Here is a 56,387-nt window from a genome sequence, read left to right as displayed (position 1 = left end):
CGGCAGCCGGTCCGGGGGCAGCACCGAGGGCGACCACTCGGGCTGCTCGGGGCCCGCGGGGCGGAAGAAGTGCCGGTGGTAGTCGTGCAGCGAGCGGGGCGCCGGGCTGCGGTGCAGATGGGCGCCGTCCGGGTCGGCGCAGAGCAGGAAGTGCCAGGAGCGGGTGGCCCGCAGCGCCGGGTCGGCCAGGGTACGGCGGGCCAGTTCGAGCACGGTGGAACCGCCGGTGGGCTCGTTGGCGTGGGCGCCCGCGACGACCAGGACCGACTGCCGGGCCCGGCCTATCGACAGCAGGTGCATCGGGCGTCCGCCGCGGGAGGTGCCGATCTGCCGCAGGGTGCTCAGCGAGGGCCGCTGCGCCGTCAACTCCCGTGCCGAGGCGACCAGTTCCGTCACATTGGGATAGCGCTTTCCACTCAGGTGACTCACCCCCGTCTGCCGCCCGGACGCAGGCAGTACCCCACGCGGCCCGGCCACTGTCAAGGCGGCTGTCCGGGGTGTCGGGCACGCCCGCGGATCGGTACGGGTGCGGTCGTAGACGGCCTTCTCGCCAGGGGTGGTCCCCGCCGGCGGGAACCGGGGAGCAGAGGAGTGGAGCCCGGCCGCGGGGCGGGGTGCGGGCCGGGCTCCACGAGGGTGGCGGGTCTCAGTCGATGTGGTAGCTGTCGCCGTAGACCTGCCAGTCCAGGGGGGTGTTCAGCGCGAGGTTGCCCGCGTCGAGGAACCTGCGCTGGGCGGTGTCCACCCGGCTGGTGTCCGAGTGGGCCTCCTCCTGCTTCATCGCCCAGACGCGGGCGTCGAGGAAGGCGTGCAGCCAGGCGGACTCGTCGCCGCCCTCGGAGGGCGGTGCGGCCTGGTCGAGGGCGCGGGCGCGGATGCCGCCGAAGCTGGTGCCGCCCTCGCCGGGACCGTGCATGACGATCGCGTCGTAGTAGATGAACTGGCCGAGCGTACCGACCTGGTCGCTCTTGCCCTGCGCCACGGCCGGGTCGAAGTAGACGCGGTCGCGCTCGGCGTCCTGGGCGCGCTGGAAGGACTCCTCGCCCGCGGCCTTCGCCCAGTCGGCCTCGAAGGCGGGGCCGAGGCCCTCGTGGGAGTCGGTGCCGTTGACCGCGCGCAGGGCGGGCAGATAGGGCGCGAGGACGCTGTCCGGCTCCTCCTGGGCGTGCCGCTCGACCAGTTCGAGCATGTCGCCGGTGCCCGAGCAGAAGCCGATGATGCCCGCCGTGTAGCCGCGGCCGTCGCCGATGTCCTCGATGTACGGGTACTGGGCGCGCCAGTCGAGCGAGGAGTTCTCGGCGCTGGACACCAGCTGCATGGCGATGTCCTTCTTGGCCGGGTCGTCGAGCCCGTCCTCCGCCCTCGCCGCGGGGGCGGAGGCTCCGGCCGGGGCGGGTGCGGCCAGGGCCGACTGCGGCACCGCGAGCAGGGCGAGGCCGAGGAGGGCACCGGCGGCGGGGCGGCCGAGCCGCCGTCCGGGGAACCGTGTGCGGGAACGCTGCTTCATGAGGACCTCTGTTCCGTGAAGGAGTGGGGGGAAGCCCGGTGGGGCCTTTGACGGGAGGGTGCTCAGACGGCTTGCGTGGTGCGCGGAGGCCGGTGGGGTCCACGCCCGTCCAGGGGGAGGACGGGGCCGGACGGTGGGGGAGAGGGGGGAGTGCGGGGCGCGGCCCTGCCCGGCGTGGCATGAGATTACCGCCGTCCCGCCTTCCGTCAATGGACGCGGAAGTGCCTCTTTCGGGGGTGGTGAGTGCACTCCCTGAAGGCAGCGGCGAGCCGCTCGCGCCCCCGCGCCCCGGGACGATCCGGACCTCTCGACGGTCCCCGCAGGAAGACGCGCCGCCGCCACCGGAGCCGCATACCCCGGCGGTCTGTGCCACCGCCGGATCCTGAACTCGCGCTCCCCGCCGGGAACTCAATGAACGCAACGCGGAACCGGCCACTCCGTTCCGCTCGGTCCCGGCTCTGCTCAGTGGCGGCTCTGCTCAGTCCCGGCCCGGTTCCTCTCGGCCCGGTTCCTCTCGATCCGGCTCCTACAGACCTGGCTCCTCTCGACCCGGCTCCTCCTGTTCCAGGAGCGCGAAGGGCCGTTTCGCGAACAGCTCCGCCACCGGCAGCCGCCCCTCGTGGCGCACCTGCGGCGCGCAGACGTCCCGCCAGCGCCCCGGCGGCAGTTCGAGCACCGTCCCGCCCCAGCCGCCCGCCTCCGCGAGCCGCAACGGCAGCCGCGTCACCGCGCTCAGCACCGCCCCGCCCCGGGTGAACGCCAGGCAGTGCCCGGCCGCGGGCCCCCGCGCGGCCAGCGGCGCGTACGAGCCCCCGGCGCCGAAGACCTCCGGCCTCCGGCGGCGCAGTTGAAGCGCCGCCACGGTCAACTCCCGCTTCAGGGCGGGCAGTTCACCCGCCTCCTCGGCCACGGGCCCCTCCCCGAGCGGTGCCCGGTTGTCGGGGTCCACGAGGGCGCGGTACGGGTACTCGGTGCCCTGGTACAGGTCGGGCACCCCGGGCATGGTCAGCTGGAGCAGCGCCGCCGCGAGGATCTGCGCCTCCACGTACGGGCGCAGGCCCGCGCCGAACTCCGCCAGCGCCTTCCCGGCCGGGCCGCCGGGACCGGCCGCCACGAAGTCCGCGACCGCCGCCTCGTAGGCCGCGTCCGGCTCCGTCCACGTCGTGCGCAGCCCCGCCTCCCGCACATGCTTGAGCAGGGCCTCCCGCAGCCGGTCGACCTCCGGTACGCCGAGCCCGAGCGCGGTCTGCCACCCGGCCCAGGCGACCAGGTGGTCGGGGGCCGGTACGCCGGTGCGCGCCGTCAGGGCGGTCAGCTCGCCGAGGAGTTCCGCCCACCGGCCCGGGCACTGCGCGAGGACGGAGATCGCCGCGCGGACATCGGCGCTGCGCTTGGTGTCGTGGGTGGAGAGCACGGTCCCGGTCAGCGGCCAGTCCCGCTGGAGGCGGGCGCAGTAGGCGTGGAAGTCCTCGGGGCCGAGCGCGGGGGCGCCCGGTTCGCCGCCCACCTCGTCGGCGCTGAGCAGCGGCACGTACCGGTAGAAGGCCCGGTCCTCGACCGACTTGGCGCGCAGCGCGGAGGCGGTCTGCGCGAACCGCGCCGCGAAGGCGGCCACTTCGGCACGGCCGTCACCCACGCGGTCCGCACCCGCATCCCCTCCCGCGCCCTCTCCCGCCCGGCCGTCCCCCTCGCCCGCGCCCTCCGCGCCCCCGCCCGTACCACCACCCCCGCCGAACTCCCCCAGCAGCAGCCCGCGTACCGCCTCGACCGCGCCCGCCTCCTCCGCGACCTCGAAGGCGGCGGCGGCCTCCGCGGCGGCCTCGGCGGTCAGTACCGACGCCGGGTCGCCGCCCGTGTAGGGGCGGTAGACCGGCACGCGGACCAGGAGTTCGTGCAGGGCGGTGGCCAGGGCCCAGGGGGCGTGGTCGCGCAGCCGGGGGTCGCGGGCGCACAGGCGGACGCAGTCGCGGGTCAGCCGGGCGGTCTCGGCGGCCAGGTCGTGGCCGAGGACCTCGTGCGCGGCGCGGCGCGCGGTCGCCGCGAAGTCGCCGCCGAGGTCGGGCGCGGGCGCCGCGAACTCCCGGAAGCGGGCGGCGAGTTCCCGCGCACCGGCCGGGTCGGTGAGCACCCCGTCCAGGTGCCGCAGGGCGTCGTAGCCGGTGGTGCCCGCGACCCGCCAGTCCCCGGGCAGGCGCTCCCCGTCGGCGAGGATCTTCTCCACCACCGTCCAGCGCCCGCCGCTCGCCTCGTCGAGCCGGGCCAGATAGCCGGCCGGGTCGGCGAGCCCGTCCGGGTGGTCGATGCGCAGGCCGTCCGCGACGCCGTCCGCGAGGAGTTCGAGGACCTTGGCATGGGTGGCCGCGAAGACGCCGGGGTCCTCCACCCGGATCCCGATCAGCTCCGCGATGGTGAAGAAGCGGCGGTAGTTGAGCTCGGTCCTGGCCAGCCGCCACCAGCCGAGCCGGTACCACTGGGCGTCGAGCAGTTCGGGCAGCGGCAGCCCCGAGGTGCCGGGCCGCAGCGGGAAGCGGTGCTCGTGGTAGCGCAACTCCTCGCCCTCCACGTGCAGTTGGTCCAGCTCGCCGCCGAGCGGGCCGCCGAGTACGGGCAGCAGTACCCGGCCGCCTCCCGCCTCCCAGTCGATGTCGAACCAGTGCGCGTGCGCGGCGGCCGGTCCCTCGCGCAGCACGTCCCGCAGCTGCCGGTTGTGGCGCGGCGAGGCCGCCATGTGGTTGGGCACCAGGTCGAGGACCAGGCCCAGGCCGTGCTCCCGGGCCCGCGCGGAGAGCGCCCGCAGCCCCGCCTCGCCGCCGAGTTCCCCGCGCACCCGGGAGTGGTCCACCACGTCGTAGCCGTGCGTGGAGCCCGGCACCGCCTCCAGGACCGGTGACAGATGCAGATGGGAGACCCCGAGCGCGGCGAGCCGGGGCACGGCCGCCGCGGCCGCCGCGAAGGGGAAGCCGGGCTGGAGCTGGAGGCGGTAGGTGGCGGTGGGCACGGGCACCGGGGGCTTCGGGCGCAGGGAGGTCATGCACCGTTACGTACCCGCCCGGGCGCCCCCGCTGTCGCTCCCGCGCCAAAGGGCGCCCGACTGCACCCGCCCGCCCGTGCTCAGGCCGGGCGCTGGAGCACGGTCAGGCTGCGGTCGATCAGGGTGAGCCGCTCGCCCGCCGCCATCTCGGAGGCCGAGCCCGGCGGCACCGGGTCCCGGCGGGCGGTGTCCACCACGATCCGCCACTTCGGGCCGTGCAGCACCGGTACCTGGAACTCCAGCGGTTCGGGGGAGGCGTTGAAGAGGAGCAGGAAGGAGTCGTCGGTGATCCGCTCGCCGCGCGGGCCGGGCTCGGAGATGGCGTTGCCGTTGAGGAAGACCGTCAGCGCGCTCGCGGTCGCCTCGCTCCAGTCCCGCGGGGTCATCTCCTCGCCCTCGGGGGTGAACCAGACGATGTCCGACAGCTCGTCGTGGGTGCCCTCGACCGGCCTGCCGTGGAAGAAGCGCCGCCGCCGGAAGACCGGGTGGTCCCGGCGCAGCCACACCATGGCCCGCAGGAAGAGCAGGCGTTCGGCGGCGTCCTTCGGCCACTCCAGCCAGGACAGGGCGTTGTCCTGGCAGTAGGTGTTGTTGTTGCCCTGCTGGCTGCGGGCGAACTCGTCGCCGTGCGAGATCATCGGCACGCCCTGGGAGAGCATCAGGGTGGCGATGAAATTGCGCATCTGCCGCTCCCGCAGGCCGAGGATCTCCTTGTCCTCGGTCGGCCCCTCCGCCCCGCAGTTCCAGGACCGGTTGTGGCTCTCGCCGTCCCGGTTGTCCTCGCCGTTGGCCTCGTTGTGCTTCTCGTCGTAGGCGACCAGGTCGTGCAGGGTGAAGCCGTCGTGGCAGGTCACGAAGTTGATGGAGGCGAGCGGGCGCCGCCCGTCGTCCTGGTAGAGGTCGGAGGAGCCGGTCAGCCGGGAGGCGAACTCGGCCAGCGTGCGCGGCTCGCCCCGCCACAGGTCGCGCACCGTGTCCCGGTACTTGCCGTTCCACTCGGTCCACAGCGGCGGGAAGTTGCCGACCTGGTAGCCGCCCTCGCCGACGTCCCAGGGCTCGGCGATCAGCTTCACCTGGGAGACCACCGGGTCCTGCTGCACCAGGTCGAAGAACGAGGACAGCCGGTCCACCTCGTGGAACTGCCGGGCCAGCGTCGCCGCGAGGTCGAAGCGGAAGCCGTCCACATGCATCTCGGTGACCCAGTACCGCAGCGAGTCCATGATCAGCTGGAGTACGTGCGGGGAGCGCATCAGCAGCGAGTTGCCGGTGCCGGTGGTGTCCGTGTAGTACCGCGGATCCTCCGCCAGGCGGTAGTACGAGGAGTTGTCGAGGCCCTTGAAGGAGAGGGTGGGCCCGAGGTGGTTGCCCTCCGCGGTGTGGTTGTAGACCACGTCCAGGATGACCTCGATGCCCGCCTCGTGCAGGGCCCGTACCGCGGACTTGAACTCCAGCACCTGCTGGCCGCGGTCGCCCCAGGAGGCGTAGGCGTTGTGCGGGGCGAAGAAGCCGATGGTGTTGTAGCCCCAGTAGTTGTTGAGGCCCATGTCGACCAGGCGGTGGTCGTTGACGAACTGGTGCACCGGCATCAGCTCGATCGCGGTCACCCCCAGCTCGGTCAGGTGCTCCAGGATCGCCGGGTGGGCGAGGGCGGCGTAGGTGCCGCGCAGCTCCTCGGGGAGGGCGGGGTGACGCATCGTCAGGCCCTTGACGTGGGCCTCGTAGATGACGGTGCGGTGGTAGTCGGTGCGGGGCGCGCGGTCGTCGCCCCAGTCGAAGTACGGGTTGACCACCACCGAGGTCATGGTGTGCGGGGCGGAGTCCAGGTCGTTGCGCCGCTCGGGTGCCCGGAAGTGGTAGCCGTAGACCTCCTCGCCCCAGCTGACCGAGCCGCTGACCGCCTTCGCGTACGGGTCCAGGAGGAGCTTCGCGGAGTTGCAGCGCTGACCGCGCCCGGGTTCGTAGGGTCCGTGCACCCGGAAGCCGTACCGCTGCCCGGGCATGATCCCGGGCAGATAGGCGTGCCGTACGAAGGCGTCCGTCTCGCGCATCTCCACCGCGGTCTCCGAGCCGTCGTCGTGCACGAGGCACAGCTCGACGCGGTGGGCGGCCTCGGAGAAGAGGGCGAAGTTGGTGCCGGCGCCGTCGTACGTGGCACCGAGGGGATATGCCTGACCAGGCCATACCTGCATGGATGACGACTCTTCCGCTACCGGCCCCCGGCTGGGGACACCTGCTCCGAGTCTTCCCGAAAGGCGGCGGGCCACCTAGGACCTTCGCCGCGGGTACGGGGCGCGCGTTGCGGGGCACGGGGCTCGCGGCGGCGGGCGCCGGGTCGCTGACCAGCGCACCAGGCACCGCCGCGGACCTCGATTCGCGCAGAACTCCCGTGTGAGCAAGGATGGTTGGGAAATCCCCCGCGCATCCGGCTGCGTCGGCGCCTTCTTGCGGAGTACCCTCCTTGATCGTTGAACGGGGGAGTACGCGGGGGTGGGGAAGGCGGTAAGCACGTGAGCTCGGGAGGGCTGGAACTTCCGCCTGGCGAGAGCGGCCAGGAGGGAGGGACGGCAGAGGTCCCACCCGGAGCGGTGTCCTTGGCACGGCCCATGGAGATCGGCGCCGAGCTGGACTGGGGGTCCGAGGACTGGAGCGAGGTCCGCACCAGAGCCCAGCGCGCGGGGCGGGCCTACATCTGGCTGAACCTCGTCGAACAGCGGCTCCGGGCCGTGGTCGCCGCGGTGCTGCGGCCGGTCTACGAACCGGTGCACGGCGAGGACTGGGTGGTCGCCGCCGCGGGTCCGGCGGGCCAGGAGTGGGTGCAGCGCGCCGTCGCGGTGCGCGAGGTGTCCCGCCGCAAGGGCTATCTGCTCGACCCCGCGGACGACAACGTGGTGAGCTTTCTGACGCTGCCCCAGCTGCGGGAGCTGATGGTGCAGCACTGGCCCTGCTTCGAGCCGTACTTCGACGACCGGCGGACCGTGGAACTGGCCCTGGACGAGCTGGAGGTCACCCGCAATGTGGTCTCCCGCAACCGGGCGCTCTCCGTCACCGTGCTCGCCCAGGCCGAACGCGCCGCCTCCCGGCTCCTGGAGATACTCGGCACCGGCTCCGAGGTGCCCTCGGCCCGCCGCCTGCCGGTGGACGCCGTGGAGGAACTCGTCGGGGACCGCTACGGCGACGTCGTCGGGGTGCACGCGGACCGGGTGCGGCTGCTGCGCAACTTCCCGGCCGAGGACATCTTCGGCGGTGCCCGGCGGCTGGACGCCATCGGCATCGGCCTCAATCTGCTCAGCCAGAACTTCTCCGGGCGCCGCCTGGTGCGGCTCGCGGAGTCCGGCTGCCGGATCCGCCTGGTCTTCCTCAACCCGGCGAGCAGCGCGGTCAAGCGGCGCGAACGCGAACTGGGCATGAAACGCGGGGAGTTGAGCCGCGCGGTGGAGACCAACATCCTGCATATGCGCCGGGTCCGCTCGCGGCTGCGCGATCCGGGGGCCTTCGAGATACACGTCTTCGACGAGACCCCGCGCTTCACCGCCTACCTGGTCGACGGCGACGGCGCGGACGGCATCGCGGTGGTGCAGTCGTATCTGCGGCGCACCCGGGGCATGGAGGCGCCGGTGCTCGTCCTGCGCGGCGGCGGCCGGGTGGTGCGCCACCCGGAACCGGCGGAAGCGGGGGAGAGCGGCCTCTTCGACACCTACCGCGAGGAGTTCGAGCTGGCCTGGGGCGATTCGCGGCCGGTCTCCTGAACCGGCGGCGACCGGCACCCGGGCACGAGCGGCCCCTCACCGGGCGTACCGGAATGCCTCGATCCGCACTGTCAGTGGCACATGGGATCGTGAGGTCACTGGGGGAAACGCACCATCGAGAAGGGGGTCCCATGGCCTGGTTCCGCGAGCTCGTCCACGGCTTCGACCTGGAGACCACGGGCACCGATCCGCACCGCGCGCGCATCGTCACCGGCGCCGTCGTCGAGTTCCGTGCCGGTGAAGTCCTGGGCCGCCGCGAGTGGCTGGCCGATCCGGGGGTGCCGATACCGGCCGAGGCCGCCGCGGTGCACGGCATCACCGACGAGCAGGCGGCCCAGGGCGCCCCGCCGGACCAGGTGGCCGATGCGATCGCCGAGGTGCTCACCGCCTCCTGGCGCGCGGGCATCCCGGTCGTCGCGTACAACGCCGCCTTCGACCTCACCCTGCTCGCCGCCGAGCTGCGCCGCCACGGGCTGCCCTCGCTGCGCGAACGCCTCGGCGCGGAGCCGGCCCCGGTCCTCGACCCGTACACCATCGACCGGTACGTGGACCGCTACCGCCGCGGGAAACGCAAGCTGGAAGCGGTCTGCACCGAGTACGGCATACGGCTCGACGCCGCCCACGACGCCACCGCGGACGCCCTGGCCGCCGCCCGGCTGGCCTGCGCCGTCGCCGAACGCCACCCCAAGGTCGCCGAGCTCTCCGCCGCCGAGCTGCACCGCAGCCAGATCGGCTGGGCCGCCGAACTGGCCGCCGATTTCCAGCGGTTCCTGCGCCGCCAGGGCGACCCGGGCGCCGTGGTCGACGGGGTCTGGCCGCTGCGCGAACCGGCCGGGGAGTCCGAGCCGGTCTGACCGGGGAGTCCGGGCCGGTCCGAGGGGCGGGCGCGCAGGAGACCGTCAGGCGTCCCCGTCCCCGTCCCCGTCCAAGTCCAAGTCCAAGTCCAAGTCCTTGTCCTTGCCCTCGTCCTCATCCCCATCCCCGCGCGCCCGCACGGCGGAGAGGGCGATGCGGCGCCGGTCGAGGTCGACATCGAGGATCCGGACGCGAAGGGGGTCACCGACCCGGGGCACCTCACCGGGCCCGGCGAGGGCTTCCCCGGGCAACTCGGCGCGGGGTACGAGCCCTTGGAAGCCGTCCGGCCGGTCCTCGACGCGGACGAAGGCGCCGAGGGGCACCAGCTTGGTCACCACCCCGGTCACCACCTGGCCCACCCGTGCGCGGAGCCCCGGCAGAGGATCCGGCCGCAGCGCCCTCAGGGGCAGCGCCACGCGCTCCCGCACCGGATCGACATCGAGGACCTCGGCGGTGATCTCCTCCCCGGCGGCGACGGCCTCGGAGGGGTGGCCCAGGGGCCGCCAGGACAGCTCCGGGATGTTGATCATCGCGGTGAGGCCGCCGATGTCCACGAAGGTGACCCCGAAGCTCGCGATCCCGGTGACCGTGCCCCGGACGGTCTGCCCCTTCCGGAGGGTCCGCAGCAGCGCCCAGGTGCGGTCGCTCGGCGTCGGCTCGGTCCGCCACCGGGCCCGCAGCACACCGTCCCCGTCGGGCAGGACGGCGGTGAACAGCGGCCGCCGCGCGTCGACTTCGAGCGGCAGCACGGCGGCGGCCCGGGCCCTCGCCACCCGGGCGGCCAGCACCGGGTATCCGCTCGTGTCGGCCCGGTCGGCGAAGGCGCTGGTGAGCGAGGCCTCGCCGTCCTCCCAGACGAGTTCCACGGTGCCCTCGGCGGGGACCGCGGCGAGCACCGCGGCCACGTCCTCGGACAGCTTCGGCCAGAGCGTCAGTCTCGCCCGCGGGGTGAGCCCGGCGCGTACCCCGTCCAGGGTGGCGGCCGTGAGGCGGTACCAGCGCGAGACGTTCTCGACCGGGGACTCCTCCAGCAGGACCTCCTCCCGGCGGATCAGGCACCAGCGCACCCGGGCCCAGAACTCCTCGTCGGCGGGCCGCTGTTCACCCGGTTCCCCGTACTCCGCCGCATAGGGCGAGGCCGCGATCCGCTCCGGGAAGAGGCCCAGCTCCCGGGTGCGCGCGAGGGCGCTCTCGCAGGGCCCCTCGCTGGTCACATAGACGTACTGGTCCCAGCCCACATGCACCGCGAAGACGTCCGCCACCTCAAGGCGGCACCAGACGCCGTTGTCGCGCAGCATGGCCCGGACCAGCTCCAGGGCGGTGGCGAGGGAGACCTCCGCGCCGTCGTGGAATCCGCGGAGGTCGGGCGGGAAGAGCCCGGTGAGACCCTGGCCCTCGGTCACCGGCTCCAGACCGAAGTGGACGAGACCGGTGAGCCCCGGCTCGCGGAGGGCCAGCCGGTCGACACCGGTGGCCGCGGCGAAGGCGGCGAGGGCCTCCAAGTAGGCCGATTCCACCGGCCCGTGGTCACTGACCGGCTCCTCGGCACCGGTGTACGCGCCCCGCTCGTCGCGGTCGGCGGGGTCGTACTTGCTGATCCGGTGGACGAAGGACGGCACGGGTCTCCTGTGATCGGTGGGTGCTGCTCGCCGTGCGAAAAGGGGCGCGCGAAGAGGGGCGCGCGAAGAGGGGCGCGCGAAAAGGGGCGCCCGAAGAGGGGCACGCGCCCCGCCCGGAGGTGTCCGGGGCCTCAGAAGGGATACCACCGCACCGAGGTGTCCCCCTCGCGCAGCGAGTCCACCCGGCGGCGGAACTCGGCCAGCGCCCCGGGGTTGGCCGGGGCGTGCTGGGCCACCCAGGCGCAGCTCGCGGTCTCGCGGGCGCCGCGCAGGACCGCGCAGCCCTCCCACTCCCGTACGTCCCAGCCGTAGGCGCGGACAAAGGAGTCGTAGGCCTCGGCGGGCAGTCCGTACCGGTCGCGGCTGAGCGCGAGCACCACCAGATCGTGTTCGCGCAGGTCGCAGGAGAAGGTCTCCAGGTCGACCAGGACCGGCCCCTCGGGGCCGATGTGCACATTGCGCGGCAGCGCGTCCCCGTGGATCGGACCCGGGTCCAGCCGCGGGGTGAGCGCGCCCGCGGCGGCGGCGAACTCGTCCCGCCGGGCCCGCAGATAGGCCGCGTCCGCCGGGTCGACGGCGTCCCCGGCGAGCCTGAGCCAGCGCTCCACCCCGCCGAGGAGTTCGCGCCGCGGCAGGGCGAACTCCGGCGCCCCCAGGGCGTGCACCCGGCGCAGCAGCATCGCGAGGTCGGCGGGTTCGGCGGGCCGCACCGCCTCGCCGAGCCCGTGCCAGACGGTCACCGGGTGCCCCTTGACGAGCAGCGCCTCGGCGCGGGCGGCGCGGACCGCGGGCACCCCGCGCTCGGCCAGCCAGGCGGCGACCCGCAGTTCGCGCTCGGCCCGCCCCAGGAGTTCGGCGCTGCGGCCGACCTTCACCACCAGCGCGTCCGCGGCGAAGACCGCGTTCTCGCCGAGCGCCAGCAAGCGCGCCCGCCCCGCGTCCCCGGGCAGCACCCCGGCCGCCGCGAGGACTTCCCGCGCCCTCTTCTCGTCCATCCACCGGTCCCTTCACCGCACCCGCACCTCGTCCTCGGGCCAGTCTGGCATTCCCGCTGGTCGTCCCTCTCCGGGGTGAGCACGCGCGCTGCCTTGACGCCGGGGCGGCCCATCAGGACCATGACGTCGTGCCGTCGGGCGGATCCCCCGTCCGGGGCGGCCGATTTTCCCGAGCCGCCCCGAAGGAGCCGATTCCGTGACGCCGTCGACCGCGCCGCAGCGGTCCGCGAACAAGCCGCGCCCCGACCGGCGCGGGCCCGCCGACTTCGGCGCCTGGTTCCTGGTGCTCCCGGCCCTCATCCCGATCCTGGTGCTGAGCGTCGCCCCGCTCGCCTACGGGATCGGCCTCGCCTTCACCGACGCCCAGTCGGGCCGCACCAGCGCCACCCAGTGGATCGGGCTGCTCAACTTCCGGGATCTGGCCGAGGACAGCCTCTTCTGGGAGTCCTTCCGCATCGGGCTGGTCTGGGCCGTGGGCGTAACGGTTCCGCAGTTCCTGCTCGCCCTCGGTCTCGCCCTGCTGCTCAACCAGGACCTGCGGCTGCGCTGGCTGGCCCGGGCGCTCGCGATCATCCCCTGGGCCATGCCCGAGGTCGTCGTCGGCATCATGTGGCGGCTGATCTACCAGCCCGACGCGGGCATCCTCAACGAGACCCTGCGCGATCTGCACCTCGGCAGCGGCCACGACTGGCTGACCGGCCTCGGCACCGCCCTGCCCGCCGTCATCGTGGTCGGCGTCTGGGCGGGCATGCCGCAGACCACCGTGGCCCTGCTCGCCGGGCTCCAGAACACCCCGCGCGAACTGCACGAGGCGGCGGCCGTCGACGGGGCCGGCGCCTGGCGCCGCTTCCGCACCGTGACCTGGCCCGCGCTGCGCCCGGTCGCCCTCGCGATCACCGCGCTCAACTTCATCTGGAACTTCAACTCCTTCGCCCTGGTCTACGTCCTGACCAGCGGCGGACCCGGCGGACGGACCAGGCTGCCCATGCTCTTCGCCTACGAGGAGGCCTTCCGCTACGGCCAGTACGGCTACGCGGCCGCGATGGGCTGCGCCATGGTCGGCGTGATCGCCCTGGTGCTCGCGGTGCGGCTGGCCGGACGGCTGCGGGGAGGCGAGCAGCGATGAGCGGACTGCGGACCTCGGGGCCGGGGCGGGCGGCGCAGTACCTCGCCCTGCTCGGCTATCTGCTCTTCCTCGCGGTGCCCTTCCTCTGGCTGCTCTCCACGGCCTTCAAGCCGCCGCGGGAGCTGAGCAGCCTGCACCCCACCTGGATCCCGCACCACCCCACCCTGGACAACTTCCGGCAGGCCTTCGACGAGCAGCCGCTGGTGGACGCCGCCCTCAACTCCCTTGTGGCGGCGGTCTCCGCGGCCGTGCTCGCGGTGCTCCTCGCCACGCCGATGGCCTATGTGCTCGCCCGCCGCCCGGGGCTCTTCTCCCGCGCGGCGACCGGCTGGGTGATCGTCAGCCAGGCCTTCCCGTTCGTCCTGATCATCATCCCGCTCTTCCTGATCCTGAAGAACCTGCGGCTGATCGACTCCGTCCCCGGCCTGATCGTGGTCTACGTGGTCTGGGCGCTGCCCTTCGCGCTGTGGATGCTGATGGGCTACGTCCGCGCGGTCCCGGTCGAGCTGGAGGAGGCGGCGGCGATGGACGGCGCCGGGCGGCTGCGCACCCTCATCTCGGTGACGGTGCCGCTGCTCGCCCCCGGGATCGTGGCCACCGCGCTCTTCGCCTTCATCAGCGCCTGGAACGAGTTCTTCTTCGCCCTGGTCCTGCTCAAGTCCCCGGAGAAACAGACCCTGCCCGTGGTCCTCACCCACTTCCTGGGCGCCGAGGGCGTCGCCGACCTCGGCCCGCTGGCCGCCGCCGCGCTGCTCGCCACGCTGCCCTCCCTCCTCGTCTTCGCCCTGATCCAGCGCCGCCTCACCAGCGGCATGCTCACCGGGGCGGTGAAGAGCTGATGACCGAGCAGCCGATGACCGCCCGCCGCACCTCCCGCACCCGCCGCGTCCCGGTCCTCGCCCGGCTCGCCGCCGCGCTCCTGACCGTCCTCGCGCTGCTGCTCACCGGCTGCTCCTCGGACGGCGACGGCGGCGACGACGGGGTGGTCCGGCTCCGCTTCCAGTCGCTCGCCTGGCAGCAGGAGTCCGTGGAGATCAACAAGAAGCTGGTCGAGGAGTGGAACGCCCGCCACCCGAAGGTGCAGGTCGAGTACGTCCAGGGCAGCTGGGACACCATCCACGACCAGCTGCTCACCTCCTTCGAGGGCGGCGAGGCACCGGACATCGTCCACGACTCCTCCGACGACCTCGCCGACTTCGCCTACGGGGGCTACCTCGCCGACCTGAGCAAGCTGCTGCCCCGGCGGCTCAAGGAGGACATCCCCGCGCGCAGTTGGCGCACCGCCGAATTCCAGGACGGCGTCTACGGGGTGCCCTTCCTCCAGGAGCCGCGGGTGCTGCTCGCCAACTCCCGCTGGCTGCGCGAGTCCGGGGTGCGCATCCCGACGCCGGAGAAGCCCTGGAGCTGGCCGGAGTTCCGCCGGGTCACCGAGCGGCTCTCCGGCAAGGGCCGCTACGGGGTGGCCTGGCCGCTGAAGGAGCCGGTCTCGGCCACCCTCAACCTCGGGCTCTCCTCGGGCGGCCGGATGTTCCACCGCGACGCCGAGGGCAAGGCGGAGGTCCGCTTCGAGGCCGGGGACCAGGTCATGCCGCGTACCGTGCGGGCCCAGGTGAACAGCGACCGCAGCGCCAGTGGGAGCACCCTCGGCATGAGCGCCTCGGACACGCTGCCCGGTTTCTTCGGCGGCAGGTACGCCATGGTCCCGCTCGGCTTCTCCTTCCGGCAGCAGGTCGTCCAGCAGGCGCCGAAGGGCTTCGACTGGCAGGTGCTGCCCGCCCCGGCCGGCAGCGCGGGGCTCGCCCAGGGGGTCAGCCCGCAGACCCTCTCCATCGCCGAGGACAGCCCGCACAAGAAGGAGGCGATGGCCTTCATCGACTTCTTCCTGCGGCCCCCGAACATGGTCCGGCTCGCCCGCGGCGACTGGATGCTGCCGACCGGCACCGCGGCCCTCGCCGACCCCGCCCTGCACACCCGTAAGAACGACTGGTCCCTCGGCACCGCCCTGGCCCGGCAGTTGAGCCCCGCGCCCGCGCAGACCGTGCGCGGCTACCCGGAGTGGAAGGACAAGGTGGCGACCCCCGCCTTCCAGGAGTTCTTCAGCGGCGCCATCGGCCTCCGGGAACTCAAGGCCCGCCTGGAGGACGACGGGAATCTGGTGCTCGCGCGCTATCAGCGCTGAGGGGGCTGCGCCGGGTGCCGGTAGCCCGTAGTCGGCCGCGCCGCCCCGCGCCGGGCCGGGTGCTCCCCTCGTGCAGGCCCGGTCCCGTACCGCCGGTCAATCGAGTGGACGAGACGTTTCGTCTCGCCTTATGGTGGCCGCATGACTGCCCCAGGTATCAAGCCCGCCCATATCGCCATGTTCTCCATCGCCGCGCACGGGCATGTGAACCCGAGCCTGGAGGTGATCCGGGAGCTGGTCGCCCGCGGCCACCGCGTGACCTACGCGATCCCGCCCCAGTTCGCCGAGCTGGTGGCCGAGACCGGCGCCGAGCCCGTGCTGTGGAACTCCACCCTGCCGACCGACGAGGACCCCGACGCCTGGGGCACCGAGCTGATCGACAACATCGAGCCCTTCCTCACCGACGCCGTCCAGGCCCTGCCCCAGCTCATCGAGGCCTACGGCGAGGACCGCCCCGATCTGGTCCTCTACGACATCACCGCCTACCCGGCCCGGGTGCTCGCCCACCGCTGGTCGGTGCCGATCGTCCAGCTCTCGCCGAATCTGGTCGCCTGGGAGGGGTACGAGGAGGAGGTCGGCAGGCCCACCTTCGAACCGCTCAAGCAGACCGAGCGCGGCCGCGCCTTCTACGAGACCTTCGAGGGCTGGCTGCGGGAGAACGGCCTGGACATCGACGTCGAACGCTTCATGGGCCGCCCGGACCGCTGCCTCGCGCTCATCCCCAAGGCGCTCCAGCCCGAGGCGGACCGGGTGGACGAGAGCGTCTACACCTTCGTCGGCACCTGCGGCGGCCGCCGGGCGGAGACGGCCTGGCAGCGTCCGGCCGACGCGGAGAACGTCCTCCTCGTCTCGCTCGGTTCGAGCTTCACCAAGCAGCCGGACTTCTACCGCGACTGCGTCGAGGCCTTCGGTGCGCTGCCCGGCTGGCATGTGGTGCTCCAGATCGGGAAGTTCGTCAGGCCGCAGGAGCTCGGGGAGATCCCGGACAACATCGAGGTCCACTCCTGGGTGCCCCAGCTGTCCGTACTGGAACAGGCCGACGCCTTCCTCACCCACGCGGGCGCGGGGGGCAGCCAGGAGGGCATCGCCACCCGGACGCCGATGGTGGCCGTACCGCAGGCCGTCGACCAGTTCGGCAACGCCGACATCCTGCAAGGTCTCGGCGTGGCGCGTCATCTGCCGATGGAGGAGGTGACCCCGGAGGCGCTGCGGGAGGCCGTGCTCGCCCTCGCCCACGACCCCGAGGTCGCCCGGCGGCTTGCGGAATTGAGCAAGCAGACCGCGGCCGAGGGCGGCACCTCGCGCGCCGCCGATCTGATCGAGGCCGAGCTGCGGTAAGGGTCCCGGGCGCCCGCGGAGGCTGAACTGCCTCGCCCGGGCGCCCGGTTGCCTCGTTTCTGTGCAGCGAGCGGGGAGATCGCGTCACGGAAGGATCAAGACATAACGCTGGGGTAACGAGGCCGAGTTGGGAAAACCCTAGGGACCACGCTCACCCCGTACGACATGTTGCACGGGGAAAGGGTTGTACGAGCACGCTCTTGTACCTTCGGTGAACCGCTTTCTAGCGTGAGGTGAATTCCATTCGAACGCCGGGAAGCAGAGCATGCGCCAAGACATACCCCCCCTCGCCGAAGTGCGCCGCCTCACGCAGAAGAAGCGGGACGCGTGGTGGACAGTGATGCTCGTCGACCCACTGGCCACCCCACTGGTCCGCCAGGTCGCGCTGCGCACCAGGATCACGCCCAACCAGATCACCTGGGGCGCCTTCCTGCTCGGCCTGGTCTCGGCCGGTTTCTTCCTGCTCGGTGACTGGCGCTGGCTGATCGCGGGCGCCCTCGTCTACCACCTGAGCTTCCTGCTCGACTGCATGGACGGGAAGGTCGCCCGGCTCACCGGCCAGGGCTCGGTGTTCGGCGCCTGGCTGGACTTCGTCTTCGACCGGATCCGGGTGATGGCCTGCGCGCTGGCCCTCGCGGCCGGGCAGTACAACCGCACCGGGGAGACCCGCTACATCTGGCTCGCCGCCGTGGTCGTCTTCCTCGACGGGCTGCGCTACATCAACTCCCTGGAGATCTTCAAGACCCGCCACACGATGCGCAAGCAGATCAAGTCGCGCATCAGGGAGGCCCGCCGCGCCCAGGACGCGGACTCGCTCGCCTTCATGGAGGACCTGCTCCGCGACAACCCCGAGGCCGACATCGAGCAGGACCTCGGCAGGGCGGCGGCCGCCGCGGCCGAGCAGTCGGAGCGGAGCCACCCGGAGGCCGGACCGGTCCACCCGGAGACCGGCCTGGCCCACAGCGGGGCCGAGGAGCCGGAGGAAGGCGCGGCGCTTCCCAAGAAGGCCCAAGTGGTCGACCTCCAGCAGGAGTTCCGGCGCAAGTTCCCCGCCTATCTGCGGCTGCGCTCCTTCCTGCTGCGCCACCGCATCCGGCCGCACCTGATCAGCGGCATCGAGTTCCAGATGGGCGTCTTCATCGTCGGCCCGCTGTGCGACGCGGTGCTGCCGGTCGCCCTGGCCTCCGGCGCCCTGCTGCTCGTCTTCGAACTCGCCATCATCTACAAGCTGCTGCTCTCCACGCGTGACTTCGCGCGGACCCTGGACTCCTTCGACCGGCCCGGGGTGACGGTCGCCGCCTGAGCGGCACCGCCACGGCAGAACGAGAAGCGGTGCGCGGCCGGGACAACTCCCGGCCGCGCACCGCTTCTCGTACCGCCCCTCAGGAGCTTCTCCCTACTTATACGGACTCCGCGTATACGGACTCCGCTCCCCGGGGGCTCCTCTTCTTGTCGAGGCTCCGCTTCCTACGTACTTCCCAGGACGCTTCCGCTCACCTACGAGCCCGTCCGTCCCCGCGCCCCGCTCAGACCCCGACCCGATGGTCCTGGGCCGGCCGCGGCGGTTCCGGGGCCGCGGGCGGCTCCGGCTCGTCGTGGGTCAGGTCCGGCAGGCGGTGCATCCACTTCGGCAGATACCAGTTGCGCTCGCCGAGCAGGGCCATCACCGAGGGCAGCAGCACCCCGCGGATCACCGTGGCGTCGATCAGGACCGCCGCGGCGAGGCCGACACCCATCTGCTTCATCGACTGCATGGACAGCGTGCCGAAGATGGCGAAGACCGCGACCATGATCACCGCCGCGCTGGTCACCACACCGGCCGTGGTCACCACGCCGTGCGTGATCGCGTCCTTGGTGCTGCGCCCGCGCACCTTCGCCTCGCGGATCCGGGAGACCACGAAGACGTGGTAGTCCATCGACAGGCCGAAGAGGATGACGAAGAGGAAGAGCGGCAGCCAGGTGACGATCGCCCCCACGCCCTCGGCACCCACCAGCGAGGCGCCCCAGCCGTGCTGGAAGACGGCGACCAGGATGCCGTAGGCCGCGCCCACCGAGAGCAGGTTGAGCACGATCGAGGTGAGCGCGATCGTCAGCGAGCGGAAGCAGAGCAGCATCAGGCCGAAGGCGAAGACCACCACGAAGACGAAGACCGGGGCGACCGAGCCCACCAGCTGCTCGTTGAAGTCGTGCGAGCCCGCCACCTGACCGGTCACCGGCGCCTCCAGCCCGTCGACCTTGCCGAGGGTCGCGGGGCGCACCTCGTCCCGGATCACCTGGAGGCTGTGCTCGGCCTTGTCCATGTCCGAACCGCCGATCAGCGGTACGTAGACGAAGGCGATGTTCTGCTTCTCGTGCACCTTGACGTCCACCGGACCGTGCGAGGCGCCCGCCTTGACCACCTGGCTGCGGAAGTCCTCCAGGGCGCCGCGGACGGCGGGGGAGGTGATGTCCTCGGCGGTGACCACCACCTCGGCCGGGTCGCTGCCGCCGGGGAAGGCCTTGTTGAGGCGGTCGTAGGTGGCGACGATCGGCAGGTCCTTGCCGAACTCCTGGTCCAGGGTGAGCTGTTGCGTCTTCATCCCGAGCGCCGGGGCCGCGACCGCGAGCAGGGCGCAGGTGGCGACGCCCAGCGAGACGGCCGGCTTGGCGAGCACCACCCGCAGCACCCCGCGCCACAGCCTGCTCTCGCCGCCGCCCGTCCGGCGGCCCCGGCGGCCCAGGAAGGGGATACGGCCCTTCTCCACGCGCTCGCCGAGCAGCGAGAGCAGCGCCGGGAGCACCGTCACCGAACCGACCATCGCGACCGCGACCACCATCAGCGAGGCGAGGCCCATCGCCTCGAACTCGGCGAGCCCGGTGAAGAGCATGCCCGCCATCGCCACGCACACCGTGACACCGGAGACCATCACGGCCCGGCCGCTGGTCGCCGCCGCGATCCGCAGCGCGGTGGCCGCGTCCCGTCCGGCGGCCCGCTCCTCGCGTTCCCGCCGCAGGTAGAAGAGGCAGTAGTCGACGCCGACCGCCATGCCCACCAGGAGCATCACCGAGCTGGCGGTCTCGCTCATCGGCTGGACATGGCTGACCACGGCCATCAGACCCATCGTCGCCATGATCGCGGTGACCGCGAGCGCCACCGGAAGCAGCGCCGCGACCAGCGCGCCGAAGGCGATGAGCAGGATGCCGAGGGCGACCGGCACCGCCGAGATCTCCGCCTGCTGGAAGTCGTCACCGAAGGCGTCGTCGAAGGTCTTGTTCATGCTGGCGCCGCCGATCTCCTCGATCAGCAGCCCCTGGTGCTTCTCCTGCACCCCGGCGACCGCGTCGAGCACCGGCTCCACCCGGTCCCCGGCGGTGTCCGCCTCCCCGCGCATGTCGAACTGGACCAGCGCGCTGCGCCCGTCCGCGGAGATCGTCTTCGCGGTGTAGGGCGAGGTGACGTCGACCGCCTCGCCGGTGCCCCGGACCGCCTTGATCACCGCGGCGACGGCGCTGCGGAACTCCGGGTCCGTGGCCTTCGGTCCCTTGTCCTTCGACTGGAGGAGGACGTTCTCGCTGGCGGGTTCCTCGATGCCCGCCTCCTCGACGATCTGTGCCGCCCGGCTGGTCTCGCCGCTGAGCTGGTCGCTGTCCTTGACTTCGACCGAGCCGACCGCGGTGCCGATCCCCAGGGACAGGACGACGAAGAGCACCCAGATGCCGACCGCGGCCCACCGGTGCCGCGCGCTCCATCCCCCGGCCCGGGCGGCTATGCCCCGGACCCGCGCGTGTGTGTTCCCCATGACGGGCTCTCCCCCTAGCTGTGCCTGGGACGGCACCGCGCCGTCGCCTTCACGGAAAACTTACGGCCGTCCCGTCCGCCCTTCCTCGTGCCGGCAGGTGAACCGCCGCCGCGGCCCCTCCTCCCAGGGGACAGGTCGGCTCCGTACGGGGAAGGATCCAGGCCCCTTACACCTAGATGGGCTTCACGTTGCCCAGGTCACACCGCGGCGGAGCGGGATGTCGGCTCTGCCGGGAGCGGGGTGATTTGTTATTACAGCCGCTTGTTGAAAACGTCACAGCTGTATGAAGGTCTTGATCTGGCCCCGACAATCGGTCAGGGTTTCGTCCCAACACCCGGAGATTCTCCGGGAGTACGGGGCTTGCGACAGCAAAGCTTGCGCGATCCCCGGATCCCCCCACACACCACGAGGAGACCTCTCTTCATGGCAACTCACAAGCGTTCGCGTTCCCTCAAGCTGACCGCCGCCATCGCCACCGCGGGCATGGCCGTCGGCGTCTCCGTCTTCGCCGGATCGGTCGCCGGTGCGGCCCCCGCCGAGGGCAAGGTCTACGGCACCGAGGCCAAGGGCGCCATCAAGGGCAGCTACATCGTCATGCTCAAGGGCGGCGCGAAGATCAAGGCCGCCTCCGAGGGCAAGGGCCTCGCCAAGGAGTACGGCGGCACCTTCAAGCGCGGCTTCGACTCCGCGGTCAACGGCTTCTCCGCCACCGGCCTGAGCACCTCCGAGGCCAAGCGCCTCGCCGCCGACCCGGCGGTCGAGAAGGTCGTCCAGAGCCACAAGTTCTCCATCAGCGCCACCCAGGAGAACCCGCCGTCGTGGGGTCTGGACCGGGTCGACCAGGAGGACACCGCGGGCGACAACGCCTACAACTACCCGGACTCCGCGGGTGAGGGCGTCACCGCGTACGTCATCGACACCGGCGTGCGCTACACGCACACCGACTTCGAGGACCGCGCCTCCTCCGGCTTCGACGCCGTCGACAACGACGACGACGCCAACGACGAGTACGGCCACGGCACCCACGTCGCGGGCACCATCGCCGGTGCCAAGTACGGCCTGGCCAAGAAGGCGAAGATCGTCGCCGTCCGCGTGCTCGACGAGAACGGCTCGGGCACCACCGAGCAGGTCGTCGCGGGCATCGACTGGGTCACCGAGAACCACGAGGGCCCCTCGGTCGCCAACATGAGCCTCGGCGGCGGCGCCGACGAGGCCCTGGACGCGGCCGTGCAGAAGTCGATCGAGTCCGGCGTGACCTACGCGGTCGCCGCGGGCAACGAGTCCTCCCCGACCGAGGGTTCGCCCGCCCGCGTCCCCGAGGCCATCACGGTCGCCTCCTCGACCAAGGACGACGAGCAGTCGGACTTCTCCAACTACGGTGAGGCCGTCGACATCTACGCCCCGGGCACGGACATCACCTCCGCCTGGAACACCGACGACGAGGCCACGGACACCATCTCCGGCACCTCGATGGCGACCCCGCACGTCGCGGGCGCGGCGGCCCTGTACCTGGCCGGCCACCCCGACGCGGCCCCGGCCGACGTCGCCACGGCGCTGACCGACGGTGCCACCCCGGACAAGATCAGCAACCCGGGTGAGGGCACGCCGAACAAGCTCCTGAAGGTCGTGGAGTAACAGCACAACGGGTCGGCCCGGGAGGACGCTCCCGGGCCGCACCGGTGAGCAGGCGGTCGTCGCGCCCGCCCCCACGGGGCGCGACGACCGCCTTCTCGTGCGCCCGCCCGTCCGCCCCGCACGCCGGTGGTCCCTCGGCTGCGCCCGTCCTGCGGCGGGGTGCGCGCTCCGGGCGGGCGGTGTCAGTGGGCCGTCCTATCGTGGCCCGCATGACGACATACGCGGCGCTGCTGCGCGGCATCAACGTGGGCGGCGGCAAGAAGCTGCCGATGGCCGGGCTGCGCGCCCTGCTCGAAGGCCTCGGGCACCGGGAGGTGCGCACCTATCTGCAGAGCGGCAACGCGGTCTTCCGCAGCGAGGAGCAGGACACCGGGGCCCTCGCCGCCGAGCTGGGCCGGGCCGTCGCCAGGGAGTACGGCTTCGCGGTGGAGTGCCTGGTGCGCGACCACGGCTATCTGCGGGCCGTGGCCGAGGGCTGCCCCTTCCCCGCCGAGCGCCTCGAAGGCCGCCAACTGCACGCCACCTACTACTCGGAGCCGGTCGAGGAGTCCCGCTTCGCCGCGCTCGACCCCGCGCAGTTCCTCCCCGAGGAGTTCCGGCTCGGCGACCGCGTCCTCTACCTCTACGCCCCCGAGGGCCTCGGACGCTCCAAGCTGGCCCCGGCGCTGGCCCGGCCCGCCTTCACCAGGGGACTGGTCGCCACCACCCGGAACTGGAACACCGTCCTCAAGCTGGTGGAGCTGACCGAGGAGTGAGCCGGGGCCCGCCGGGGCCGCAACACCCGGGACACCAGAGGGAGTTGAGGACTAACGTCGCCACCATGACCACCGAGGAAACCCCCCGCGTCGACTTCTGGTTCGACCCCGTGTCCCCGTACACCTGGATCACCTACCGCTGGCTCCTCGAAGTCGAGCGGCAGCGCCCGCTCGATCTGCGCCTGCACCTCATGAGCCTGTATCTGCACAACGAGGGCAGGCAGCTCCCCGACTGGCAGCGCAGGGCCGTGGACCAGTCCCTCCGCGTGGCGCGGGTGGCGGTGGCCGCCACCGAGGCCAAGGGCGAGGAGATCCTGCGCGAGCTGTACACCGCCCTCGGTAAGTGCTTCCACTTCCCGGGGTACGTCCGGGGTCAGGACCGCGACTACGACGGGGCCATCACCACCGCCCTCGCGGAGACCGGGCTGCCCGCCTCCCTCGCCGCCGCGGCCGACGACCCCTCCTGGGACGAGGCGGTCCGCCGCAGCCACGAGGCGGCCCTCCTCCCCGGCACCGAGGGCCATGTCGGCACCCCGACCCTGCATGTCGACGGCGCGGTCTGGTTCGGCCCCGTCCTGCGCGCGACCCCCCGCGGCCCGGCGGCGGTCGAACTCTTCGACAGCTTCCGGGTGCTGGCCCGCAACCCCGACTTCTTCGAGCTCAAGCGGGCCCGGGCGGGCGGCATCGACTTCGGCTGAGGAGGCGCCAGGGGAGGGCCGGTGCGCCGCTCGGCCGTTGCCCCGCGGTGGCCCTGGGGCGGGCCCGCTCCGGGACCGCTAGGCGCCGAGCGCGGCCGGCACCGGCAGCAGGGCCTGCTCGTAGCGGCGCAGCAGCAGCCTGGTCACCTCGGGCGCGGCGCCGAGCACCCCGGCGAGCACCTCGGCCTCCGCGGCCCCGGCGGCGATCCGGTCCGGCAGGAACCCGGGGGCGAGGACGTACGGGGCGACGGCCACCCGCTCGGCGCCCCGGGACCGCAGCTCCCGTACCGCGTCCTCGGTGCGGGGGAGTGAGGCGGAGGCGTAGGCGGGCAGTACCGCCTGCCAGCCGCCGGTGGACTGCCAGTCGCGGGCGAGGCGTTCGATCACGGCGAGCGCCGCCGGGTCAGAGGAGCCCGCGGCGGCGAGCACCACCCCGGTACGGGACCGGTCGGCGCGACGCACCCCGGCCTCGGCGAGGCGGCGCTCCAGGGCGGTGCGCAGCAGCGGCGAGGGGCCGAGCACCTCGGCCTGGCGGATGCGCAGGCCCCCGCGGGCCCTGTGCAGGACCGCGGGGATGTCGGACTTGGCGTGGAAGGCGTGGCTCAGCAGCAGGGGCTGGGCGATGACGTCCCGTACCCCCTCCGCCGCCAGGCGCCCGAGGGCGGCCGGGACGGAGGGGACGGTGAACTCCAGGAAGGCCGTCTCCACCCGCAGCCCGGGGCGCAGCGCGCGCACGCTCTCCACCAGGGCGTGCACCGTCGCGGCATGCCGCGGATCGCGGCTGCCGTGGGCGATGACGACGAGGGCGGGAGCGTGCACGTGCGGGCCTTTCGGGGGAGTGGCAAGGGAGGGGCCGGGGCCTCTTCTCCGGAGCGGGCGGGCTGTTCTCCTAGCTCTTGACGAGGAGTCCGCGGCTGCGGAGCACCCAGCGCTCCAGGGGGCTGAAGATCAGCAGGTCGATGGCGATGCCGACGAAGAGGATGAGCAGGATCGCCTCGAAGACCATCGCCATGTCGAGCGCGTTGCGGCCGTTCTCCAGCAACTGGCCGAGCCCCACGCCCAGATCGGGGAAGGAGGCGATGATCTCCGCCGCCATCAGCGAGCGCCAGGAGAACGCCCAGCCCTGCTTCATGCCCGCCACATAGCCGGGCAGCGCGGCGGGCAGCAGGACGTGCCGGACGCCCTTCAGCCCGGTCGCGCCCATGGTGCGGCCCGCCCGCAGGAACAGCGGCGGGACCTGGTCGACCCCGGAGACCAGGCCGTTGGCGATGGAGGGCACGGCGCCGAGCAGGATCACCGCGTACATCATCGAGTTGTTGAGGCCCAGCCAGATCACCGCGGGCGGCACCCAGGCCACCGACGGCAGCGACTGGAGCCCGGAGAGGATGGGCCCGATGGCCGCGCGGACGAACTTCACCCGGGCCACGAGCAGCCCCAGCGGGGTGCCGATGAGTAGGGCGAAGGCGAAGCCGAGGAGGCCGCGCGAGACGCTGGTCCAGATGTAGCCGAGCAGTTCGCCCTTGCGCCAGGACTCCTCGAACTGGTCCCAGACCGCCCCGGGCGAGGGCAGCTTGGTGGGGTCGTCCACGATCTTCAGCGAGATCAGCGCCTGCCAGACCACCAGGACGACGGCCACCGCGATCACCGGGGGCAGGATCTTCTCGGTGAAGGTCTGCCGCCAGGGCGTACGGCCGGTCGCCGTGGACTCCAGGGCGTCGAGGCCCGCCTCGATACCGGCGAGTCCCGTGCGCTCCGTCGTCTTCGTCTCAGTGCTGGCCATGACGGCGGATCTCCTCGCGCAGGACTTCGGTGATGCCGAGGGACAGTTCGGCGACGGGGGCGTCCTCGATGCGGCGCGGCTGGGGGATGTCGACGGTCCACTCGCGGGCTATCCGGCCCGGCCGGGAGGAGAGCAGGACCACCCGCTGGGCGAGCCGGACGGCCTCGCGGACGTTGTGCGTCACGAAGAGGACCGAGACACCGGTTTCGGCCCAGATGCGGGTCAGTTCGTCGTGCAGGACGTCCCGGGTGATGGCGTCGAGCGCCGCGAAGGGCTCGTCCATCAGGAGCAGCTTGCTCTCCTGGGCCAGCGCGCGGGCCAGGGCCACCCGCTGGCGCATCCCGCCCGAGAGCTCGTGCACCCGCTTGCCGTACGCGCCCTTCAGACGCACCAGCTCGAGCAGTTCCCGCGCCTTCCCGGGGCGCTCCGCCTTGGCGACCCCCCGCAGTTTCAGGGCGAGTTCGATGTTCTTCCCGGCGGTCAGCCAGGGGAAGAGCGCGTGCTCCTGGAACATCAGGGCGGGGCGGCCGTCGGTGGTGAGGGAGCCCGCGGTGGGCCGGTCGAGCCCGGCCACCAGATTGAGCAGGGTGGACTTTCCGCAGCCGGAGGCCCCCAGGAGGGTGACGAACTCGCCGGGCGCGACATCGAGGCTGATGTCGTCCAGGACGAGCTGCGGTCCGCTCGGGCCCGGGAAGGACTTCGAGACATGATCGAGACGTGCCGCGTGGGCCACGGACTCGTCGGCCTTGGCGAGGGTCGTGGATGTGGCCATGGTCGTCACCTCCTGGGGACTCGTCGGGTACGGGATCAGCGGACGCCGAGACCGGCGTCGTCGACCGGCTTGCCGCCCCGTTCCGCGAGGACCTTGTTGAGGGTGCTGAGGTCGTAGATGCCCTTGAGGTTCGGCTTCTCCAGGAGCCCGGCCTTGACCGCGTGGTCCGCCTCGGTGTCGAGGGTGGCGGCGAGCGGGTCGTTGGTGAACTGGATCGACTGCCACGCCGGGTCGAGCACCTTGGGCGGCAGCGCCTTGCCCGAGTCCGCCTCCAGCTGCTTGTTCGCCGAGGCCTTGGCCTTGTCCGGGTTCTTGCCGATCCACTCGTTGGCGTCGACGGCGGCCTTCAGCACGGCCTCGACCGCCTTCGGGTGCTCCTTGAGGAAGCCCTGCCGCACGATGATGTTGGTGATCACGAACTTCTTGTCCGGCCACAGGTCGGCCTCGTCGAGCAGCACCTTGCCGCCATCGGAGACCAGCTTCGAAGCGGTCGGCTCCGGCACCCAGGCGCCGTCGAGGGAGCCGCCCTTGAAGGCGTCCGGGGTCACCTTGTTGTCGCTGCGCACGACGGTGACATCGCCCTTGCCGCTCTGCGCGTCGACCTTCCAGCCCTTCTCGGCGATCCAGTTGAGGAAGGCCACGTCCTGGGTGTTGCCGAGCTGCGGGGTCGCGATCTTCTTGCCCTTGATGTCGTCCAGGGTCTTGATCTTCTTCGGATTGACCACCAGCTTCACCCCGCCGGAGGCCGAGCCGCCGATGATGCGCAGGTTCTTGCCCTGGGACTTGGTGTAGCCGTTGATCGCGGGGGAGGGGCCGATCCAGCCGATGTCGATCGACTTCCCGTTGAGCGCCTCGATCTCCGAGGGACCGGCGTTGAAGGTGGCGTAGGAGGCCTTGGTGCCTCCCAGGGCCTTCTGGAAGAAGCCCTGCTCCACGCCCACCAGCGCCGTTCCGTGCGTCAGGTTCGGGAAGTAGCCGATCTTGACGGAGTCGAGGCCGTCGATCTTCTTCGCCCCGTCGGCGACCTTCTGGTTCTCGGAGCTGTCGTCCGACTCGGACCCGTAGCCGCAGGCCGTGGCGGCCAGGGCGAGCAGGGGCAGGGCGGCCAGGGCGGTCAGGCCGCGGCGCAGGGTCGTTCTGTGGGCTGGCACGGGAGGGGGTCCTCTCGTCGGACCGGCACGGCGCGGCTACGGCGCGGCCGGGAGATCGGCAGGTTCGGAAGGTGTGCGGGGGGTGCGGGCGCGCAGGCAGTGCGCGTACGTCAGCGCACACATCGCGCGACCCCGCCCTGTCCGCTGCCGAGGGCGCCGCTGCCGACGCGGCCGCCCTCCTTGGCGAACGTCACGAAGAATCCGGGCAGTCGCATCTCAGAAGTCCCAGCCCTCGTCGTCCGGCCGGACGTCCTTCGCCGCCTCGGCCGCGAAGGACTCGCCCGCCATCCCGGCGGCCAGCGTGGTGCCGTCGGCCGGGTCGATCAGCAGGAAGGAGCCGGTGCGGCGGGAGTCCTTGTAGGCGTCCAGGGCGAGCGGTTCGGCGGTACGCACCTTCACCCGGCCGATGTCGTTGGCGACCAGCTGCCCGGGCGCCGGGTGCTGGGAGAGGTCGTCCAGGGTCAGCCGGGAGGGGATCTCCTTGACGATCGCCTTGACGGTACGGGTGGTGTGCTTGAGCAGCACCCGGTGCCCGACGGTCAGCGGCTGGTCGGCCACATGGCAGACGGTGGCCTCGATGTCCTGCGAGGCGGGCGGCACATCGTGGCTCGGCACGATCAGGTCGCCGCGGGAGATGTCGATGTCGTCGGCGAGTAGCAGGGTCACCGACTGCGGGGTCCAGGCGGCCTCGGCCGGCTCGCCGAGTACGTCGATCCCGGTGATCGTCGAGCTGCGGCCGGAGGGCAGCACCGTGACCTCCTCGCCGACCCGGAAGGTCCCGGCGGCGATCTGGCCCGCGTAGCCGCGGTAGTCGGGGTGCTCGGCGGTCTGCGGCCGGATCACGTACTGCACCGGAAGGCGGGCGTGGCACTCGGCCAGGTCGTGGCTGACCGGGACGGTCTCCAGGTGTTCGAGGACGGTGGGGCCGCCGTACCAGTCCATGTGCGCGGAGGGCTCCACGACATTGTCCCCGGCGAGCGCGGAGATCGGGATCGCGGTGATCTCGGGGACGCCCAGCTCCCCGGCGTAGGCGGTGAACTCCTCGGCGATGGCGGCGAAGACGGACTCCCGGTAGTCGACCAGGTCCATCTTGTTGACCGCGAGGACCACGTGCGGCACCCGCAGCAGGGCGGCGATCGCGGCGTGCCTGCGGGTCTGCTCGACCACGCCGTTGCGGGCGTCGACCAGGATCACGGTCAGCTCGGCGGTGGAGGCGCCGGTGACCATGTTGCGGGTGTACTGCACATGCCCGGGGGTGTCCGCGAGGATGAACCGGCGCCGGGCGGTGGCGAAGTAGCGGTAGGCCACGTCGATGGTGATGCCCTGCTCGCGCTCGGCCCGCAGCCCGTCGGTGAGCAGGGCGAGGTCGGGTGCCTCCTGGCCGCGGCCGAGGGAGACCCGCTCGACGGCCTCCAGCTGGTCGGTCAGCACCGACTTGGAGTCGTGCAGCAGCCGTCCGACCAGGGTCGACTTGCCGTCGTCCACGGATCCGGCGGTGGCGAAGCGCAGCAGGGTGGTCGCCGAGAGCCCGGCGAGCGGCTCGCTGATGCTGGTCATCTCTAGAAGTACCCCTCGCGCTTGCGGTCTTCCATCGCGGCCTCGGACATCTTGTCGTCGGCGCGGGTCGCGCCCCGCTCGGTGAGCCGGGAGGCGGCGATCTCGGTGATCACGGCGGCCAGGGTGGTGGCCTCGGAGTCCACGGCGCCGGTGCAGGACATGTCGCCCACCGTGCGGTAGCGCACCAGCCGGGTCTCCACCGGCTCCTCCTCGCGGGGGCCGCCCCAGTCGCCGGCGGTCAGCCACATGCCCTGGCGCCGGAACACCTCGCGCTCATGGGCGAAGTAGATCTCCGGCAGCGCGATCCGCTCCCGGGCGATGTACTGCCAGACGTCCAGCTCGGTCCAGTTGGAGAGCGGGAAGACGCGGACGTGCTCGCCGGGTGCGTGGCGGCCGTTGTAGAGCTGCCACAGCTCGGGGCGCTGGCGGCGCGGGTCCCACTGGGAGAACTCGTCGCGCAGCGAGAACACCCGCTCCTTGGCGCGGGCCTTCTCCTCGTCGCGCCGCCCGCCGCCGAAGACCGCGTCGAAGCGCAGCTCGCGGATGGCGTCGGTCAGCGGCACCGTCTGCAGCGGGTTGCGGGTGCCGTCCGGCCGCTCGCGCAGCTTCCCGGCGTCGATGTACTCCTGCACCGAGGCGACATGCAGCCGCAGCCCGTGCTCGGCGACCGTGCGGTCCCGGTACTCCAGTACCTCGGGGAAGTTGTGCCCGGTGTCGACGTGCAGCAGGGAGAAGGGCACCGCGGCGGGCGCGAAGGCCTTCAGCGCCAGGTGCAGCATGACGATGGAGTCCTTGCCGCCGGAGAAGAGGATCACCGGCCGCTCGAACTCGCCCGCCACCTCGCGGAAGATGTGCACCGCCTCGGACTCGAGCGCGTCCAGGTGGGAGAGCGCGTAGGGAGAGCCGGTGCCCTCGTGCGGGCTGGTCGCCGTCGTCGTCATGCCAGGCCCCTCTCGGTCAGCAGCGCGTACAGGTCCGCGGCGGACTCCGGCACGCTCTGGGTGTGCGAGGCGATCCGCAGGTCCGGTGAGACGGGTGCCTCGTAGGGGTCGTCGACTCCGGTGAGTCCGGATATCTCACCGGCCGCCTGCTTCGCGTACAGGCCCTTCACATCGCGTACGGAGCAGACCTCGACCGGGGTGGCCACATGGATCTCCAGGTAGCCGGTGCCCTGGCTCTGGTGCCGCTTGCGGACGGCCTCGCGGCTGTCCGCGAAGGGGGCGATGACCGGGACGAGGACCAGGACGCCGTTGCGGGCGAGGAGTTCGGCGACGAAGCCGATCCGCTGCACATTGGTGTGCCGGTCCTCGCGGCTGAAGCCGAGCCCCGCGGAGAGGAACTCGCGGATCTCGTCGCCGTCCAGCACCTCGGTGCGGCGGCCCTCGGCGCGCAGCCGCCCCGCGAGTTCGTTCGCGAGGGTGGTCTTGCCCGCGCTCGGCAGCCCGGTCAGCCAGACCGTCGCGCCCGGCTTCTTCTCGTCGCTCATCCGTGCAGCCCGCATTCCGTCTTGCCGGTTCCGGCCCAGCGGCCGGCACGTGCGTCCTCGCCCTCCAGCACCCGGCGGGTGCAGGGCGCGCAGCCGACGGAGGCGTAGCCGTCCGTCAGCAGGGGGTTGGTCAGTACGCCGTGTTCGGCGACGTAGGCCTCGACATCGTCCTGGGTCCAGCGGGCGATGGGGGAGACCTTGACCTTCTGCCGCTTCTCGTCCCAGCCGACGACCGGGGTGTCCGCCCGGGTCGGCGACTCGTCGCGGCGCAGCCCGGTGGCCCAGGCCTGGTAACCGGCGAGGCCCTCCTGGAGGGGCTGCACCTTGCGCAGCGCGCAGCACAGGTCCGGGTCGCGGTCGTGCAGCTTCGGCCCGTACTCGGCGTCCTGTTCGGCGACCGTCTGCCGCGGGGTGAGGGTGAGGACGTTGACGTCCATCACCGCCTCGACCGCGTCCCGGGTGCCGAGGGTCTCGGGGAAGTGGTAGCCGGTGTCCAGGAAGACCACGTCCACGCCGGGCAGGGCGCGCGAGGCGAGGTGCGCGACGACCGCGTCCTCCATCGAGGAGGTCACGCAGAAGCGCTCGCCGAAGGTGTCCGCCGCCCAGCGCAGGATGTCGAGGGCCGAGGCCTCTTCGAGGTCCCGGCCGGCCTGTGCGGCGAGGGGTTCGAGGTCCCTCGCCGTCGGGATCGTCGTCATGCCGTCTCCCCTCCGTCGCCCGGGCCGCCGCCCGGGGTGAGCCCGCGGGCCAGCAGCCCGAGGAACTTCAGCTGGAAGGCCCGGTTGCAGTCCGCGCACTCCCAGGCGCCGTGGCCCTGCTCGCCGGGCCGCAGGTCCTCCTCGCCGCAGTAGGGGCAGTAGAAGGGTGCCGCGCGCTCGCTCATGACAGGGCCTCCGCGGAGGCGCGGGCCGCCCAGGTGGCGAAGCGCTCGTCCTCCTCGCGCTCCTCCTGGAAGCGGGTGAGCACGCGCTCGACGTAGTCCGGCAGTTCGTCCGCGGTGACCTTCAGCCCGCGCACCTTGCGGCCGAAGCCCGCCTGGAGGCCGAGCGAGCCGCCGAGGTGCACCTGGAAGCCCTCGACCTGATTGCCGTCCCCGTCCAGGACGAGCTGGCCCTTGAGGCCGATGTCCGCGGTCTGGATACGGGCGCAGGCGTTCGGGCAGCCGTTGATGTTGATGGTGACCGGCTCCTCGAACTGGGGCATCCGGCGCTCCAGTTCGTCGATGAGCGCGGCACCGCGGGCCTTGGTCTCCACGATCGCCAGCTTGCAGAACTCGATGCCGGTGCAGGCCATGGTGCCGCGCCGGAAGGGCGAGGGCCTGACCTGGAAGTCGAGCGACTCCAGACCGGAGACCAGCGAGTCGACCTGGTCCTCGGCCACGTCGAGGATGATCATCTTCTGCTCGACGGTGGTACGCAGCCGGTCGGAGCCGTGCGCCGCGGCGAGGTCGGCGATCTTCGCCAGGGTGGCACCGTCGACCCGGCCCACCCGCGGGGCGAAGCCGACGTAGAAGGTGCCGTCCTGCTGCCGGTGCACGCCGATGTGGTCGCGCCAGCGGGAGCGGGGCTCGGCGGGGGGCGGGCCGTCGAGCAGCTCCCGGCCCAGGTACTCGTCCTGGAGGATCTGGCGGAACTTCTCCGGGCCCCAGTCGGCCATCAGGAACTTCAGCCGGGCGCGGGTGCGCAGCCGCCGGTAGCCGTAGTCGCGGAAGATGCCCACGACCCCGGCCCAGACATCGGGCACCTCCGCCAGCGGGACCCAGGTGCCGAGCCGTTCGGCCAGGCGCGGGTTGGTGGACAGGCCGCCGCCGACCCAGAGGTCGAAGCCGGGGCCGTGCTCGGGGTGCTCGACGCCGACGAAGGCGATGTCGTTGATCTCGTGGACCACGTCCTGCACCGGGGAGCCGGAGATGGCGGTCTTGAACTTCCGCGGCAGGTTGGAGAACTCCTTGGAGCCGATGTAGCGCTCGTGGATCTCGTCCACCGCGGGCGTGCCGTCGATGATCTCGTCGGCGGCGATGCCCGCCACCGGCGAGCCGATGATGACGCGGGGGCAGTCGCCGCAGGCCTCGGTGGTGGACAGGCCGACGGCTTCGAGCTTCTCCCAGATCGCCGGGACGTCCTCGATGCGGATCCAGTGCAGCTGGATGTTCTGCCGGTCGGTGACATCGGCGGTGCCGCGGGCGTACTCCTGGGAGACCTCGCCGATGACGCGCAGCTGCTGGGCGGTCAGCCGGCCGCCGTCGATGCGCACCCGGAGCATGAAGAACTTGTCGTCCAGCTCCTCCGGCTCCAGGATCGCGGTCTTGCCGCCGTCGATGCCGGGCTTGCGCTGGGTGTACAGGCCCCACCAGCGCATCCGGCCGCGGAGGTCGCTGGGGTCGATGGAGTCGAATCCGCGCTGGGAGTAGATCGTCTCAATGCGCGTCCGCACGTTGAGACCGTCGTCGTCCTTCTTGAACTGCTCGTTGCCGTTCAGGGGAGTGCGGTGCCCCACGGCCCACTGACCCTCGCCGCGATGGCGGCTCGCCTTGCGGCGCGGCGCGGCGGAGTCGGACTGCTGGGGGGTAGCCATGGCGATACGTCCTTCGGACAGGCTGGGGGCGGCTCTGACGTGCGGGTACGGGCGCGTGCGAAGGTGCACGTGCGGCTCTGCACGAGTACGGGGAAAGGTTTCTCGGGTGCTGCTGGAGGTGTCAGCGCGCCGGACAGATGGCGCTGGACAGGCGGCCGAGGTCGACGTGCCGCCGACTCACCAAGGCAATTCCAGCTCGAGACATGACGGAAGCGTGGCACGGCGATCTCAGAGGAGTCCACCGACATCCACTATGTGGACGGCATTGTCTCGTTCTGTGGGATGGCGTGGTGGTGGTCACATCGGCCGTACGCGGTCTTGACCCGGTGCGGGCCCGGGCGGGGCCCGCCGGTGCGGACCGGCCGGGATCCGGCCCCGGCTCAGTCCCGCGGGGCGGGGAAGGCGCCCGGCCAGGGGCCCGGGTTCGCGGTGTCCGGCTCCTCGGTCACCTTCGTGTCGAAGAGCGTGAAGCCCCGGCGCAGGTAGTTGTCCATGGCGTGCGGACCGTCCTTGCTGCAGGTGTGCAGCCAGACCCGCTTGGTCGGCGGCAGCCCCGGGTGGCGCTCGGCCAGGTCCCAGGCCCGCGCCACCGCGATGCCGAGGAGATGGCCACCGATGCCCCGCCCCCGGAAAGCCGGAATCAGGCCGAAGTAGACGATCTCCACCACGCCCTCCTCGCGGGCCGCCAGCTCCGCGTACCCGGCGGGCGTCCCCCGCACAGAGGCCACCCAGGTCTCCGCCCCGGGCCCTGAGATCTCCCGCTGCCACTGCTCGTACGGGAGACCGAGCCGGTCCGTCCAGCGCACGTCCTGGCCGACCGCCGTGTAGAGGAAGCGGCTGAACTCGGCGGAGGGCACCTCGGCGCGGACGATCCGCACCTCCTCCCGGGGCGCGCTCGCGGGCCGCTGCTCGTCCGGTGAGTTCTGCTCCAGGGACCAGGTGGTGACAGTGAGGGTCATGGCGTCCAGCGAATCACGTCCGCGGCGCGGCCGGAAGCCGGGTCCCGGCGGCCGGGCCGCCGGTGCCGGGACCGCGGGCCCCGGCGCACCCCGAGCCGTCTCAGACCTCGGGCCGCGCCCGCTCCACCCCGGGCCGCGCCCCCTACACCTCCGGCCTTGCCCGCTCCACCAGCGCGGCCAGATGCAGCCCCCGCGGCAGGGTGCCGAAGGCGGAGCCCCAGTCGCGGCCGAGCCGGGAGGCGCAGAAGGCGTCCGCGACCTCGGCCGGGGCGTGCCGTACGAGCAGGGAGCCCTGGAGGACCAGGGCCATCCGCTCGACGACCCGGCGGGCCCGGGCCTCGATGCCCTCCAGGTCGGCCAGCTCGGTGAGCAGTTCCTTGATCGCCGTGTCCAGCCGGTGGTCGGCGCCCCGGGCCGCGCCCACCTCCTCCAGGAAGGCGGCCACCGCCTCCGGCTCGCGTTGCAGCGCCCGCAGGACATCGAGGGACTGGACGTTGCCCGAACCCTCCCAGATCGAGTTCACCGGCGACTCGCGCAGCAGCCGCGGCATCCCGGACTCCTCCACATAGCCGTTGCCGCCCAGGCACTCCAGGGCCTCCGCGGTCACCGGGGTGCACCGCTTGGTGACCCAGAACTTCGCCGCCGGGACCGCGAGCCGCAGCAGGGCGCGCTCGCGGGGGCCGCCCTCGTCCCAGGCCGCCGCGAGCCGCAGCGCGAGCACCGTCGCCGCCTCCGACTCCAGGGCCAGATCGGCGAGGACGTTGCGCATCAGCGGCTTGTCGATCAGCCGCCCGCCGAAGGCCTCCCGGTGGGCGCAGTGGTGGGTGGCCCGCGCGACGGCCTGCCGCATCAGGGCGGCGGAGCCCAGCACGCAGTCGAGCCGGGTCGCCGCGACCATCTCGATGATGGTCCGCACCCCGCGCCCCTCCTCGCCCACCCGCCGCGCCCAGGTCCCGTCGAACTCGACCTCGCCGGAGGCGTTGGACCGGTTGCCCAGCTTGTCCTTGAGGCGCTGGAGGGCGAAGGCGTTGCGGCTGCCGTCGGGCAGCACCCGCGGCACCAGGAAGCAGGTCAGGCCCCCCGCGGCCCGGGCGAGGACCAGGAAGCCGTCCGACATGGGCGCCGAGCAGAACCACTTGTGCCCGGTGAGCGTGTACTCGCCCTCGGCGGCCAGCGCGGTGGCCTCGGTGGTGTTGGCGCGGACGTCGCTGCCGCCCTGCTTCTCCGTCATGCCCATCCCGAACAGGACCCCGGCTTTCTCCCCGGCCGGGCGCAGCCCCTGCTCGTAGATCCGCGAGGTCAGCAGCGGCTCCCACACGGCGGCCAGCGCCGGGTCGGCGCGCAGCGCGGGCACCGCGGCGTGCGTCATCGACAGCGGGCAGCCGTTGCCGGCCTCGGCCTGCGACCAGATCAGGAAGCCCGCCGCGCGCCGCAGATGCCCGGCGGGCCGCGTCCAGGCATCGGTGAGCCCCGCGGCCACGCCCTTGCCGAGCAGCCGGTGCCAGGAGGGGTGGAACTCCACCTCGTCGACGCGGTTGCCGAAGCGGTCGTGGGTGCGCAGCCGCGGGGTGTGGGTGTCGGCCAGCTCGGCCCACTCCTGCACCTGCGCGGAGCCCGCGGAGCGGCCCAGCCCGGACAGCTCCTCCCGGATCTCGCCGAGGAGCAGGGGATCGGCATGCCGTGCGACGCCCTCCACCAGGGCCCGGTCCGCCGTGAAGACGTCGTATTCCACCAGGGGCGGGGCCTGGTTGGTCACGGTATGAGTGCGCGCTGCCATGCCGATACGGTAAGGAGGTGCAGCACGCTAAGGAAACACCCGCCGGGGGCCGGCTCCACCGGGCCCGCGCCCTCTACCGGAACGTCTCCAAACGGCGGACCGCCTGGCTGCTGCTCAAGGACACCGTCAACTCCTGCATCGAGTACCGGGTCCTCGGCCTCGCCGCCGAGGCCGCCTTCTTCACGCTGCTGTCCGTGCCGCCGCTGCTGCTCAGCATCGTCGGCCTGCTCGGCTACGTGGACGCCTGGACCGGCACCGACACCATCGCGAGCCTGCAGACCAACCTCCTGGAGGCCTCCCGTACCGTCCTGTCCGACCAGGGCGTCAAGGAGATAGCCCGGCCGATCCTGGACGACGTCCTGAAGGGCGGCCGCCCCGACGTCATCTCGATCGGCTTCGTGATCGCGCTCTGGTCCGGCTCCCGGGCGGTCAACGTCTTCATCGACACCATCACGGTGATGTACGGACTCGACGGGGAGCGCGGCATCGTCAAGACCCGCCTGCTCGCCTTCCTGCTCTTCCTCGTCGCCCTGGTCATCGGCTCGGTGGCACTGCCGCTGATGGTCGCCGGCCCGGACGCGGTGGTGCAGATCGTGCCCTGGTCGGAGACGGCCGTGCAGATCCTGTACTGGCCCGTGGTCCTGGTCCTCTCGGTGGTCTTCCTCACCACGCTCTACCACGTCTCGGTGCCCGCCAAGTCACCCTGGGTGGAGGACGTCCCGGGCGCCCTCGTGGCCCTCGCGATGTGGGTGCTCGGCAGCGTCATCCTGCGGGTCTACCTGATCAACACCGTCGAGGGCCCCTCCATCTACGGCTCGCTCGCCGCACCCGTGGCGGTACTGCTGTGGATCGGGGTCTCCGCCTTCGCGGTCCTGGTGGGCGCCGCGGTGAACGCGGCGATCGACCGGGTCTGGCCCTCGGTCGCCACCGCGGCGGCCCGCGAGGCCCACGCCGCCCGCGGCCCCAGGACCCCGGAGGGCTCGCACCTCAGGCGGCTCCCGCGGCGTCCCGCCCCGCACCCCACGGAGTACGGCCAGGACGACGAGGCCGCCGAGGACGACGCCCCCGACATGCCCTCCGAGTTCCCCGAGCGCTGGTCGAAGTTCCTGCCCCCGGACGACCTCACCGGACGCCTGCGCACCCACGCCAAACCGCACCAGGAGGGCCCGGGCCCCGAGGAGCGGTGAGCCCGGTCCGGCGCCCGCGCGTAGCCTGGTGACGTGTACCGCGAACGCCCCGCCCGCCTCGACGGCGCCCAGGTCTGGAGCCGTACACCCGGCCCCGGCCCGGTCTCCGCGGTGCTGCCCGACGGCTGCATGGACCTGCTGTGGGTACGCGGCCACCTCTACGTGGCGGGCCCGGACACCCACGCCTTCCGGCCCGGCGCCGCCGAAGGACCCCTCGGCCAGGATGCCGCCATGGCCGGGGTCCGCTTCCCGCCCGGCCGCGCCCCCGCGGTGCTCGGGGTACCGGCGCACGCACTGCGCGACCAGCGCGTCCCCCTCGCCGAGCTGTGGCCCGCGGCCGAGGTGCGCGAGTTCACCGCCCGCGTCGACGCCGCCCGGGACCCGGCCGCCGCGCTCGAGGCCCTGGCCCTGCGGCAGGCGGCGCGCGGCGGACCTGCCGACCCGCTGCTCACCCGGCTCGTCGCCGCCCTGGACGCGGGCGGCAGCGTCGCCGCCACCGCCGAGGCGGCCGGCCTCGGCACCCGGCAGCTGCACCGCCTCTCCCTGGCCGCCTTCGGCTACGGCCCCAAGACCCTCGCCCGGATCCTCCGCCTCCAGCGCGCCCTCGCCCTGGCCCGCGCGGGCACCGCCTTCGCCACCACGGCCGCTCTCTCCGGCTACGCGGACCAGGCCCATCTCGCCCGTGAGGTAAGGGAGTTGACGGGCATGCCGCTGGGCGAGCTGCTCGGCCGCGAGGGCTGAGAAGCCTCCGGCCGCACCGTGGGGGCGGCGGTGCTCAGGGCTGGGCGGGGGCCCGCGGGCTCAGGGGCGTACGAAGCAGAACTCGTTGCCCTCGATGTCGTACAGCACCTGGAAGGAGCCGTTCTCGTCGGTGACGATCCCGCCGGACCGCTGGGCACCGAGCTCCTCGGCCCGCAGGCTCGCCTCGGGGATCGAGTCCACCTCGATGTCGACATGCAGCCGGTTCTTGCCGCTCTTGGGCTCCGGCACCCGCTGGAAGGCGAAGCGGACGGTCCCGGGCGCCTCCAGCGGGGCGTCCAGATACGACCAGTCGGCGGAGCGGTGCACGGGCTCGCCGCCGAGCAGCCCGGCCCAGAAGACCGCCAGGCTCCGGGGCTCCGCACAGTCGAAGACGATCTCGTCGAGTCGGACGCGCATGGGGCCACCCTAGGGGGTGCCGTCACCGTCCCCGGCCCGGGCCGATCGGACCGCGGAACCGACTTGCGCGGCACGGCCGTACGGACGGCGCCGGGCCCCGCGGGCCCGGCGTGATCCGGACGAGCGGTCCTACCCCTGCGCCCCGCCCAGCCCCGCGTACAGGCTGACGCCGTTGCCGTCCGGGTCGAGGACCACGGCGTACCGCTGGCCCCAGTCCGCGTCCCAGGGGTCCTTGGCGCTCGTGGCGCCCGCCGCGACCAGGGCCGCGTGCTGGGAGTCGACCTCGGCCGGGCTCGCGCAGCGGAAGGCGAGGCCGATGCGGCCCTCGCCGGAGGGGGCCCGCCAGTCGGGCTGGAAGGAGCGGATCACCTCCTCGGAGTCGAAGAGCAGCCGCATCCCGCCGGGGAGTTCGACCTCGACGTGCGGTGCGGACTCGGCGCCCTCGGGGATGCTGAGCCCGAGCCGCCGGTAGAAGGCGAGGGTGGCGGGCAGGTCGGAGGCGACCAGGCCGACCACGTCGAATGTGGGAGTCATGCTCCGCAGCGTAGGCACGGCGGGCGGCGCGGGTCTTGAAGGAATCGGACACGGCGCCCGGCCGCCCACCGCGCGGTGCGGCAGGCACCCGAGCACCGTCACTCAGCCCGCTGGGGAGCCTCGCCCGGGAGCCGCCGCTCACCCCTGAAGCACCTCGAAGGTGAAGGCGAACCGCGCCCGTGCCACCCGGAGTCGGTGGGCGGGCAGTACGCCGGGGCCGCAGGAGGCCGAGCCGATGCCGTGCTGGCCGTGGTCCAGGTTCACCCGCACCGACTCCCCGGGGACCAGGTCGGTGAGGTGGCGGGCCGCGTCCAGTTCGGCGGTGCTCCAGCGCCGGGCCGTGAACCAGAACTCCGGGTCCCCGGTGATGCGCAAGGCCCGGTCGCCGTCGGTGAGTTCGGCCCAGCGCACCCCCGCCCGGGCGCCGTTCTCCTGCGGCCGTACGTACCGGGTCTGGAGCGCGTCGACCTCCCGCTGCCAGCGGCCGAGCCGGGCGCCGCCGCCGGTGTCCGGATAGGACTCGCCGGGCCCGGCGCCGAACCAGCGCACCCGGCCCAGCGTGCGCGGGAGCGCGAGGCCCAGGCCGAGCCGGGGCAGCGGCAGCTCCCACTCGCCCTCGGGGGTGACACTCACCGCCACGGTCAGCCGCTCGCCGTCGGAGGTCCAGCGCAGCTCGGTCGCCAGCGCCAGGTCGGTCGCGTCGGGAGCCACCCGCCCGCGCACCACCACCGCCCCGTCCGCGCTCTCCACCGCGTCCACCCGGTGCCGCATCCGGTCCAGGCCCAAGGCCCGCCACCGCCGGGCGAGTTCGGTCTCCGGCAGCCAGGGCGCGCCGTTGTCGTTGTCGGTCGGCGCCCGCCACACCTCCACCCGGGGCCCTCGCACCGGCACCCCGCCCACCGAGACCAGCCCGCCGGTACGGGCGTCCAGGACGCCGGGGCCGAGGAGGAGGCTGCCGTGGGCGGCCCGCGGGGCGGTGCCGGTGGCGGGCGCGGGGGAGCGGCGCGCGGTGTCCCGGACCTGGCCCCAGGCGATCTCGTGGCCGCGCGGTGCCCAGTCGGCCGCCTCGCTCAGGACGGCGCTGACGGTCCAGTACGACTCGCCGCCCGGGCGCGGGGTAGCGGGCGCCGGGGGCAGCTTCACCTCGGCCTGCTCGCCGGGCTCCAGCGGCGGCACCTCCAGGCGCCCGCCGGACAGCTCCTCGCCTTCGGCCTCGTAGGCCCAGGTGAAGGTGAGGTGCCCGAGGTCCAGGACGTCGTGGAGGTTGCGGATCCGTACCGTACCGGCGCTCTCGCCTGCCTCGATGCGGACCGGGGCGATGACCCGCTTGTAGTCGTCGAGGCCGGGTGAGGGGGTGCGGTCGGGCAGTACCAGGCCGTCGCAGACGAAGTTGCCGTCGTGCAGCACCTCGCCGAAGTCGCCGCCGTAGGCGAAGCCGAAGCGGGGGTGGGCGAGGCCGTGGTCGATCCACTCCCAGACGAAGCCGCCCTGGCAGCGCGGATAGGTCTCGAAGAGCCGCTGGTACTCGGCGAGCCCGCCGGGGCCGTTGCCCATCGCATGGCCGTACTCGCAGAGCAGAAAGGGCAGTTCGGCGCGGGCGGGCGGTCCGTCCCGGTCCTCGCCGCGGCCGATGCGCCCGACCTCCTCGTGGTCCGCGTACATCCGCGAGTACATGTCGGTGTCCGCGCAGGACCGGTCGCCCTCGTAGTGCAGCGGGCGGCCGGGATCGCGCCGCCGCGCCCAGTCGGCCATCGCGGAGAGACCGGCGCCGGTGCCGCACTCGTTGCCCAGCGACCAGACGATCACCGAGGGGTGGTTCTTGTCCCGCTCGACGGTGCGCGCGATCCGGTCGAGCAGGGCGGGGGTCCAGCGCTCCTCGGTGACCGGGTTGCCGCGCCAGCCGACCGCGTGGAAGCCGTGCGTCTCCAGGTCGCATTCGTCGATCACCCAGAGCCCCAGCTCGTCGCAGAGGTCCAGGAAGGCCGGGTGCGGCGGATAGTGGCTGGTGCGGACGGCGTTGATGTTGTGCCGCTTCATCAGGAGCAGGTCGGCGCGCATGGTCGCGTGGTCCAGGGCCCGGCCGGTCTCCGGATGGAACTCGTGCCGGTTCACCCCGCGGAAGAGCACCCGGCGGCCGTTTGCCTTCAGCAGCCCGCCCTCGACCGCGACGGTACGGAAGCCGATGCGCAGCCCCACCCGCTCGCCCCCGGTGGCCAGTTCACCCTCGTACAGCCGCGGGGACTCCGCGCTCCACGGCTCGACCGGCAGCGTCGCCGGCTCCCCGGTGGCGAGGTCGAGCCCGAGTTCCGGCACCCGCACCCGCCCCGGCACCGTCGACTCCACCCGCAGGGTGCCCTGGCCCCGCTCGTGGTCGTAGGAGGCGTGCACGAAGTGGTCGGCGGCGGTGCCGTCCGGCCGGTGCCAGAGGTCGACCTCGCGGAAGATGCCCGGCAGCCACCACTGGTCCTGGTCCTCCAGATAGCTGCCCGCGGACCACTGGTGCACCCGTACCGCGAGGACATTGCGGCCGGTGCGCAGCAGCCCCCCGACGGCGAACTCGTGCGGCAGCCGGGAGCCCTTGAACTCGCCCAGCTCCACCCCGTTCAGCCAGACCCGGGCGCAGGAGTCCACCCCCTCGAAGCGCAGCACGCTCTCGCCGCCCGCCGGCCAGTCCTCCGGGAGCGCGAAGTCCCGCAGATGGTCACCGGTCGGGTTCTCGTCCGGCACCCGCGGCGGATCGAGCGGGAAGGGATAGGGCGTATTGGTGTACGCGGGCGCCCCATGCCCCTGGAGGACCCAGTGGCCCGGCACCTCGATCCGGTCCCAGTCCCCGCTGTCGTACACCGGGTCCGCGAAGGAGTCGTCGTGGGCGTCCGCCCGCGGGGCGAGCCGGAAGCGCCAGCTGCCCGAGAGCGGCAGCCGGGCGGCGTCGGTGCGGGCACAGCCGGTGCGCGGCGGCAGGCACCCGGTGCCGGGGGCCACCTGCTCGTAGTAGGGGAGGGCTGCCTTCGCCCGCGGTGCGCTGCTCATCGCTCTCCTCGCCGGTGGTCCGGGTGCGCCGGGGGGTCCCGGCGGCGGCCGGTCGCGCGCCACGCTAGGACGTAGGACGTCCGGTGTTCAAGGGCGGCGGGGCGCGCCGCCCGGCCCGGCCGGTGTGCCGGGGGTCACGTGACCCGAGCCGGGAACGGGTCCGCCGGAGCGAAGGCATACCGTGAGGGGAGCGCGTCGGCGCGGGGACCCCGCACCGCCGCCTCGCAGTACCCGGGTTTCTAGAGGCAAGGGAGACGACATGGGCGCCGGCCGCACCGCGTTGGTCGAGGATCTGATGGAGCGGTTCCCGCATGTACCGCGTGAGGCGGTCTTCAAGGAGGACCTGCTGCGCGGCGGTATCGCCTTCGACGAGTCCGCGCTCAGCGACAACGAGGGCGGCGACGTCAAGCCGAAGTCGTACTTCATCTTCTCCTTCGACCACGGCACCCTGCCCGAGCTGGGCGCGGCCGCCCTGCGCCGCCCGCCCGAGGAGATCGTCCTCACCGGCGGCCCCTACGAGCTGCGCCGCACTGTGGTCTCGGTGCGGGTCAACCCCAGCTCCCCCTACCGGGTCGCCGCCGACGAGGACGGCATGCTCGGCCTCTACCTCGACGGGCAGCGCATCTCGGACGTGGGCCTGCCGCCGATGCCGGACTACTACCGGCACACCCTGGACAACGGCAAGTCCGTGATGGAGGTCGCCCCCACCATCCAGTGGGGCTATCTGATCTACCTCACGGTCTTCCGGGTCTGCCAGTACTTCGGCGCCAAGGAGGAGTGCCAGTACTGCGACATCAACCACAACTGGCGCCAGCACAAGGCGGCCGGGCGGCCCTACACCGGGGTCAAGCCGGTCGAGGAGGTCCTCGAAGCCCTCGCCATCATCGACAAGTACGACACCGCGAAGTCCTCCACCGCCTACACGCTGACCGGCGGCGCGATCACCTCGCACATCGGCGGCCGGGACGAGGCCGACTTCTACGGCCAGTACGCCAAGGCCATCGAGGAGCGCTTCCCCGGCCGCTGGATCGGCAAGGTCGTCGCCCAGGCGCTGCCCAAGGACGACGTCAAGCGCTTCCACGACTACGGGGTGCAGATCTACCACCCCAACTACGAGGTCTGGGACCGCCGCCTCTTCGAGCTGTACTGCCCCGGCAAGGAGCGCTACGTCGGCCGCGACGAGTGGCACCGCCGGATCCTCGACTCCGCCGACGTCTTCGGCGCCCGCAATGTCATCCCCAACTTCGTGGCCGGGGTGGAGATGGCCGAGCCCTTCGGCTTCACCAGCGTCGACGAGGCGATCACCTCCACCACGGAGGGGCTGCGCTTCTTCATGTCGCACGGCATCACCCCGCGCTTCACCACCTGGTGCCCGGAGCCCACCACCCCGCTCGGCAAGGCCAATCCGCAGGGCGCCCCGCTGGAGTACCACATCCGGCTCCTCGACGCCTACCGCTCCACCATGGACGAGTTCGGCCTCTCCTCGCCGCCCGGATACGGCCCCGCGGGCCCCGGCCGCGCGGTCTTCTCCGTCAGCTCCTTCATGGACAGCCTGGACCCCTCCCGTACGCCGGAGGAGAACCGCCCGGCCGCCGACTCCCCGGCGGCGGAGGCCTGATCACGCCCGGCGGGGCGCACCAATGGCGGCGCCCCGCCGAACGGCCTTGCGGGCCTGCCCGGTTGCTCGGCGGTGTCCGTCCGGCTGGTGATCACCGGTGCCGTGCGGACCGCGAGGGGCGAGGGCCGGTCGTCGCTCAGCCGGCCTCGCGTCGGCGGTAGCGGATATGCGTGGTCAGCGGTGAGTGGAGCACCTCGACGGGCTCGAAGGCGAAGGCCTCGACGCCGTCGAACAGGCGCTCGCCGCTGCCGAGCAGGACGGGTGCGATGTCGAGGGTGAGCTCGTCGATCACATCGGCGTCGAGCGCCTGCCGCACCGTCGAGGCGCCACCGGCGATGTCCACACCCCTGCCGTCGGCGGCTTCGAGGGCCCGCGCGTAAGCGGCGTCGAAGCCTTCGGTGACGAAGTGGAAGGTGGTCCCTCCCGCCATCCTGACCGGTTCACGGGCGTAGCGCGTGAGCACGAAGACCGGGGCGTGGTACGGGGGTTCGGAGCCCCACCACCCCTCCCATGCCTCATCCCACTCCCCGCGGACGGGCCCGAACATGTTCCGGCCCATGACGTAGGCGCCGCGCGGGCGCATCAGCCAGCTGTCGGCCGTCTCGTCGGCTCCGGTCGCGCGCGGGTCGCCGATATGCCAGCCGTGCAGCTCCTGGCCGCGCTTGCCCAGCGGATGGTCTCGGCTCTGCTCGGGTCCGGCGACGAAGCCGTCGAGCGAGATCGACATGTGGCAGGTGGTGTCGGTCATCAGCTTCTCTCTGAAAGCAGCGGTTGCGCGGTGCCGTGAGGTGATCGGACCCCACGACACACACAGACTGGCAGAGGCGACCGAACTCATCGCGGACCGCGAAGCCGTCGGCGTCCTGGCCGCCGCGCGATCAGGCGGACCTGCGCGGTGACCGCCGCGGGAGCCCGGCCCCGACCCGGCCGGGGCCGCCCGTACCGGGCACAGCGGTGGACGGCCGCCCGTACCGGGCCCAGCGGTGGACGGCCGCCCTCGACGCCTTCGCGATCACTTTCGAGGGCCGACCCGTCACCGCACCGCCCGGCTCGGCCGCGCCGCGCACCGCGGGCATCGCGCGGGGCTTCGACGGCACCCCTTAGGCTCGGGTCGTGGCTTTCATCCGCCTCGTGCGTACCTCGCCCCACGACCCGGCCGAGACCTGGCGCCGCCTGACGACCTGGGAGCAGCACGCCGGGGGTGTGCCGCTCACCCGCATCACCGTGCAGACCGGACCCCCGAACCGGACCGGCACCCGCTTCCTCGCCCGGACCGGCCTCGGCCCGCTCGGCTTCGACGACCCGATGGAGCTGGTGTCCTGGCAGCCCCCTCGGGACGGCGAACCGGGCCACTGCCGGATCGAGAAGCGCGGCCGGATCGTCACCGGGCACGCGGAGATCGCCGTGCACCCGGCGGCCGGGTCCGGGTCCCGCGCCCAGTGGCACGAGGAGATCCGGCTGCGCGGACTGCCCGCCTTCTGCGACCCCGCGCTGGCCTTCGCCGGACGGCTCCTCTTCGGCCGGGTCCTGGACCGCCTGCTCCGCGACCGCCCCTCCGGCTGAGAGCGGCGCCGGGCCCCACCGCAAGGACTCCCTCGGAGCCGGATCGCGCCGCGAGGGTTCTACGCCACCGGTCGCGCCCCGAGGGCCCCGCGCCTTCGGCCTCGCCGCCGGGGAACCCCACCGCGGCCACGGCCCCCGCACGCCGGTCCCGGCGCACCCCGCGGCCACCGCATAGCGTGACGTCATGCCCCACCCCGTACGCCTCGGATACCCGGCGGCCGCCGCCGTCTTCGCCATCGGCATGGCCGGTACCACCCTGCCCACCCCGCTCTACGGCCTCTACCGCGAGGAGCTGGGCTTCTCCGAGCTGATGGTGACCGTGGTCTTCGCCGTCTACGCGGTCGGCGTCATCACGGTGCTGCTCACCGCGGGGGACTACTCGGACCGCGCCGGACGCCGCCCGGTCCTCCTGCTCGCGCTGCTGCTCTCCGCCGCCAGCGCCCTGTGCTTCCTCTTCGAGGGCGGGCTGCCGCTGCTCTTCGCCGGGCGGCTGCTCTCCGGCTTCGCGGCGGGGCTCTTCAGCGGCGGGGCCACCGCCGCCGTCCTGGACCTGGCCCCGCCCGAGGCCCGTGCCCGCGCCGGATTCGCCGCCACCGCCGCCAATATGGGCGGCCTCGGCTGCGGCCCGCTCCTCGCCGGGCTGCTCGCCGAGTACGCGCCCCGGCCGCTGGCCCTCCCCTTCCTCACCCACCTGGCGCTGCTCGCGCTCGCCGCGCTGCTCCTGCTCGGCCTGCCGGAGACGGTCGAGAACCGCGAACACCGGCCCCGCCCCAAGCCCCAGGGCATGATCGTCCCGCCCGCGGCCCGGGCGGTGTTCGTGCCCGCCGCCCTGGCCGGGTTCGCCGGGTTCTCGCTGCTCGGACTGTTCACCGCGGTCGCCCCCAGCTTCCTCGCCGAGACCCTGCGGGTGCGCAACCTCGCCGTCGCGGGCGCGGTGGTCTTCTCCGTCTTCCTCGCCTCCACCGCGGGCCAGCTGCTCTCCCCGCGGCTCGGTGTCCGCCGCGCCCTGCCCCGCGGCTGCTTCGTCCTCGTCCTCGGCCTGGCGCTGATCGCCGCCTCGCTGCTCGCGGAGTCGCTGCCGCTGCTGATCCTCGGCGCGGTGACCGGCGGCACCGGCCAGGGCCTCGCCTTCCGCGCCGCGGTCATCTCGGTGGGCACCGCCGCACCGGCGGCCCAGCGCGGCGCCACCGTCTCGGCGTTCTTCGTCGTCGCCTACACCGGCATCTCGCTCCCGGTCGTCGGCGTCGGCGCCCTCACCCTCTGGCTCGGACTGCGCCCCGCGGGCGTCCTCTTCACCGCGATCGTCGCCCTGCTCGCCGTACTGGTCGGCCTGCGCCTGCGCCGGACACCGGCACCCGAGGCGGCCTGAACGCTCACGGAGACGGCCACGGACACGGCTACGAGCCCTCGGCCGTCATGCCGGGCGGCACCCCGCGCGTCCGACTCCCGGTCTCCGCCCTGCCCGGTGATCCCCGGGAGCGCACCGCGGCAACACCCGTCCCCGCCGCCCCCCTGAACACAGATGTGCCCCTGGCCGCACCTGCACCGGCGCACGCGCCCCCCGTGCGTACGCTCGGCGGTCAACTGCTTCCGGACCGCTGCGTTCCGCGCCGATCTGCGCCAGGATGGACGCCACCACTCCTCGGACGGCGAAGCAGAGGTCGAGGCGAGCCATGGCAGTGCGCGGTGGGCTCCGGCAGCGCAGAGCGGCGCTGGAGGACCAATGGACCCGGGTCGTACCGGAGTTGGCGGCGCGCCGCCCGGAACCGGGAAGGCGCCCCGCCCCTCCCGGCGGAAGCGGCGAGAACAGCACAGCGGGCAAGGGCGAGCACAGCGGCGGCGCCCCCGGGGACCCGGGTGACGCGGAGCCCCGCCCCGAGGTCACCGACTCCTGGCGGCGCTCGCTCAGCACCGTCGACCCGGGCCGCGACAGCGCCCCGGTCACCGACGCGGGCGAGGTCGCCCCGCGCTGGGACGGCTCCCCGCTGCGCGGCCCGATCACCGAACTCGCCCCGGAACTGCGCAGCATCGCCGACGACGCCGGATTCATCGCCGCCGTCACCGACGCCTCCGGGACCATCCTGTGGACCTGCGGCGGCCGGGTCATGCGCCGACGTGCCGAACGCGTCAACTTCATGCCCGGCGGCCGCTGGGACGAGCCCGCCATGGGCACCAACGCCCTCTCCCTCGCCCTGCGCACCGGCCGCCCCAGCAGTGTCTTCTCCGCCGAGCACCTGGTCACCGCGCTGCACGGCTGGGCCTGCTACTGCGCCCCGGTCCGCGACGCCGAGGGCCGCACCCTCGGGGTCCTGGACCTGTCCACCACCTGGGACCGCTCCCACCCGCTCGCGATGACCACCGTACGCACCCTGGTCTCCACCCTGGAGGCGCGGCTGCGCACCGAACCGGGCCCCGCTCCGGCCGCCGGGCCCCCGGTACGGCTCTCCTGCCTCGGCCGGCAGTCCGCGGTACGCGAGGGCCGGGTGCTGCGGCTGCCGCCCCGCCAGTGGGAGATCCTGACCCTGCTCGCCCTCGACGACGGGGGCTGGTCCCCGGAGCGGCTGCGCTACGCGGTCTACGGCGAGCGCCCGGTGGCCGCCTCCACCTTCAAGGCCGAGGTCTCCCATCTGCGCAGCACCCTCGGCGGCGGCATCACCAAGGGCACCTACGCGCTGACCGTCCCGGTCCTCTGCGACGCCGCCGAGGTGCTGCGCGCGCTGCGCGAGAGCGACACCGCCGCCGCCCTCGCCCGCTACCGCGGCCCGCTGCTGCCCCGCTCCGAGGCCCCCGGCATCACCGAGTGGCGCGCCCGCCTCGAAGTCGCCGTCCGCCAGGCGGTATTGAACAGCGGGGATCCCGAACACGCCCTCAAATACGGGGAATTGGCGCCCTACGACATCGAAGTCCACGAACACGCCCTGCGGTTGCTGCCCTCCGGCGACAGCAGACGCGGCATCCCCGCGGGCCGCCTGGACGCCGCCCTGCGCAGCTGAGAGCCCCGGCGGCCTGCGCCGCCAACCTTTCACCAACCTCCTCCTCGCACAGTGGGCCCTGGCGACGCGCGGAGCCGCACCGCCCGCGCGTCGCCGTACCGCATCCCGTCATCCGTACCGCACCGAGGAGAGCCGCCATGGTGTACGCGCAGCCAGGAACCGAGGGAAGCCTCGTCAGCTTCGCCCCGCGCTACGAGAACTTCATCGGCGGCGACTGGACCCCGCCCGCCGAGGGCCGCTACTTCGGCAACCCCTCCCCGGTGACCGGCGAGGTCTTCACCGAGGTCGCCCGCTCCACCAAGGCCGACATCGAACTCGCCCTGGACGCCGCGCACGCCGCCGCCGGAGCCTGGGGCCGCACCTCCACCACCGAGCGGGCCAACCTCCTCAACAAGGTCGCCGACCGCATCGAGGAGAACCTGGAGAAGATCGCGGTCGCCGAGACCTGGGAGAACGGCAAGCCGGTACGCGAGACCCTGGCCGCCGACATCCCCCTCGCCGTCGACCACTTCCGCTACTTCGCGGGCGTCGTCCGCGCCCAGGAGGGCAGCATCGCGGAGATCGACGGGGACACCGTCGCGTACCACTTCCAGGAGCCGCTGGGCGTGGTCGGCCAGATCATCCCGTGGAACTTCCCGATCCTGATGGCCGCCTGGAAGCTCGCCCCCGCCCTCGCCGCGGGCAACTGCGTGGTCATCAAGCCCGCCGAGCAGACCCCGGTCAGCCTCCTCCTGGTCGTCGAGCTGATCGCCGACCTCTTCCCGCCGGGTGTGATCAACGTCGTCAACGGCTTCGGCGTGGAGGCGGGCAAGCCGCTCGCGTCCAGCCCCCGGGTGGCGAAGGTGGCCTTCACCGGGGAGACCACCACCGGGCGCCTGATCATGCAGTACGCCAGCGAGAACATCATCCCGGTGACCCTGGAACTCGGCGGCAAGAGCCCGAACATCTTCCTCGGCGATGTCACCGCCGCCGACGACGACTACCTCGACAAGGCGGTCGAGGGCTTCGTGATGTTCGCCCTCAACCAGGGCGAGGTCTGCACCTGCCCCTCCCGCGCCCTGATCCACTCCTCCATCTACGAGGAGTTCATGGCCCGCTGCCTGGAGCGCACCCGGGCCATCAAGGCCGGCAACCCGCTCGACCCGGCGACCATGATCGGCGCCCAGGCCAGCAACGACCAGTACGAGAAGATCCTCTCCTACATCGACATCGGCAAGAAGGAAGGCGCCGAGGTGCTGACCGGCGGCGCCGCCCGGACCGTCGAGGGCCTGGCGGGCGGCTACTACATCGAGCCGACCGTCTTCCGCGGCAGCAACGACATGCGGATCTTCCAGGAGGAGATCTTCGGCCCGGTCGTCTCGGTCACCACCTTCGACTCCGTCGACGAGGCCCTGAAGATCGCCAACGACACCCTCTACGGACTCGGCGCCGGAGTCTGGACCCGCAACGGCAACGACGCCTACCGCCTCGGCCGCGAGATCAAGGCCGGCCGGGTGTGGACCAACTGCTACCACGCCTACCCCGCGCACGCGGCCTTCGGCGGCTACAAGAAGTCCGGCATCGGCCGCGAGAACCACAAGATGATGCTCGACCACTACCAGCAGACCAAGAACCTCCTGGTCAGCTACTCCACCCAGAAGCTCGGCTTCTTCTGATGGCCGCCCCCGCCGACGGCGCTCGCCTGGAGCGGGTCCGGCTGACCGAGGAGGCGGACCGACTGGTCGGCACCCTCACCGAGGTGCACGGCCCCGTCATGTTCCACCAGTCCGGCGGCTGCTGCGACGGAAGCGCCCCGATGTGCTACCCCCGCGGCGAGTTCCGCGTCGGCGCCTCGGACGTCCTCCTCGGCACGGTGGCGGACGGTGTCCCCTTCTGGATGAGCTCCGACCAGTACACCTACTGGCAGCACACCCACCTCACGGTGGACGTGGTCCCGGGCCGCGGCAGCGGTTTCTCCCTCGAAGCCCCCGAGGGCGTCCGCTTCCTCCTGCGCTCCCGCCTCTTCACCGACGAGGAGGCCGAACGCGCGGCGGGGGAGGGGCCGTTGCCCACCGGGGAGTCGGCACCGGAGTGACCGCGGCACCGACAGCGCGGTGAGCAGACACCCCGCGACAGGACGGGTGCGGGCGGGCCGGCCCGGCGTTTCCGGGGCCGCCCCGCCCGCACCGGGCAGAGGTGCGGGGTCCCGGGGTCGGCGCCGGGACCCCGTATCCGCGCCGCCGCCCCACCCGTCACGTGTTGTTCAGCGGCAGCCCCGGCGGATTCACCCGGGAGGTCTTCACCGCCTCGTTGCTGAGGTCCCAGGCGGAGAGCCACTTGGCGTACTGGCCGTTCCTGATCAGGTGGTTGATGGCCGCGGCGATGGGTTCCGCGAGGCCGCTGCCCTTCTTGGCGGTGGCCGCGATCAGGCCCTGGAGTGCGATGCCGGCGCCGGAGAAGGTGCCCGCGTTGCGGGTCGGGTTCGGGGTCTTCGCGGTCTGGGAGATGTGGTAGGCGATGGTGGGATTGGGGTCGAAGTAGCTGTCGATCTTGCCGCCGGCCAGGGCCAGATAGGTGCTGTTGCTGTTCGGGAAGTATTTGACGCGCAGCGTCTTGCCCTCCTTCTTCAGCTTGGACTGCCAGGCGAGGAGGATCCGCTCCTGGTTGGTGCCCGCTCCCACCGCGACGGTCTGCCCGGCCAGATTGCGGTAGTCGCCGTCGAAGTTCCAGCTGCTCTCCTTGGGGACCTCGAACGCCAGGTTGTCCTCGCGGTAGGAGGCGAACTCGTACTTCTTCTTGCGCTCCTCGGTGTCGGTGACATTGGAGAAGGCCACGTCGACCTTTCCGCTGTCGAGGCCGAGGAAGAGGTTCTCCCAGGTCGAGTTCTTCACCTCCGGTTCCAGTCCGAGGACCGCGGCCACCAGGCGGGCGAGGTCGGGCTCGGCACCGGTGAGGGTCTTCTGGTCCTGGCCGATGTAGATCAGCGGCGGGAAGACGGAGGGCAGGGCGCTGGTGCCGATGGTCAACCTGCCTTTGCGGGCAAGCGACTTGGGCAGTCCGGCGCTGATGGACTTCACCTCGGAGACCTTCAGGTCCGTCTGGGTGGCGACACCGTTGGACAGCGCGCCCACCCTGACCACACCGGGCGGCGGCGCGCCGTCCTCCCCGGTGGCCGCGTCGCTGTCACCCCCGCAGGCGGCGAGGCCGAGGCCGAGGGAGGCGAGGGCGGTGCCCGCGGCGAGAGTGCGCAGCAACCGGCGGCGGAGTCGGGACGGGAGCGGGGAGGCGGGACGGGAGTCGGGCATGGCCGGTCCTTGTCGGAGTCGGAGGGGTGGTGTGCCGGAGGGGGAGGCTGCTCGGGCCGGGGGCTTCGCGGCGGTCACAGTGCCGCCTCCCGGCGGGCGCGGACCCGCAGTTCACGCAGCGAGGCCCGGAGCTTCTGCACGGGCGTCGGCTCCAGGGTCCGGGTCGCGCCCCGGGAGTAGTGGCGCTCGACGTAGAACTGCACGATCGAGACGAGGCTGGTCAGGATCAGGTACCAGACGGTGGCGACGAGCAGCAGCGGGACGATGTCGCCGGGGTAGGTGCTGCTCATGCTCTGCACGGAGCCGAACAGGTCGAGCAGGGAGACGTAGAAGACCAGGGAGGTGGCCTTGATCAGGCCGATCAGCTGGTTGACATAGCTCGGGGTGATGGACCGCAGGGCCTGCGGGAGGACGATCCTGGTGAACTGGTGGCGCTTGGGCAGGCCGAGCGCGGCCGAGGCGTCGTGCTGGCCCTGGTCGACCGAGAGGATGCCACCGCGCACCACCTCGGCGGCGTATGCGGCCTCGTTGAGGCTGAGCCCGACCACCGCGACGGCCATGTCGGTGGCGAGCCGGGACTCGTCGAAGGTGAAGAAGGCGGGGCCGAAGGGGATTCCGAGGCTCAGAGTCCGGTAGAGCGCGCTGAAGTTGTAGAGGAAGAGCAGCACCACGATCAGCGGCACGGAGCGGAACAGCCAGATGTAGGTCCAGCTCACCGCCCGCAGCACCGGGCTCCGCGAGAGCCTGCCCAGCGCCAGCAGGATGCCGCCGAGCAGTCCCAACACAGCGCTGTACGCGGTGACTTCGAGGGTGATCAGCAGACCGTCGAGGATCCTCGGGCGGAGGAACCAGTACCCGAAGCGGTCCCACTGGTAGAAGGGGTTGGTGGCCAGGCCGTGGATGATCTGGGCGAGGACCACAAGCACGAGCGCCGTCACGATCCAGCGCCCCGGATGGCGCCGCGGCAGCACGCGCTGCGCGGCGGGAAGTGCGGAGGACGCCGGTTCACCGGACTTCTCGGCTTCGGTGAGGGAGGGGGGTGCGGAGACGCGTACGGGTACGGGCGTCGCGTCGGGTACGGCGCGGTGCTCCGCGCGGTGGTCCGCCTCGGGGTCGGCGGCCGGGCCCGGGGGCGCGGCAGGGCGGGGAGGTTCGCTCATGGAGGACTCCAGCGGATCGGGGCGCCCCGGGCCCGGGCGCGGCAACGGCACACCGGCGGGAGGCAGTTCGGCCGGCGCGGCGCGAAGGACGCACGGGAACGGGGGCGTGCGGGGACGGCGTACGCCGCTGCCTCAGCTGCGCGGGTGATGCCGGTTGCGTCAGTTGCGTCAGTCGAGGCGGCGGCGGCCGTCGGGGACGGGAGGACGGTCGTCAGGAACGGGACGACCATTTCGGCGGGCCAGGTGGGGCGTCGGCCGGCGAAGAGGGCCTTCGGTGGGAAGGACGTGGGAAGGAAGGCCGTCAGCGAGCCGGGAAGGCCGTCACCGGGTCCGGAAGGCTCTCGGCGGAACGCGGGAAGGGCGCCCGGAGAGCGGGAAGGCCGTCAGCCCTGAGGGCGGGCACGGCCCGTGGTGGTACAGAGCGCGCTGCTGACGCGGAGCAGATCGACGCAGTAGTCGGCGCGCAGCAGGACACAGCCGGTGGGCCGCAGTACGGCCGTCCTCGAAGCTGTGTGCATCGCCACCGTCACCGTTCACGGCCCGTGGGCCTCGCGTTGGGGAAGATCACCCGGTCGGGCCGTGGAACTCCCCCTCGCCGTACGGGGGTTGCCCTTGCCGCCCGGCGAATCGGTGCCGCTCGCCGAGCGCTTGACCAGGCCGTGCAGGAGCCACAGTAAGCCAGGCTCCCGGAGGCGGTGTCAAGGTGCCGCCCGCCGCCCCGGCTCGGCCGGTGACCTCGGTGTCCAGGGGGTGGACACCGGACCCCCGGAAGCGCCACCGGGCGGGGCGGGCACCCGGCTTCCGGCACAGCGGCTCCCGGGGCGGGGACCGGCCCTCAGAAGGTCAACTCGTCCGCGCCGAGGTCCTCGAAGAACCCGGCCACGTCCGCCGCACCCACCTCGTCCAGCGTGGCGGGCGACCACCGCGGGCGCCGGTCCTTGTCGACGACCTGGGCGCGTACGCCCTCGACCAGGTCGGGGGAGCGGAGCGTGGCGCAGGAGACGCGGTACTCCTGGGCCAGGGCGTCCTCCAGGGTCGGTGCGGTGCGGGCGCGGCGGACCGCCTCCAGGGTGACCTTGAGGGAGGTGGGCGACTTGCTGAACAGGAGTTCCGCGGTCTCCTTGGCCTCGGGGGAGCCCGCGGCGTGCAGGCGGTCGAGGATCTGCTCGACGGTGGGGGCCGCGTAGCAGTGGTCGATCCACTCGCGCTGCCGGTCGAGGATGCCCTCGGGCGGGGTCTCCCGGTAACGCTCCACGGCTTCGGCTGCCTCGGTGGTCGCCAGGTCCCCGGCGAGGTCGTCCAGGCGCTCGGCGGGGACGAAGTGGTCGGCCAGTCCGCACAGTCGGGCGTCGGCCGCCCCGACCGCGGTGCCGGTGAGGGCGAGGTGGGTGCCGAGTTCGCCGGGGGCGCGGGACAGGAGGTAGGTGCCGCCGACGTCGGGGGCGAAGCCGATGCCGGTCTCGGGCATGGCCACCTTGGAGCGCTCGGTGACGATCCGGAGGCTTCCGTGGGCGGAGAGCCCGACGCCGCCGCCCATCACGATGCCGTCCATGAAGGTCACGTACGGCTTCGGATAGCGGGCGATGAGGGCGTTGAGGCGGTACTCGTCCCGCCAGAAGGCGGCGGCCTCCGCGCCCCCGCGCAGGGCGGACTCGCGGACCGCGCGGATGTCGCCGCCCGCGCAGAGCCCGCGCTCGCCCGCGCCGGTGAGCAGCACGGTGGCGACGGCGGGGTCCTCGGCCCAGGCCCGCAGGGTCTCGTCGAGGCGGTGGACCATCTCGTGGGTGAGGGCGTTGATCGCGCGGGGGCGGTTGAGCACGAGGTGGCCCACCCGGCCCTCGCGGCGCGGGAGTACGGGGGCCTCGGGGTCGGTGTGCGTCATGGTGCGGGTGTCCCTCTCGCCGTCACTCGGCGGCGGCTTCCTCGCCGCCGAAGGCCTCCAGGAGCCGCTGCGCGGCCAGCGTGGCCGTCAACTCGCCTCCCCTGACCTGCTGTTCGACCTCGGGTGCGAGGCGCCGTACCTCGGGGTGCTCCCGCATCCGGGTGAGCAGCTGCTCGCGGACCATCGACCAGGTCCAGTCGACCTGCTGTTCGCGGCGCTTGGCCTCCAGGCGGCCGGTGGACTCGAGAAGGGTGCGGTGCTGTTCCAGGCGCTCCCAGAGGGTGTCCAGGCCGCTGCCCTCCCGGGCGCTGCAGGTGAGCACCGGGGGTGTCCAGGCCGCGTCGACCGGCTGCATGAGCCGCAGCGCACCGGCGAGTTCGCGGGCCGCGGCCTTCGCGTCCCGCTCGTGGGGGCCGTCGGCCTTGTTCACCGCGACCAGGTCGGAGAGTTCGAGGACGCCCTTCTTGATGCCCTGGAGCTGGTCGCCGGTGCGGGCCAGGGTGAGCATCAGGAAGGTGTCGACCATATTGGCCACCGCGGTCTCGGACTGGCCGACGCCCACGGTCTCCACCAGCACCACGTCGTAACCGGCCGCCTCCATCACCACGATGGACTCGCGGGTGGCCCGGGCGACCCCGCCGAGGGTGCCCGAGGTGGGGGAGGGCCGGACGAAGGCGTTCGGGTCCGCCGAGAGCCGCTCCATCCGCGTCTTGTCGCCGAGGATGGAGCCGCCCGTACGGCTGGAGGACGGGTCCACGGCGAGCACCGCGACCTTGTGGCCGAGCCCGGTGAGCATGGTGCCGAGCGCGTCGATGAAGGTCGACTTGCCGACTCCCGGCACACCGGTGATCCCGATGCGCCGGGCCCGCCCCGAGTGCGGCAGCAGATCGATCAGGAGCCGCTGGGCCAGCTCGCGATGGTCGGCGCGGGTGGACTCGACCAGGGTGATGGCGCGGGCGATGAAGGCCCGCGAACCGTCCAGGACACCCTTGGCGTAGCTGTCGATGTCGATCGGTCGCGGCATCGGATCACAGCTCGTGGCCGAGACCGGCGGCCAGGGTCGTCAGCAGGTCGAAGGCGGCGTCCGGGATCACCGTGCCGGGCGGGAAGACCGCCGCGGCGCCCATGCCGAGGAGGGTCTCGATGTCCTGCGGCGGGATGACCCCGCCGACGACGATGGTGATGTCCTCCCGGCCCGCCTCGGCCAACTGCTCGCGCAGCGCGGGCACCAGGGTCAGGTGCCCGGCGGCCAGCGAGGAGACCCCGACGATGTGCACATCCGCCTCGACGGCCTGCCGGGCCACCTCGGCCGGGGTCTGGAAGAGCGGGCCGACGTCCACGTCGAAGCCGAGGTCGGCGAAGGCGGTGGCGATCACCTTCTGGCCGCGGTCGTGGCCGTCCTGGCCCATCTTGGCGACCAGGATGCGCGGGCGGCGCCCCTCGGCCGCCTCGAAGTCCTCGACCAGTTTGCGTGTGCGCTCCACCGAAGGTGACGTCCCTGCCTCGTCGCGGTACACACCGGAGATGGTACGGATCTGGCCCGCGTGCCGTCCGTACACCTTCTCCAGAGCGTCGGAGATCTCGCCGACGGTGGCCTTGGCGCGGGCCGCGTCCACGGCGAGGGCGAGGAGGTTGCCCTCCAGGCCGCCGCCGGACCCCGGTCCCGCCTCGGCCGCGGCGGTCAGCGCCCGCAGCGCGTCCTGGCAGGCCGCCTCGTCGCGCTCGGCGCGCAGCCGCCGCAGCTTCTCCACCTGCTGCTGGCGCACCGAGGAGTTGTCGACCTTGAGCACGTCGATCTGCTCGTCGGTCTCCACCCGGTACTTGTTCACGCCGATGACCGGCTGGCGGCCGGAGTCGATACGGGCCTGGGTGCGGGCCGCCGCCTCCTCCACGCGCATCTTCGGGATGCCCGCGTCGATGGCCTTGGCCATGCCGCCCGCCTTCTCGACCTCCTCGATGTGCTGCCAGGCGCGGTGCGCGAGGTCGTGGGTGAGCCGCTCCACGTAGGCGCTGCCGCCCCAGGGGTCGATGACGCGGGTGGTGCCGGACTCCTGCTGGAGCAGGATCTGGGTGTTGCGCGCGATGCGGGCGGAGAAGTCGGTGGGCAGTGCCAGCGCCTCGTCCAGGGCGTTGGTGTGCAGCGACTGGGTGTGGCCCTGGGTCGCGGCCATCGCCTCCACACAGGTGCGGGTGACGTTGTTGAAGACGTCCTGGGCGGTGAGCGACCAGCCGGAGGTCTGCGAATGGGTGCGCAGCGAGAGGGACTTGACGTTCTTCGGCTCGAACTGCTTGACCAGCTTGGCCCAGAGCAGCCGGGCGGCGCGCAGCTTGGCGACCTCCATGAAGAAGTTCATGCCGATCGCCCAGAAGAAGGACAGCCGCGGCGCGAAGGCGTCCACGTCGAGCCCGGCCTCCATGCCCGCGCGCAGGTACTCGACCCCGTCCGCGAGGGTGTACGCCAGCTCCAGGTCGGCCGTGGCCCCGGCCTCCTGGATGTGGTAGCCGGAGATGGAGATGGAGTTGTAGCGCGGCATCTTCTGCGAGGTGTACGCGAAGATGTCGGAGATGATCCGCATCGAGGGCTGCGGCGGATAGATGTAGGTGTTGCGGACCATGAACTCTTTGAGGATGTCGTTCTGGATGGTCCCGGCCAGCTTCT

At 72.7% G+C, this 56,387-nt stretch carries 49 protein-coding genes (2 of these 49 only partly in view); 19 read left to right on the top strand and 30 right to left on the bottom strand.

Features of this window, described 5'->3' with window-relative positions:
- From MID12_RS02885 to glgX, 4 genes are all read right to left on the bottom strand, one after another.
- Positions 1 to 429 carry the 5' portion of a M14 family zinc carboxypeptidase gene (locus MID12_RS02885; protein ID WP_263164676.1) on the bottom strand. Its footprint begins 819 nt before the window's first position, so the window shows 429 of its 1,248 coding nt (coding positions 1-429); its start codon is at positions 427 to 429; its stop codon lies off the left edge, out of view.
- Between the two features lie 217 nt (positions 430 to 646).
- Positions 647 to 1,507 carry a chitosanase gene (locus tag MID12_RS02880; RefSeq protein ID WP_263164675.1) on the bottom strand — a complete coding sequence of 287 codons (861 nt, stop codon included), beginning with the start codon at positions 1,505 to 1,507 and terminating at the stop codon, positions 647 to 649.
- Between the two features lie 526 nt (positions 1,508 to 2,033).
- Positions 2,034 to 4,538, bottom strand: a complete 2,505-nt coding sequence (gene treY / locus MID12_RS02875) for a malto-oligosyltrehalose synthase (RefSeq protein WP_263164674.1) — start codon at positions 4,536 to 4,538, stop codon at positions 2,034 to 2,036.
- 80 nt (positions 4,539 to 4,618) lie between these two features.
- Positions 4,619 to 6,727, bottom strand: coding sequence for a glycogen debranching protein GlgX (gene glgX / locus MID12_RS02870; protein WP_263164673.1), 2,109 nt, complete (start codon positions 6,725 to 6,727; stop codon positions 4,619 to 4,621).
- A gap of 318 nt (positions 6,728 to 7,045) precedes the next feature.
- Here glgX and MID12_RS02865 point away from each other — a divergent pair, with 318 nt between their 5' ends.
- Both MID12_RS02865 and MID12_RS02860 read left to right on the top strand, forming a co-directional pair.
- Positions 7,046 to 8,284 carry an SAV2148 family HEPN domain-containing protein gene (locus tag MID12_RS02865; protein ID WP_040246526.1) on the top strand — a complete coding sequence of 413 codons (1,239 nt, stop codon included), beginning with the start codon at positions 7,046 to 7,048 and terminating at the stop codon, positions 8,282 to 8,284.
- 131 nt (positions 8,285 to 8,415) lie between these two features.
- Entirely contained in the window at positions 8,416 to 9,138 is a 723-nt protein-coding gene (locus MID12_RS02860) for an exonuclease domain-containing protein (RefSeq protein WP_040246524.1), read from the top strand.
- 45 nt (positions 9,139 to 9,183) lie between these two features.
- On the opposite strand, the gene MID12_RS02855 is transcribed toward MID12_RS02860, so the two are convergent.
- Complete coding sequence (locus MID12_RS02855) at positions 9,184 to 10,758, bottom strand: S1 RNA-binding domain-containing protein (RefSeq protein ID WP_263164670.1); 1,575 nt, start codon at positions 10,756 to 10,758, stop codon at positions 9,184 to 9,186.
- A gap of 131 nt (positions 10,759 to 10,889) precedes the next feature.
- On the bottom strand, positions 10,890 to 11,753 hold the full coding sequence (locus tag MID12_RS02850; RefSeq protein ID WP_263164668.1) for a phosphotransferase enzyme family protein: 864 nt from the start codon (positions 11,751 to 11,753) through the stop codon (positions 10,890 to 10,892).
- A 196-nt stretch (positions 11,754 to 11,949) separates the two neighbouring features.
- On the opposite strand from MID12_RS02850, the gene MID12_RS02845 reads away from it, so the two are divergent.
- The 5 genes from MID12_RS02845 (at position 11,950) to MID12_RS02825 (ending at position 17,699) form a co-directional block, all read left to right on the top strand.
- Positions 11,950 to 12,879 (top strand): carbohydrate ABC transporter permease, encoded by a 930-nt coding sequence (locus MID12_RS02845; protein ID WP_263164666.1) that lies wholly within the window; start codon positions 11,950 to 11,952, stop codon positions 12,877 to 12,879.
- A gap of 5 nt (positions 12,880 to 12,884) precedes the next feature.
- Complete coding sequence (locus MID12_RS02840) at positions 12,885 to 13,718, top strand: carbohydrate ABC transporter permease (RefSeq protein WP_040256105.1); 834 nt, start codon at positions 12,885 to 12,887, stop codon at positions 13,716 to 13,718.
- Positions 13,718 to 15,058, top strand: coding sequence for an extracellular solute-binding protein (locus MID12_RS02835; protein ID WP_411576896.1), 1,341 nt, complete (start codon positions 13,718 to 13,720; stop codon positions 15,056 to 15,058). The genes MID12_RS02840 and MID12_RS02835 overlap by 1 nt, the downstream gene beginning before the upstream one ends.
- 141 nt (positions 15,059 to 15,199) lie before the next feature.
- Entirely contained in the window at positions 15,200 to 16,396 is a 1,197-nt protein-coding gene (gene mgt, locus MID12_RS02830; protein ID WP_040246518.1) for a macrolide-inactivating glycosyltransferase, read from the top strand.
- 265 nt (positions 16,397 to 16,661) lie between these two features.
- Entirely contained in the window at positions 16,662 to 17,699 is a 1,038-nt protein-coding gene (locus MID12_RS02825; protein WP_263164664.1) for a CDP-alcohol phosphatidyltransferase family protein, read from the top strand.
- Between the two features lie 223 nt (positions 17,700 to 17,922).
- On the opposite strand, the gene MID12_RS02820 is transcribed toward MID12_RS02825, so the two are convergent.
- Complete coding sequence (locus MID12_RS02820; RefSeq protein WP_040246514.1) at positions 17,923 to 20,175, bottom strand: MMPL family transporter; 2,253 nt, start codon at positions 20,173 to 20,175, stop codon at positions 17,923 to 17,925.
- A 423-nt stretch (positions 20,176 to 20,598) separates the two neighbouring features.
- Here MID12_RS02820 and MID12_RS02815 point away from each other — a divergent pair, with 423 nt between their 5' ends.
- From MID12_RS02815 to MID12_RS02805, 3 genes are all read left to right on the top strand, one after another.
- Positions 20,599 to 21,810 carry a S8 family peptidase gene (locus tag MID12_RS02815; RefSeq protein ID WP_263164662.1) on the top strand — a complete coding sequence of 404 codons (1,212 nt, stop codon included), beginning with the start codon at positions 20,599 to 20,601 and terminating at the stop codon, positions 21,808 to 21,810.
- 209 nt (positions 21,811 to 22,019) lie between these two features.
- Positions 22,020 to 22,565: a DUF1697 domain-containing protein gene (locus MID12_RS02810; protein WP_263164660.1), complete on the top strand. Its 546-nt coding sequence runs from the start codon at positions 22,020 to 22,022 to the stop codon at positions 22,563 to 22,565.
- A gap of 65 nt (positions 22,566 to 22,630) precedes the next feature.
- The gene (locus tag MID12_RS02805) at positions 22,631 to 23,263 is read left to right on the top strand and encodes a DsbA family protein (protein WP_263164659.1); all 633 of its coding nucleotides are present in this window, start codon (positions 22,631 to 22,633) and stop codon (positions 23,261 to 23,263) included.
- Positions 23,264 to 23,341: 78 nt separating this feature from the next.
- Here MID12_RS02805 and MID12_RS02800 read toward each other — a convergent pair whose 3' ends face one another.
- From MID12_RS02800 to MID12_RS02745, 13 genes are all read right to left on the bottom strand, one after another.
- The gene (locus MID12_RS02800) at positions 23,342 to 24,082 is read right to left on the bottom strand and encodes a sirohydrochlorin chelatase (protein ID WP_263164657.1); all 741 of its coding nucleotides are present in this window, start codon (positions 24,080 to 24,082) and stop codon (positions 23,342 to 23,344) included.
- A gap of 70 nt (positions 24,083 to 24,152) precedes the next feature.
- Positions 24,153 to 25,043, bottom strand: coding sequence for an ABC transporter permease (locus tag MID12_RS02795; RefSeq protein ID WP_263164655.1), 891 nt, complete (start codon positions 25,041 to 25,043; stop codon positions 24,153 to 24,155).
- Positions 25,030 to 25,815 (bottom strand): ABC transporter ATP-binding protein, encoded by a 786-nt coding sequence (locus MID12_RS02790; RefSeq protein WP_040246506.1) that lies wholly within the window; start codon positions 25,813 to 25,815, stop codon positions 25,030 to 25,032. Before MID12_RS02790 ends, MID12_RS02795 begins: the two co-directional genes overlap by 14 nt.
- Before the next feature lie 35 nt (positions 25,816 to 25,850).
- Entirely contained in the window at positions 25,851 to 26,966 is a 1,116-nt protein-coding gene (locus MID12_RS02785) for an aliphatic sulfonate ABC transporter substrate-binding protein (protein WP_040246504.1), read from the bottom strand.
- Positions 26,967 to 27,182: 216 nt separating this feature from the next.
- A complete protein-coding gene (locus MID12_RS02780) occupies positions 27,183 to 28,523 on the bottom strand; it encodes a sulfate adenylyltransferase subunit 1 (protein WP_040246501.1) in 1,341 nt (446 codons plus the stop codon).
- A gap of 2 nt (positions 28,524 to 28,525) precedes the next feature.
- A complete protein-coding gene (cysD, locus tag MID12_RS02775) occupies positions 28,526 to 29,464 on the bottom strand; it encodes a sulfate adenylyltransferase subunit CysD (protein WP_040246499.1) in 939 nt (312 codons plus the stop codon).
- The gene (gene cysC, locus MID12_RS02770; protein ID WP_040246497.1) at positions 29,461 to 30,009 is read right to left on the bottom strand and encodes an adenylyl-sulfate kinase; all 549 of its coding nucleotides are present in this window, start codon (positions 30,007 to 30,009) and stop codon (positions 29,461 to 29,463) included. The genes cysD and cysC overlap by 4 nt, the downstream gene beginning before the upstream one ends.
- Positions 30,006 to 30,707, bottom strand: a complete 702-nt coding sequence (locus MID12_RS02765) for a phosphoadenylyl-sulfate reductase (RefSeq protein WP_040246496.1) — start codon at positions 30,705 to 30,707, stop codon at positions 30,006 to 30,008. Before MID12_RS02765 ends, cysC begins: the two co-directional genes overlap by 4 nt.
- On the bottom strand, positions 30,704 to 30,892 hold the full coding sequence (locus tag MID12_RS02760) for a hypothetical protein (protein ID WP_040246495.1): 189 nt from the start codon (positions 30,890 to 30,892) through the stop codon (positions 30,704 to 30,706). Before MID12_RS02760 ends, MID12_RS02765 begins: the two co-directional genes overlap by 4 nt.
- The gene (locus MID12_RS02755) at positions 30,889 to 32,583 is read right to left on the bottom strand and encodes a nitrite/sulfite reductase (protein WP_040246493.1); all 1,695 of its coding nucleotides are present in this window, start codon (positions 32,581 to 32,583) and stop codon (positions 30,889 to 30,891) included. The genes MID12_RS02760 and MID12_RS02755 overlap by 4 nt, the downstream gene beginning before the upstream one ends.
- Before the next feature lie 121 nt (positions 32,584 to 32,704).
- Positions 32,705 to 32,788 carry a putative leader peptide gene (locus tag MID12_RS32360; protein WP_312885822.1) on the bottom strand — a complete coding sequence of 28 codons (84 nt, stop codon included), beginning with the start codon at positions 32,786 to 32,788 and terminating at the stop codon, positions 32,705 to 32,707.
- Between the two features lie 175 nt (positions 32,789 to 32,963).
- Positions 32,964 to 33,542 carry a GNAT family N-acetyltransferase gene (locus MID12_RS02750; RefSeq protein ID WP_040246491.1) on the bottom strand — a complete coding sequence of 193 codons (579 nt, stop codon included), beginning with the start codon at positions 33,540 to 33,542 and terminating at the stop codon, positions 32,964 to 32,966.
- A gap of 142 nt (positions 33,543 to 33,684) precedes the next feature.
- Complete coding sequence (locus MID12_RS02745) at positions 33,685 to 35,319, bottom strand: acyl-CoA dehydrogenase family protein (protein WP_263164646.1); 1,635 nt, start codon at positions 35,317 to 35,319, stop codon at positions 33,685 to 33,687.
- Between the two features lie 17 nt (positions 35,320 to 35,336).
- Here MID12_RS02745 and MID12_RS02740 point away from each other — a divergent pair, with 17 nt between their 5' ends.
- Both MID12_RS02740 and MID12_RS02735 read left to right on the top strand, forming a co-directional pair.
- On the top strand, positions 35,337 to 36,506 hold the full coding sequence (locus MID12_RS02740) for a YihY/virulence factor BrkB family protein (protein ID WP_263164643.1): 1,170 nt from the start codon (positions 35,337 to 35,339) through the stop codon (positions 36,504 to 36,506).
- Between the two features lie 33 nt (positions 36,507 to 36,539).
- The gene (locus MID12_RS02735) at positions 36,540 to 37,247 is read left to right on the top strand and encodes a helix-turn-helix domain-containing protein (protein ID WP_263164641.1); all 708 of its coding nucleotides are present in this window, start codon (positions 36,540 to 36,542) and stop codon (positions 37,245 to 37,247) included.
- Between the two features lie 60 nt (positions 37,248 to 37,307).
- Here the strand turns inward: MID12_RS02735 and MID12_RS02730 are convergent, their stop codons facing one another.
- The 3 genes from MID12_RS02730 to MID12_RS02720 form a co-directional block, all read right to left on the bottom strand.
- Positions 37,308 to 37,664, bottom strand: a complete 357-nt coding sequence (locus tag MID12_RS02730; protein ID WP_040246486.1) for a VOC family protein — start codon at positions 37,662 to 37,664, stop codon at positions 37,308 to 37,310.
- A gap of 129 nt (positions 37,665 to 37,793) precedes the next feature.
- Complete coding sequence (locus MID12_RS02725) at positions 37,794 to 38,198, bottom strand: VOC family protein (protein ID WP_040246484.1); 405 nt, start codon at positions 38,196 to 38,198, stop codon at positions 37,794 to 37,796.
- A gap of 138 nt (positions 38,199 to 38,336) precedes the next feature.
- Entirely contained in the window at positions 38,337 to 41,228 is a 2,892-nt protein-coding gene (locus tag MID12_RS02720) for a glycoside hydrolase family 2 TIM barrel-domain containing protein (protein ID WP_263164638.1), read from the bottom strand.
- Between the two features lie 259 nt (positions 41,229 to 41,487).
- On the opposite strand from MID12_RS02720, the gene MID12_RS02715 reads away from it, so the two are divergent.
- Positions 41,488 to 42,846 carry a radical SAM protein gene (locus MID12_RS02715; protein ID WP_052482070.1) on the top strand — a complete coding sequence of 453 codons (1,359 nt, stop codon included), beginning with the start codon at positions 41,488 to 41,490 and terminating at the stop codon, positions 42,844 to 42,846.
- A 136-nt stretch (positions 42,847 to 42,982) separates the two neighbouring features.
- On the opposite strand, the gene MID12_RS02710 is transcribed toward MID12_RS02715, so the two are convergent.
- Positions 42,983 to 43,594: a dihydrofolate reductase family protein gene (locus MID12_RS02710; RefSeq protein WP_263164636.1), complete on the bottom strand. Its 612-nt coding sequence runs from the start codon at positions 43,592 to 43,594 to the stop codon at positions 42,983 to 42,985.
- A gap of 206 nt (positions 43,595 to 43,800) precedes the next feature.
- Here MID12_RS02710 and MID12_RS02705 point away from each other — a divergent pair, with 206 nt between their 5' ends.
- From MID12_RS02705 to MID12_RS02680, 6 genes are all read left to right on the top strand, one after another.
- A complete protein-coding gene (locus MID12_RS02705) occupies positions 43,801 to 43,950 on the top strand; it encodes a hypothetical protein (RefSeq protein WP_263164634.1) in 150 nt (49 codons plus the stop codon).
- A gap of 9 nt (positions 43,951 to 43,959) precedes the next feature.
- On the top strand, positions 43,960 to 44,409 hold the full coding sequence (locus MID12_RS02700; RefSeq protein WP_263164632.1) for an SRPBCC family protein: 450 nt from the start codon (positions 43,960 to 43,962) through the stop codon (positions 44,407 to 44,409).
- Positions 44,410 to 44,593: 184 nt separating this feature from the next.
- Positions 44,594 to 45,778: an MFS transporter gene (locus MID12_RS02695; protein WP_040246476.1), complete on the top strand. Its 1,185-nt coding sequence runs from the start codon at positions 44,594 to 44,596 to the stop codon at positions 45,776 to 45,778.
- Positions 45,779 to 46,082: 304 nt separating this feature from the next.
- Positions 46,083 to 47,402: a helix-turn-helix domain-containing protein gene (locus tag MID12_RS02690; RefSeq protein WP_263164629.1), complete on the top strand. Its 1,320-nt coding sequence runs from the start codon at positions 46,083 to 46,085 to the stop codon at positions 47,400 to 47,402.
- A gap of 137 nt (positions 47,403 to 47,539) precedes the next feature.
- Complete coding sequence (locus tag MID12_RS02685; protein ID WP_168542810.1) at positions 47,540 to 49,057, top strand: aldehyde dehydrogenase family protein; 1,518 nt, start codon at positions 47,540 to 47,542, stop codon at positions 49,055 to 49,057.
- Positions 49,057 to 49,476 carry a DUF779 domain-containing protein gene (locus tag MID12_RS02680; protein ID WP_040246472.1) on the top strand — a complete coding sequence of 140 codons (420 nt, stop codon included), beginning with the start codon at positions 49,057 to 49,059 and terminating at the stop codon, positions 49,474 to 49,476. Before MID12_RS02685 ends, MID12_RS02680 begins: the two co-directional genes overlap by 1 nt.
- A 157-nt stretch (positions 49,477 to 49,633) precedes the next feature.
- On the opposite strand, the gene MID12_RS02675 is transcribed toward MID12_RS02680, so the two are convergent.
- From MID12_RS02675 to scpA, 6 genes are all read right to left on the bottom strand, one after another.
- The gene (locus MID12_RS02675) at positions 49,634 to 50,686 is read right to left on the bottom strand and encodes an ABC transporter substrate-binding protein (RefSeq protein ID WP_263164625.1); all 1,053 of its coding nucleotides are present in this window, start codon (positions 50,684 to 50,686) and stop codon (positions 49,634 to 49,636) included.
- Between the two features lie 74 nt (positions 50,687 to 50,760).
- Positions 50,761 to 51,846: an amino acid ABC transporter permease gene (locus tag MID12_RS02670; protein WP_263164623.1), complete on the bottom strand. Its 1,086-nt coding sequence runs from the start codon at positions 51,844 to 51,846 to the stop codon at positions 50,761 to 50,763.
- A gap of 383 nt (positions 51,847 to 52,229) precedes the next feature.
- Positions 52,230 to 52,364 (bottom strand): hypothetical protein, encoded by a 135-nt coding sequence (locus MID12_RS02665; RefSeq protein WP_257786912.1) that lies wholly within the window; start codon positions 52,362 to 52,364, stop codon positions 52,230 to 52,232.
- A gap of 317 nt (positions 52,365 to 52,681) precedes the next feature.
- Entirely contained in the window at positions 52,682 to 53,728 is a 1,047-nt protein-coding gene (locus tag MID12_RS02660; protein WP_263164622.1) for an enoyl-CoA hydratase/isomerase family protein, read from the bottom strand.
- A gap of 22 nt (positions 53,729 to 53,750) precedes the next feature.
- On the bottom strand, positions 53,751 to 54,752 hold the full coding sequence (gene meaB / locus MID12_RS02655; RefSeq protein ID WP_263164620.1) for a methylmalonyl Co-A mutase-associated GTPase MeaB: 1,002 nt from the start codon (positions 54,750 to 54,752) through the stop codon (positions 53,751 to 53,753).
- A 4-nt stretch (positions 54,753 to 54,756) separates the two neighbouring features.
- Positions 54,757 to 56,387, bottom strand: partial view of a methylmalonyl-CoA mutase gene (gene scpA, locus MID12_RS02650; RefSeq protein WP_263164618.1) — the 3' portion only. It continues 601 nt past the right edge of the window; 1,631 of the gene's 2,232 nt are visible here — the last part of the coding sequence; its start codon lies off the right edge, out of view — the gene reads right to left on this strand; the stop codon is at positions 54,757 to 54,759.

This window comes from Streptomyces sp. SCSIO ZS0520 (assembly GCF_025643355.1).
In the GTDB taxonomy this organism is placed as follows: Bacteria; Actinomycetota; Actinomycetes; order Streptomycetales; family Streptomycetaceae; genus Streptomyces; species Streptomyces physcomitrii.
This window is presented reverse-complemented; position numbering and strand designations above follow the sequence as displayed.

What these genes read in the sequence shown, in the direction of transcription:
- MID12_RS02880 (WP_263164675.1), bottom strand. Translation starts at nt 1,507, where the DNA reads ATGAAGCAGCGTTCCCGCACACGGTTCCCCGGACGGCGGCTCGGCCGC.
- treY (WP_263164674.1), bottom strand. Translation starts at nt 4,538, where the DNA reads ATGACCTCCCTGCGCCCGAAGCCCCCGGTGCCCGTGCCCACCGCCACC.
- glgX (WP_263164673.1), bottom strand. Translation starts at nt 6,727, where the DNA reads ATGCAGGTATGGCCTGGTCAGGCATATCCCCTCGGTGCCACGTACGAC.
- MID12_RS02860 (WP_040246524.1), top strand. Translation starts at nt 8,416, where the DNA reads ATGGCCTGGTTCCGCGAGCTCGTCCACGGCTTCGACCTGGAGACCACG.
- MID12_RS02850 (WP_263164668.1), bottom strand. Translation starts at nt 11,753, where the DNA reads ATGGACGAGAAGAGGGCGCGGGAAGTCCTCGCGGCGGCCGGGGTGCTG.
- MID12_RS02835 (WP_411576896.1), top strand. Translation starts at nt 13,718, where the DNA reads ATGACCGAGCAGCCGATGACCGCCCGCCGCACCTCCCGCACCCGCCGC.
- mgt (WP_040246518.1), top strand. Translation starts at nt 15,200, where the DNA reads ATGACTGCCCCAGGTATCAAGCCCGCCCATATCGCCATGTTCTCCATC.
- MID12_RS02825 (WP_263164664.1), top strand. Translation starts at nt 16,662, where the DNA reads ATGCGCCAAGACATACCCCCCCTCGCCGAAGTGCGCCGCCTCACGCAG.
- MID12_RS02820 (WP_040246514.1), bottom strand. Translation starts at nt 20,175, where the DNA reads ATGGGGAACACACACGCGCGGGTCCGGGGCATAGCCGCCCGGGCCGGG.
- MID12_RS02815 (WP_263164662.1), top strand. Translation starts at nt 20,599, where the DNA reads ATGGCAACTCACAAGCGTTCGCGTTCCCTCAAGCTGACCGCCGCCATC.
- MID12_RS02810 (WP_263164660.1), top strand. Translation starts at nt 22,020, where the DNA reads ATGACGACATACGCGGCGCTGCTGCGCGGCATCAACGTGGGCGGCGGC.
- MID12_RS02805 (WP_263164659.1), top strand. Translation starts at nt 22,631, where the DNA reads ATGACCACCGAGGAAACCCCCCGCGTCGACTTCTGGTTCGACCCCGTG.
- MID12_RS02795 (WP_263164655.1), bottom strand. Translation starts at nt 25,043, where the DNA reads ATGGCCAGCACTGAGACGAAGACGACGGAGCGCACGGGACTCGCCGGT.
- MID12_RS02790 (WP_040246506.1), bottom strand. Translation starts at nt 25,815, where the DNA reads ATGGCCACATCCACGACCCTCGCCAAGGCCGACGAGTCCGTGGCCCAC.
- MID12_RS02780 (WP_040246501.1), bottom strand. Translation starts at nt 28,523, where the DNA reads ATGACCAGCATCAGCGAGCCGCTCGCCGGGCTCTCGGCGACCACCCTG.
- cysD (WP_040246499.1), bottom strand. Translation starts at nt 29,464, where the DNA reads ATGACGACGACGGCGACCAGCCCGCACGAGGGCACCGGCTCTCCCTAC.
- cysC (WP_040246497.1), bottom strand. Translation starts at nt 30,009, where the DNA reads ATGAGCGACGAGAAGAAGCCGGGCGCGACGGTCTGGCTGACCGGGCTG.
- MID12_RS02765 (WP_040246496.1), bottom strand. Translation starts at nt 30,707, where the DNA reads ATGACGACGATCCCGACGGCGAGGGACCTCGAACCCCTCGCCGCACAG.
- MID12_RS02760 (WP_040246495.1), bottom strand. Translation starts at nt 30,892, where the DNA reads ATGAGCGAGCGCGCGGCACCCTTCTACTGCCCCTACTGCGGCGAGGAG.
- MID12_RS02755 (WP_040246493.1), bottom strand. Translation starts at nt 32,583, where the DNA reads ATGGCTACCCCCCAGCAGTCCGACTCCGCCGCGCCGCGCCGCAAGGCG.
- MID12_RS32360 (WP_312885822.1), bottom strand. Translation starts at nt 32,788, where the DNA reads ATGTCTCGAGCTGGAATTGCCTTGGTGAGTCGGCGGCACGTCGACCTC.
- MID12_RS02750 (WP_040246491.1), bottom strand. Translation starts at nt 33,542, where the DNA reads ATGACCCTCACTGTCACCACCTGGTCCCTGGAGCAGAACTCACCGGAC.
- MID12_RS02745 (WP_263164646.1), bottom strand. Translation starts at nt 35,319, where the DNA reads ATGGCAGCGCGCACTCATACCGTGACCAACCAGGCCCCGCCCCTGGTG.
- MID12_RS02730 (WP_040246486.1), bottom strand. Translation starts at nt 37,664, where the DNA reads ATGCGCGTCCGACTCGACGAGATCGTCTTCGACTGTGCGGAGCCCCGG.
- MID12_RS02725 (WP_040246484.1), bottom strand. Translation starts at nt 38,198, where the DNA reads ATGACTCCCACATTCGACGTGGTCGGCCTGGTCGCCTCCGACCTGCCC.
- MID12_RS02720 (WP_263164638.1), bottom strand. Translation starts at nt 41,228, where the DNA reads ATGAGCAGCGCACCGCGGGCGAAGGCAGCCCTCCCCTACTACGAGCAG.
- MID12_RS02715 (WP_052482070.1), top strand. Translation starts at nt 41,488, where the DNA reads ATGGGCGCCGGCCGCACCGCGTTGGTCGAGGATCTGATGGAGCGGTTC.
- MID12_RS02710 (WP_263164636.1), bottom strand. Translation starts at nt 43,594, where the DNA reads ATGACCGACACCACCTGCCACATGTCGATCTCGCTCGACGGCTTCGTC.
- MID12_RS02695 (WP_040246476.1), top strand. Translation starts at nt 44,594, where the DNA reads ATGCCCCACCCCGTACGCCTCGGATACCCGGCGGCCGCCGCCGTCTTC.
- MID12_RS02690 (WP_263164629.1), top strand. Translation starts at nt 46,083, where the DNA reads ATGGCAGTGCGCGGTGGGCTCCGGCAGCGCAGAGCGGCGCTGGAGGAC.
- MID12_RS02685 (WP_168542810.1), top strand. Translation starts at nt 47,540, where the DNA reads ATGGTGTACGCGCAGCCAGGAACCGAGGGAAGCCTCGTCAGCTTCGCC.
- MID12_RS02680 (WP_040246472.1), top strand. Translation starts at nt 49,057, where the DNA reads ATGGCCGCCCCCGCCGACGGCGCTCGCCTGGAGCGGGTCCGGCTGACC.
- MID12_RS02675 (WP_263164625.1), bottom strand. Translation starts at nt 50,686, where the DNA reads ATGCCCGACTCCCGTCCCGCCTCCCCGCTCCCGTCCCGACTCCGCCGC.
- MID12_RS02670 (WP_263164623.1), bottom strand. Translation starts at nt 51,846, where the DNA reads ATGAGCGAACCTCCCCGCCCTGCCGCGCCCCCGGGCCCGGCCGCCGAC.
- MID12_RS02665 (WP_257786912.1), bottom strand. Translation starts at nt 52,364, where the DNA reads ATGCACACAGCTTCGAGGACGGCCGTACTGCGGCCCACCGGCTGTGTC.
- MID12_RS02660 (WP_263164622.1), bottom strand. Translation starts at nt 53,728, where the DNA reads ATGACGCACACCGACCCCGAGGCCCCCGTACTCCCGCGCCGCGAGGGC.
- meaB (WP_263164620.1), bottom strand. Translation starts at nt 54,752, where the DNA reads ATGCCGCGACCGATCGACATCGACAGCTACGCCAAGGGTGTCCTGGAC.